Source organism: Flavobacterium sp. GQ95, assembly GCF_059758655.1.
The window spans coordinates 519,043-576,713 of the sequence record NZ_JCAXEB010000002.1; the positions used below are offsets into that span (position 1 = coordinate 519,043).

Sequence of the window (57,671 nt, forward strand, 5' to 3'; positions counted from 1 at the left end):
CGAACATGGCAATTATTTTGCAAGTGTATCTTCCCTGAACAAAGAAGGTGTTTTGATGGGCAGTGATTTTTCAAGAATAATTGCACACTTAGCAGTTGAGCAGTTTGCCTTTGACGATAAATTGAAAATTGGGTTGAATGTAACCAACTCTAACAGTAAATATGCAAATGTACCACAACGTAATACTGTACTTTTGCAATCAGTGAGCCACCTTCCGGTTTCTCCGGTAAGAAATCCGGATGGATCTTTTTTCGAAAATTTCATTCAGACAAGTTACTTTAATCCTGTAGCTTTAATTGAACACGGAGATGATGATACAAAAACAAATAATTTTGTTGGAAGTATTACTGCCGAATTAAAACTTCCTTATGGATTCTCTTATAACTTAAACGTAGCTTATCAGCAATTAAATACATTGCATGGTGAGTTTTATGATAGTTACTATCAAAAATACAATAGTGCTACTTTCTACAACAACCCAGATCCACCTCAGACAAAAACATTAGTAAATTTTGGTGTAAACGGGTCAGCATTAAGAAATTCTTATCAAAATACAAATACGATTGTAGAGAGCTTTTTAAACTGGGACAGAACTTTTGGTGATCATAAAATCAAGGCAGTTGTTGGTTATTCATGGCAGGAAGATGTTTTAGGTGACGGATTTCAGGCTACAGCGACAAATTTTCCTGTAGATAATGTGAGTTATAATAACCTTGCTTTAAGTAACTATACATCTGTTAATGGGTATGTTGTCAATTTTGGAGACAGCAGAGCTTATCAGAAAAAACGTCTAATCTCTGAATTTGCACGTTTAAACTACAATTACAGAGATAAATACCTTTTACAGGGAACTATCAGAAGAGATGGAGGTTCTGTATTTGGAACAAACAATCAATGGGGTTATTTCCCTTCAGTAGGTGGAGCATGGAGAATTGACAAAGAAGGTTTCATGGAAGGCCAGAAGATTTTTGATGACTTGAAATTTCGTGCAAGTTACGGGCAAACCGGAAACTCTTCAGGATTTAATGCTTATACGGCTCAGTTTATTTCAGGAAGCCTTGGAACATTCTATTATAACGGACAGCAAATTGGAGCTTACGGACCAAATCAGGCCGCTAATCCTGATTTGAAATGGGAAAAAACTTCTACGGCAAATATTGGTATTGATTTTACAATATTAAAAGGAAAAGTATCTGCTTCTGTGGATGTTTATGACAAGAAAACAACAGATATGATTTTCAATTATGCTGTAAATCCGGTACTTGTACCAGTTGGAACAATTGTAGCCAACGGAGGTAATATGTCGAACAGAGGTATTGAAGCATCTTTGAACATAAATGCAATCAGAACGAAAAATTTCAGCTGGACAACCAATATAAACGGTTCGCACAACAAGAATGAAATCACTAAATTAAGAAACCCATTATTTATTGGTGGAGATTCAATTAGAAGAGTTCAGCCTGATGGTGGAGGACAAACAGGAAGTACATTGCAAATTTTTAAAGAAGGAAAACCTCTTGGACAGTTCTTTACACTTAAATATGCAGGAAAAAATGCAAACGGTGTTTCTCAATATGTTGCAAAAGACGGAAGTTTAACTACTACGCCGGCAATTGGTACAGATTATCATTATGCAGGAAGTGCACAGCCTAAGTTTATGTTAGGATGGGATAATAATTTTACCTATAAGAAATTTGATTTAAATATCTTTTTCAGAGGTGTATTCGGAAATAAAATTTTCAATGCTACCCGTGCAGATTTGTTCAGGCCAGCTACGGCAATGACCTCAAATATTCTCGTAGATGCGGCAGATGAATCACCAAACGATTTGAATGCCTATAAGTACTCGACGCGTTTTATAGAAGATGGAAGTTACCTTCGATTAGACAACCTTACTTTAGGTTATGATTTTGGTAAAGTGGGCAGGTACATTAAAAAAGTACGTATCTATGAAACAATGAATAATCTGTTTGTAATTACTAATTATTCAGGAATTGATCCGGAAGTAGAACAAGGCGGAACAGCACCTGGTGTAGACTCCAATAACTTCTATCCTAAAACCAGAACATTCTTGTTTGGTGTAAACGTGGTATTCTAAAATTAAATTCTAAAAAATTATGAAAAATATATTAAACTATTTAGGACTTCCAATATTGATGGTTGGTTTATTATGGTCTTGTGAGGATCTTGATGTGCCTATTACAACGCAGCTTACACCAGATGTATTTCCTCAGAATTCAACACAATTTATACAAACAGCAGGTCCGGTATATGCCGCTTTTCGGGGTGAATTTTCATTTTCTTACTGGTTTACACAATCATTGAGTACAGATGAATCAATATTGCCGGCAAGAGGAGGTAACTGGTACGATAATCAGAGTTATAGAATGTTGCATTACCATGACTGGACACCAGATAACGGTAATATATCAAGTGTTTGGGACTGGTCGTCAAAAGTGATAGGAACAAGCAATCAGGCTATTTCTATTTTAGATAAAACAATGCCTGCCGGTGCTGATAAATCGACTATGATTTCAGAATTAAAAACCATGCGTGCCATCTCGTATTTTATTATGATGGACAGCTACGGAAATGTGCCTTTGGATACCGTTTATGGAGATTTTTCTGCTCATGCTAAATCAGACAGGAAAGACGTTTTTAATTTTATCGAAAAAGAATTGAAGAAAGCCCTGCCTAATTTAAATCCGGCAGCGGGAATTACAACTTATGGAAGACCAAATAGACAAACTGCAAATGCGTTGCTTGCTAAATTGTATTTAAATGCAGAAATATATACCGGAACACCTCGTTACAATGATTGTATTGCAGCCTGTGATGGTGTTATTAGTTCAGGTTTATATACTATTGAGCCAAGAACTACTTATCTTCAAATGTTTTATCCGAATAACGGACCGCAAATGAAAGAATTTATTTTTGCGATTCCTTACGATCCTACAGCAGCAACAGTAGGATATAATGGTCAGATGTATCATTCGCGTTATGATGTTCCGCGTTCTGAAAGAGCCAAGTTTGGTCTTGCTTTTACGCCTAGTGCACCAAGAAGTACCTTGCCTGAATTTTACGCTTATTTTAACGATCCAAACGATATTCGTAACAGACAATGGCTGACAGGTTTACAATTTATGAATGATGGTGTTACTCCGGTAACAGTAAGCACAACCAAAAAAGGGTATGATCAGTTTTATACCGGAGCAGATGGTGGAGCTGCCTATACCTATCAGGTAAATCTAACACCGGATATCATACTTCGTCAGAATGTTAATTTATTTGACTGTGGTAATGATGAAATTGCCTGGAACATGGGATACAGAAATATCAAATTTTATCCGGATGCTACCTCAACAAGCCGTAATCAAAATAACGATGTACCTTATTTACGTTATTCAGATGTTATTCTGATGAAAGCAGAAGCAATTCTTCGCGGAGGTACTCAAACTTTAGGACAATCTCCACTTGCATTAGTAAACATGATTCGTTCTAATCGTTCTACTTCTGCTGCCTGGAGCGGTGTAACCTTAGAAGAACTTTATAAAGAAAGATCTCGTGAATTTGCTCATGAAGCATGGCATAGAAACGATATGATTCGATTTGGTAAATTCGAAGGTAAATGGGGATTCAAAACAAATGCCGATACTTATCGTCGTACTTTCCCAATTCCAACCAATGCTTTGGTTTTAAATCCTGCACTAACTCAGAATGATGGGTACTAGGATAAATCAAAGTATAAATTAAAATAAGTTTCCACTTTACAAAGGGGAAGAAGATTTAAAATTCTTCTCCTTTTTTTCTTAAAAGGCATTGCTTCCAACTCATTTTTGAAAGTAGCCTTACAATATTTTACTTTTTGTTTTTTGAATGTATGACAAAGCTTAATTAATGAAGTTAAGAATGTCGGGAAATTAAGCTTTGCAACATTCATATTAAATTGATTTTGAATACAGATATCAATTCCGATTAAAATATCCTGGAATTTATCATAAACAAATAGGCAGCCCTCAATACAAATAGAATAAATGAAACTGGATAAAATTTATAAAATAAGCCGTATCGGAATAAGTTTTTTTCTTATTTTTTTAGTGTCATGTAAAACCGAAAAAAATATTTCTGTAAAAAAGAAATCATTTGTAGATATGGTTTACCCACAACTTGATACTGAAAATTCACGATGGTTTTTCTTTTCATCGGCAAGCCGTCCTTTTGGTATGGTCAATTTAAGTCCGGATACAGAAATCAACGGCGATTGGGGAGGTGGATATAAATATACAACAGATACAGTAAAAGGTTTCAGCCATATTCACGAATGGCAGATGTCGGGTGTATCTTTAATGCCCGTAACTATTTCACAGGAAAATAAAAAAGATATTTTTACTCATTTTTATTCTAAATTCAATCATCAAACTGAAATAATAACTCCTGGTTATCACTCGCTTATACTGGAAAGATATCAAATTAAAACAGAATTGACGAGCACAAAAAGAGTAGGTTTTCACAGATTTACTTTTCCGGCGAATGCTCAAAAAGCCATTCTTTTTAATTTAAATACAATCTTGGGGCCATGTGATAATACCAATGGAGTATTAGAAAAAAATAACGATTATGAACTCTCAGGATCATTAATATTAAGCACTAATTTTAGACGTCCTAAACCTTTGACCGTATTTTTTAAAATTAAGCTTAATGCACCAATTGCTTCAATAGAACACGATAATGCAACAAACAATTATCTGGTTAACTTAGGCCAATTTGACAAAAAGGTATTAATGAAGGTGGGTATTTCGTATACCTCTGTCGAAAATGCTACACTTAATATTCAGGAAGAATTACCAAATTGGGATTTTGATAAAATAATAACAGAATCAAAAAACGAATGGAATAATTTGTTGGGAAGAATTGAAGTTGAAGGCGGAACTGAAACAGATCAAAGACGTTTTTACACCGATCTTTGGCATTCATTGCAGGGAAGAAAAATGATTAGTGATGTAAATGGTGCCTATCCTGATAATACCGGAGAAAAATTTAGAATAGGACAGCTGCCACTAAACGCAGACGGAAAACCTAAATTTAATCAGTACAATTCAGATTCATTTTGGGGTGCGCAATGGACAATAAATACGCTTTGGGGACTTGTTTATCCTGAAATTATGGGTGATTTTGTACAATCTTTAATGCAGTATTATAAAGATGGAGGAATGATTCCGCGTGGTCCTTCCGGAGGGAATGATACTTTTGTGATGACCGGGGCTTCGACTACACCTTTCATTGTAAGCGCTATTCAAAAAGGAATCATAACAGAAGATTTAGAAACTATTTACACAGCAGTCAAAAAGAACCATATGCTAAATGGTATTATGGGAAAGGCTGGATACGAACATAATTCAGACAGCGGAGGCGGATTAAAATATTATATAGATAATGGTTTTGTTCCTTATCCAATTCCTGAAGGTGAATTCGGAAGCCATCAGGATGGAGCCAGCCAAACCTTAGAGTATGCCTATCAGGATTGGACTTTGGCACAATTGGCTAAAAAATTAAATCATCAGGAGGATTATAATTATTTTATGGCCCGTTCTAAAAATTATCAAAATATTTTTGACAAAACACTGGGTTGGATGCGTCCTAAAAATGTTAGTGGAAAATGGCTTGAAGATTTTGATCCTTATAAATATGAAAATGGATTTATAGAATCGAATGGTGCACAATCGACATGGTTTGTGCCTCATGACATTAATGGATTAGTAGATTTGATGGGAGGAAAAGAGAAAGCCACAACAAAATTAAATGCACAATTTGAAACGGCCCAAAAACTAAAATTTACTTCGGGTACATCACATGATGCTGAACTGCATCCTGAATTCAGCCGTATTCCGATCAATTTTGGAAATCAGCCATCGATACAAACTTCCTTTATTTTTAATTTCTTAGGGAGACCTGACTTAACGCAATACTGGACTAGAAATGTAGTAAAAGAAACTTTTAGTGGATTAGCCCCAAACACAGGTTACAATGGTGATGAGGATCAGGGATTAATGGGAAGCCTGAATGTCCTGCTTAAAATTGGTTTGTTTCAAATGAATGGAGGTACAGATCAAAATCCGCAATATCAAATAGGAAGCCCGTTGTTTAATAAAGTCTCAATTCAATTAAATCCAGATTATTATAAAGGTAAAAAGTTTATTATTAACGCCAAAAATAATAATCCTGAGAATATTTATATTAATCAAATAAAATACAACAATACAACTGTTCAAAATTTTAATATCTCGCATCAGGAGATTACAAACGGCGGAGAATTAATTTTAGAAATGTCAAATACACTAAAGCATTAATGTGGTAGAATTTTAAATAGCATATATTAATTATGTAATTTTTAATACATAGAAATATAGCTAGTAATTGCAAAAAGGCGTTTCACTCAAAATTGATTACTTAGGGATATGCATAGAAATTTTGATTTGCCAGAAACGCCTTAATTTTTTAAATCTATGTTCTGCTGCGATATAAAATACCTGCTAAATAATAAAATAAGAAATGAAAATAAATCGTAAGGCTCTCATTTTTTTCGGAATAGCATTATTTGCCATTAATAATAATGCTCAAAGTCAGCTTCATCAATACGTAGATCCCATGATCGGATCAGAAGGAGTTGGAAGGGTTTTTATTGGCCCTTCGTGTCCTTACGGAATGGTAAAGCCAAGTCCTGATTGTACTGTAAGCCCAAATAGCGGCTGGCTGCCATTGCCAAAAGAAGTTACAGGATTTAGTCAGGTTCATGTTAGTGGTACCGGTGGAGGCCCTAAATACGGAAATATTCAGATCATGCCTTTTTCCGGAACTTTGGATAAGTTAGATCAGACTTCATACAGGGAAGAAGAAAATGTAAAGCTTGGATATTATGAAACTATTTTCAAAGGGAATAATATTAAAACCGAAATAACAACTGCAGAAAAAGCAGCCTTTTATCGCATTACCTATCCTAAAGATGCCTCTAAAGATTTAAAAATTGATCCCGGTTTTTTCCTGGGAGAAGGACCAAAACCAGACGGAAGAGAAGAACAGCAATTTGTTGGTTCTCAAATAGAAATTGTTTCAGATACTGAAGTTCGCGGCTATAGCAGAATTAGGGGCGGATGGAACAACGGACGTGCGTATACCGTTTATTTTTGGGCTGTTTTTGATCAGCCAATTGCAAAATATGTAACGTGGAAAGATGGGAAATTTTACAGCAATCAAAAAGCTCAGTTTGATTCCGGAAAAAAAACGGCAGCATTGCTTTCGTTTGGTAAAGATGGAAAGCAGGAAGTAAACATTAAAATTGGAATTTCTTTTTTAAGTGAATTAAAAGCAAAAAATAATATCGAAGTAGAAATTCCACATTGGAATTTTAATACCGTTTTAGTGGAATTAGAAACTAAATGGGAACAATTATTAAGCCGTATTAAACTTTCAGAAGATACTTCAGATTCCTATAAAAAAATGTTTTATACAGGTTTGTATCATACCATGATTATGCCTGTCGACAGAACGGGAGAAAATCCATTATGGACCAATGACGAACCCTATTATGATGATTTTTATTGTATTTGGGATACTTTCAGGAGTTCAAGTCCACTAATTACCTTAATAGATTCACAACGTCAGGTCGAAATCGTAAATGCCTTATTAAATATATACAAACGTGAAGGTTATTTGCCGGAAGGAAGAAGCGGTAATGATAATGGGCGTACACAAGGAGGTTCCAATGCTTCTGTTGTGCTGGCTGATGCCTATGTAAAAAATCTAAAAGGAATAGATTATGAATTGGCTTTGCAGGCCATGCTTAAAGATGCCACTGTACCACCCGGAGGAAATGAAGAAAAAGAGGGCAGAGGCGGATTAATGGATTATCTGCGATTAGGATATGTACCTTATGGTATTGATCGTGCCGGAAACAGAACTATTGATTATTCGTATAACGATTATAATATTGCAACTGTAGCCAAAGGTTTGAATCATCAGGATCTTTATAACCAATACATAAAACAAGCCGACAGTTGGCAAAATTTATGGCGTTCAGATTATCAAAATAATGGTTCGACCGGATTTATCATGCCAAAAGATGCCTCTGGAAAATGGCTGGATGATGTGGTTTTTGGGGAATCAAAAATTCAGAAACCAACATTCAAATATACACCGGTTATTATTGAATCTCCTTGGTATGTATGTCATTGGTGCGTATTTTTTTACGAAGGCAATTCCTGGGAATATTCTTTAAGTATTCCGCATGATGTTCCGGAACTTGTTCGCAAATCAGGAGGAGAAGCTGCTTTTAAAAACAGACTCGATACTTTTTTTGATAGTAAGTTATACAATGTAGCAAACGAGCCGTCATTTTTAACGCCTTGTCTCTATCACTGGATCGGGAAACCTTATTTGAGCAGTGATAGAATTCGAACCATTATAAAAGAGAATTTCAATACTTCGCACGAAGGTCTTCCGGGGAATGATGATTCTGGTGCAATGTCTTCATGGCTGGCGTTCCATATGATGGGATTGTATCCTAATGCCGGTCAGCCGTATTATTTATTGAATACACCATTGATCACCGAAACGACCATACAATTAGGAAACGGAAAGCATTTTAAGATCTCTGCAAAAAAAATGAGTGATAAAAATAAATATATCAAATCGGCTTTGTTAGATGGAAAACCGTATAACAAAGCCTGGATTTTGCACGATGATATTGCTAAAGGTGGCGAATTGATTTTCGAAATGGATTCAAAACCTTCGGCTTGGGGAACAACTATTTTACCACCAACAAAATAAAAATCCAGCAGATGAAAAATACAATTTTAACTCTTATTTTGTGTGCAATGTGTCAGGTAGGAATAGCACAAAACTATATTCCGTCCATTAAAAACAATACCGTATTACATTATATCTGTAAACTGCACGGTCAGACCAGAACTTTAACCCTGACCACAAAAATAGCAACAGATAAACTTATTTTGGATTTAGATACAAGAGGTGTAAAAAGCAGTATTGTAACCACAGCCGAAGGATTGAAAAACGGAAATGAATTAAGTTTTAACCAGGGAGAATATGCACCTGTTCTGAACCTGAAACCTACAGAAACTTTTTTTATGATTTCACAGTCGGCTTATAAGGATTTATTAAAAAACAAGAAGTTTATTTACAACAATACAACCTATGTATTAGATGAAAATACAACTACTAACAGTGTTGATCTGGAAGGGAAATTATTGGATACCTTTCATGTAGTCGCCCAAATTGATGAAACAGAAATGTGGATCGTAAAAAATCCGACTTATCCTTTAATCTGTAAAATAACCAAAAATCCATTAGGAATAAATTTCACATTAGTAAAAATTGTGGAAGGAGAAAAATAAATATTTTGTTAGTTTTCTGATTGACCTGACGGGTTTTTTAAATCTGTCAGGTTTTTGTTGAATCTCAAAAGTTTTGAATGTAGATCTATTAGTTAGGTTAGATTGAATAAAAAGATACAGTATGAAAAATCAAATCAGCCGTGGCGAATTTATCAGGTTATCCGGACTGACATTGGCGGGAGCATTAGTTAGTGATATTATTTTTGCAAATGATCTGTTAGTAAATAATACTACTTCACAGGAAGATATTCAATTAATGAAAAAGCTCATTTTAAGTAATGATGCCAAAGTTAAAACGATATTGAATAATCCTTTAGATCCCAATATAAAACTCAGTAGTTTTCGATTCATAGCAAATAATATTTTAGTTTTAACGGCTTCGCTATGTAATTCCGGATCAGAATATTATAAATCTAAAATTGTAGTAGAAAGACTGAACCAATTCACCGATATTCTGCTTAAGGAACAATATGAAGATGGTACATTAGATGCAGGCGGCAACAGACAATCACCTCCTGACACAGCTTTTATACTGGAATATATTTGTCCGGCAGCAGCAATTTTAAATGCAGATAAAAAAACAGATACAGCAGTATTAAGAGATAAACTGAAAAAATTCATTTTAAATGCCGGCAAAGCCATGGTAACTGGCGGTGTACACACTCCAAATCACAGGTGGGTAGTTTGCGCTGCTTTGGCCAGTATAAACGATCTGTATCCCGATCCAGCTTACGTAAAAAGAATTGACGAATGGCTGGCAGAAGGTATTGACTGTAACGAAGACGGGCATTATTCTGAAAGAAGCGGTATTTATTCTGCCGTAATTGATAAAGCTTTAATTACAGTTGGCAGACTATTAAACAGGCCAAAATTACTTGATATTGTCTCTAAAAACCTAACAACCTATTTTTATCACACAGAACCAAACGGTGATTTAATTACACTGGATTCCAGAAGACAGGATCAGTTCATGAATCTAAAAGTTACTAAGTTTTATCTTCAGTACAGGTTTATGGCGATTTATACCAATAATGCCATGTTTGCCTATATGGTAAATACTATTGAAAATCTGCCGGAATTTAATACTGATATTTTATCAGATTCATTGGGGTTTTTTATGGAAAGCAATACGCTAAGAAAGCCAATTCCTGTTGAAGGGAAAGGGATAAATGATTTCGAAAAGTTTTTTGCAGTTTCAAATCTGGCAAGAATCAAACGGGGCAAAACCACTGTAACTCTTTTTGGCGGTAATGACCAGCCAGTACAGATTGTTTCCGGAAGATCTTCAAATCCTAATTTTCTAACTTACAGAAAAGGAAATGCCATTTTGAAATACATGCGCTTGTCAACTTCCTTTTTTAGAATGGGATATTTTAGCAGTGAAGGGATCGTTAAAGAAGGAAATAAATATATTTTGACAGAAACAAAAGAAGCAGATTACTACCAGCCTTTAGCAGAAAAATTTCGCAAATCAGATGGAGATTATACATTATCTGAATCACCGGATACAAGATTTTGGAACAAAATGGAATTTGGTTCAAGAACAAAGAGCAATGTTAAAAAACAGAAAACAGTAATAGAAATCACCGAAGAAAATGGAGCATTAAGTTTAGATTTTAAAGTAGATGGCCCTCCAAATGTTGAGGTGACTATTGAAATGTGCTTTAATGAAGGAAGTACTATTACCGGAACAATACAAGACGATAAAAAGAATTATTTCCTTAAATCCGGATTTGGAGAACTAGCTACTGCAGGCGATGCAATACAATTTGGCCCTGGAAAATGCGAACATTTTAATGTAGAAAATCTCGATAGTGAAGAGTACACCTATCATCAGGGAAGTCTGCGAACAAATGGAGAACATGTTTATTTAACAGGATTTACACCATTTCATCACAAAATGACGATATCTTAATGATAAAATTTTTGTGTATTGTTAAAAGGTTAGTTTAAATTTACGGAAATTAAACTTAACTATTAATACCTTAAATTATGAAATTATCATTTATCGCCTCTTTGCTGTTTTGTTTTACCTGTTTGGCACAAAATAATACTGATACAAGTTTGTATATGAAGTCTGATAAAATTACTTATTTGACAGATATTGGCTCAGAAACAGGAGATTTATATAAAACTATTGGACACCACGGACCGGCAATTGAGAACGAATGGATGGCGTTGCGAATCTATTTTAGTGATAAAGTGGCTATCGACGTTTATTCGAAAGCAAAACCAGGCTTAGAATTAAGAAAAGCAAATTGGTACCCAACGGCAGAGCAACAAAAAGAAGGTTGGGGAGCAGATTATTATAAAGTAGCATCAACTGTTGGTTTAGGCGGTGTAAAACTTTGGGATGGGGAAAAAGTAGTTCCCTTGAATCCGGTAACCAATCGTTTGGCACGCGTTGGAAAAACAGACACCACTTCATGGATGGAAATGATTTCTAAAGGAGTTCCTTACAAAGGAAAAAAAGTAGATATTTTAGTGCGTGTAACTGTATTTTCAGGAAAAAGAGAAGCACAGGTAGAGGCTGTTTCTTTAAGCGGAGAGAAAGTACAATTTGTTACAGGAGTAAATTATTTTAAAGATTTCGAAACAAAAAAAGGTGCTAACTATATCGCTGTATGGGGGAAACATCCTGAAGATGTAGCGGCAGAGATTGTACCAATTGGCGCCGCAATCATGTATAATCCTAAAGATTATGTAAAAAATACAGATGACGGAACTCAATATTTATTGATTTCAAAACCAACTAAAACGTTACAAACAAAAATTATATCTTCAAGTGCAAGAGAAGAAGAAATAAATACTTTAGATAAATTAGAAGCTTACATTAAATAAGCTGGCTAGAAACAATTTAATTACATGCTTAGAATATCGGTTTTAATAGCGCTCTTACTTTTTTTATATGCCTGTAAACCAAAACAGGTCGTTACGAAAGATGTTCAGATTGCTTTTATAGCCGATGTTCATTTGCAGGATATCTTTGCAAAATTTGAAGACAATACTTATCAGGGCACAAAAAATCCGGTAACGGGTGAATATGCTAATATCAGAACGATGAATGCGCAATTGCATTCCACCAGAATTTTCAACGAGAATTATTTTGCCTTTATAGAGGCATTGAATGATATTTCAAAAAGGGGAATTAAACAAGTTGTACTTCCAGGTGATTTTAGCGATGACGGACAGCCAGTTCATGTCAGAGGGTTAAGAAAAATTCTGGATCAATATTCAAAAGAAAAAGGCATGTCATTTTTTGTAACCACAGGAAATCATGATGCTGTCAAACCCTTTGCACAAGAAGCTGCCAAAACAGATTTTCTGGGAAAAGACGGAAAAGAGCAAATTATCAGCAGCTCGCAAACCAATTTTAAGAAAGAAGAAAATGCATTAGAACCTGTTATCACAGCCGATATAAAAAATTGGGGATACAAAGAAACCATGCAGGAAATGGCTGCTTTCGGATTTTTTCCACAAAAGAAGTATGTGTATTGGGAAACCCCTTTTTCAAATTATAATTATGACAATTATTCTTTAGAGAAAGCACTGACTGAATCTGCATTAGAAAAAAGAATTTACACCATTAAAAACACTAATTTATCGCTTCCTGATGCGAGTTATGTAGTTGAACCCATCAAAGGAATCTGGCTTTTGGCAATAGACGCTAATGTTTATGTTCCCAATAAAAAACTGTCGGGCCTGCCAGATAATCCTAATGATTTTTCGGGAGCCAGTATTGGTTATAACAATATGTTTCTTTACAAAAGTCATTTAATAGACTGGGTAAGGAAAGTTGCAGAAGAAGCCAGACAAAAAGGAAAAATATTGATAGCTTTTAGTCATTATCCCATGGTTGATTTTAATGATGATGCCTCACCAGAATTAAAATTACTGTTTGGAGCTGATAAAATGCAATTGTCCAGAGTTCCAACTGAAGAAATAGCCCAGACATTTGCTGACGCAGGTATTCAGATTCATTTTGGCGGTCACATGCACATTAACGATACGGGAGTACGTACCACACCAAAAGGCAATACACTTTTTAATATTCAGACACCGTCTTTGGCAGCCTATATGCCGGCTTATAAAATTTTGACCATTCACTCTGATTCAGATTTCGAGGTAGAAACTGTTGTCGTTGGTACTGTTCCGAAATTTAATAGTTTATTTCCTTTTTATGAAGAGGAATATGCCCATTTACAAAAGATAAAAAACGCTACCATTTGGAACAAAGAGATTTTAAAAGCCAAAGATTATAAGGAGTTTACAGAATGGCATTTAAAAGAACTGGTACGTCTTCGGTTTTTGCCTGAAGATTTTCCGGCTGCTTTTTTAACATCAATTCTAAATCTTTCCGGCAGTAATTTAGCGTATAGTAATAAAAGTACATCAGAAGTTGATGCTGCATTAGAATCGAACGGACTAAAAAAAGAAGATCTTGATTCATGGACCGGTTTTGATATGATTTTTGATTTTTACAGATTAAAAAATGCCGATGAATTAGCTATTCCTGAAATAGGACGCAGCAGATTAAAACAATATGAAATTGTTTGTGCGGCATTAGAAAAAGCAAATGATGAGAAGTTGGTTTTATGGGCAAAAATATTTTTGAAAACTATCAAAAGTGAGCCTGCAGATCATTTTAGAATTGACTTAAGAAATAATAAAATTGATAGAATAAATCCTTAAGAGTAATAACTATTAATAAAACTGTAAATTGCAGTATATGAGACAGAACCCTTACATTATTTTTCTTTGTTTAATCGTATTTTATTATTCGCATTCGCAGAATATAAAATTTACGCATTATAATGACAATAATGGATTGTCTCATAATTCTGTACGACATATTGTGCAGGATAAAAAAGGTTTTTTGTGGTTTGGAACTTTTTCAGGATTGAATCGTTTTGACGGCTATCAATTTAAAAATTATATGAGTTATTCATCTGGTACGAATAAATTGTATAATGATGATATAACAGCATTGGAATTGGATGAAGATTCCAATAATTTATGGATAGGAACCAGAAAAGGCCTGACACTTTTTAAATTGGATACTCAGGTTTTTACCACTTTTTTTTCCAAAAAAGACGATCCTAATAGTTTGCCGGAAGAAGAGATCCGATCCGTTTATGTTGATAAATTTAAAAGAGTCTGGGTAGGTACCAAAACTAAGGGCGTTTATCTGTTTTATTTAAAGGGAAACCGATTTGAAAAGATTCCGATCAGGGGTTTTGATTATGTAAAAGAAATTTTTGAAGATAAAAAAGGAAATATCTGGATAGGTAGTTATGAAAAGGGATCTGTGGCAAAAATTACCATGGACGCAAAAGGTGCTATTGTAAGAATTAATGATTATACGCTTTCGGTTCCTAATTCTAATGCGAAGAATCCGTACGTTAATTTTATTTATGAAGATGCAAAATCGGATATTTTTATAGGAACGCGCCAAGGGCTGTATAAATTAGATAAAAAAAACGATCAATTTGTAAACTTATATATTGAAGACAAGGAAATTAGAGGGAGTTTAGGCCCATATTTTTTGTCAGTTGCCCGGGCTCAGGACGGTAAATATTGGGTGGGTACTTTAGGAGGATTACTGGTGTGCAAGAATTTGGAAGATATTCAAAAAGGAAATTACAAATGGTATTATTCCATATTATCAGAAGACACATCTATCGTTGATAATTTAATTTCTGCATTATATTTTGACGCATCCGGAGTACTATGGATAGGAACAGAGGACGGACTGGATAAATTTGATCCATACGAAAATCAGTTTATACTCAATAAAGACATATCTCATCATATAGGCAATCAGGCTCCGCGTATAAGAGGTTTTGCGAGAACATTTGATGAAAAAGTTATTGTAGCAACCAGTCATAGCGGACTTTTTATATCTAATGACAAAGGTTTTAAGCCATTGTACAATAATGACAGGGATATCGCCAGTATTTATTCGGAGGACGGAAAGGTCTTTTATTGCGGTCTTTGGAATGGTAATCTGATGGTATATAATTATGTAACTAATTCTTCGAAAGAAATTCCCCTTGGCTTTGAGTCCTCTGCAGTATTTGCTTTTTGCAAAATTGGACCACAAACCATGATGGTAGGTTCTTTTGGAGAAGGGGCTGTCATTATAAACACAAATACCTTACAAGTTGAGACTTCCAAAGGTAAATTATTACCTGGTTTTCAGGTTAATGCTATAGAAAAAGATACTAAAAATAATATTTGGTTTGCAACAGAAACGGGTGTAGTGAGATACAACAATACATCAGGAAAAATAGAAACCTATAAGTCACTTTCCAAAAAAGAAAATGGTGCTCCATACGATGATAACGTAAGTGATGTTATGATCGATAAAAAAGGGAAAATATGGGCTTCAACGCGTTATGGACTATGCCTTTATGAACCTTCAAAAAACAGTTTTAAAACAATTTCACATTTTAAGGAGCTCTCCGGAAAATGGGTTACGGATATGTTATCTGATACCAATGGGAATTTATGGTTAAACATAAACAATAATAGTATTGCATGGGTAAACGCTAATCTAAAAGAGATTAATATCTATCACGTAAGCAGTGGTAACAGACTGGATGTTTTTAGTTCAAGCGGTTTTTTTAATTTTAATAATTCTAATATTTATTTGGGTGGTAAAAACGGTGTTATCACTTTTTCTCCAAATGCAATGAAGAGAAATAAGTGGTCGCCGGAACCTGTGATAACCGAATTTAAAATTCAGAATGAGGAGGTATTTCCCAACATGGAAATAAACGGTCAAGTTCCGCTGTTGCAGGATTTGAATTACGGTAAAAAAGCAGAACTCAATTATAAAAACCGAAATTTTTCGTTACAGTTTTCGACACCTTCATTTGTAAACGAAAAGCTAAATAAGTTTCAATACATGCTCGAAGGGTTTGACAAACATTGGATTACTGCCAACAGTAACTCCAGAATTGTTCAGTATACCAACCTGTATCCGGGCAAGTATGTTTTTAAAATAAAATCGTGCAATAGTGATGGAAACTGGAGCAAAGAAGTATCCTACCAAATTAGAATTCTTCCTCCTTTTTGGTTAACCCCGACTTCATTTATCCTGTTTATATTACTATTAGCATGTATTTTTTATTTTATCAGAAAAGAAATAAAAAACCGCATCCGACTAAAACAAGAACTGCTGACAGAAAAAGTAAACAGGGAGCATGACATCAAACTCAACAATGAAAAATTACGTTTTTTTACCAATATCTCACATGAGCTAAGAACGCCGTTGACGCTTATTTTGGGCCCTGCCAAACAATTATTAGACGAAAACAATAGTAACGCCACCGAATATGAAAAAAGCCGTTACAATCTAATTTATCAAAATGCAAGCAGATTGCTGAATCTGGTCAATCAGGTACTCGATTTTAGGAAAGCGCAGTCTGGCGAATTAAAACTTAAAGTTTCAAAAACAGATATTCTGGCCTATTCAAAGAACATCTTCGATTCTTATAAAGAGTTGGCTTACAACAAGAAAATTAAATTAAATTTTACATCTGGAGTTGATACTATTACAGGCTGGATAGACAATGATAAATACGATAAGATTCTTTATAATCTGTTGTCTAATGCCTTGAAATTCACCAATAAATACGGAAATGTAGATTTGTTTATTAATCTTAAAGAAGGTCCGGAAGATCTTCTGGTTATAGAGGTTACTGACGATGGTATTGGAATTCCTCTAAAAAGTCAGGAAAAAATCTTTAAACGATTCTATCAGGCCTCCAACAGTAAAGCAAATAATACAGGTTCCGGTATTGGTTTATCATTGGTAAAATCTCTTGTAGCCATTCATAAAGGAACTATAACGGTAGAAAGTACACCTGGCAAAGGCAGTACCTTTAGAGTTGAAATTCCAATACAGCGAAGTTCTTATGATACTAAAGAAGTGTTTGAATATGCTTTGAAAAATGATAACCTAAGTATGCTTATTCCTGAAAAAGCAGCCAAAAAAATTATTCAGAATACAGATTTAAAAGAAAAAATACTGGTTATTGAAGACAATATTGAACTTAGAAAATACTTAGTCGATTATCTGTCTGATTACTATAAAGTTTACGATGCCGAAAATGGAGAAGAAGGCTTGAAAATATGCAGGCAAATAAAACCAATTTTGTGTGTTGCAGATGTCATGATGCCGGTTATGGACGGATTAGAATTTTGTCGACAATTAAAAAGTGATGAATTTATCAGTCATATTCCTGTGGTTCTTTTAACCGCACTTGCCGAAAACACAGATAAAGTGAAAGGATATGACATGGGAGCCGATAGTTATTTAGTCAAACCTTTTGAACCATTACTTTTAAAAACAGTAATCGAAAATATTATTAAATCGCGTTTAGAGCTAAAAGTAAAATTCTCTGGCGAAATAGAAAGTAAAATAAGTTTGCTAACTCATTCTCCAATCGATGAAGAGTTTATGGAAAAAATTACGGCTTTGATTAATGATAATCTGAGTGAAGAAGATTTATCAACAGAATTTCTTTGTGATAAATTGGGCGTTAGCTCGTCTAAGTTATACAGGAAAATAAAGGAATTGACTGATTTGGCCCCAAACGAGTTTATCAGAACAATTCGTTTAAAAAAATCAGCAGAGCTTTTAAAAACCAAAAAATATAACGTTTCTGAAGTAACCAGTTTGGTAGGCTTTAATGATCCTTTATATTTCAGCAGATGTTTCAAAAAACAGTTTGGTTTCCCTCCAAGCAAACTGATCAATTAAAATTGGTTTAAATCCCAATTTTTAAATTCCAAATTCCAATTGCGCTCTGAATTGGAATTTGGATTTTTTTTATTGGAATTTTTCCATTGGGATTTGTAATTTTTTTATTGGAATTTATCACGAAGTCTCGGGATTTGAATATTTAAATTAAAAGTATAATTCTTACTTTAGCCAAATCTAAATTTAACCTATGGAGAGTTTTATACTTTTTGCATTAATTGTTTGTGTAGTTGTATTGTTTAATAATTTATCTAAATTAAAAACAGAAAATGAAGAGTTAGATTCTCTTTATCGAAAAAATAAAGATAATTACAACTCTTTGAAAAAAGAAATTGATGAAATCAAAAGACAAATCACCCAACCTGAGTTTGTCGCCACGAATACAGTTTCAAAAATTGATGCCATTGAAATAGTTCCGGAACAAAAGCAAGATGTTTCTCCTGAAATCATTCCTATTCTCCCATCTATTATTGAAGATTCTTCTCAAAGTGAAACAAATACAATTAGTGAAGAGTCTCTTGAAAAAATTGCTTTGAGTTTCGACAAGCCGGCTATTGCTGTAACTGATAAAAAAGAAAGCATTACTGCAATAAAAATACCTGAGCCCTTAGAAAATGTTGAAATAAAACAAACGAGTGAAGTAGAAGTACAGTCGGAACCTCAAATTCACGAAGAAGAAATTTATGTAGAAAGTGCTTTTTCTATTCTGATAAAAAAACTGGAACAGCAATTTGCCGAAAATTGGACGGGGATTTTGGGAACAGCCATTATGGTATTGGGAATTGGTTATTTAAGCATTTATACCGCAATGAAAGTTTCGCCAATGTTCCGAATTTTAATTCTTTGGCTTTATGCCGGAATTTTAGCCGGTTCCTATTTTTTTCTGGCGAAAAAAGAAAAATGGCTTAAAACGGGGCTTTGGCTTCGTAGTGCCGGAGCAAGTTTGTTTTTGTTTGGCTGTTTTGGCGCTTCACAAATTCCAGCGCTCACTTTTATACATAATATTCCGCTCGCTTATTCCCTCATCGGAATTGGAATTGCAATCAATTTGTATGTTGGTTATATAATAAAACAGCAGACTTTTTTATCGCTGCATGTAATATTGAGTATCCTGATTTTATGTGTAATTCCTGAAAAACTCTTGATTACTTTTTTATTGGCGTCGTTAACGGCAACAGCAGGAATCGTTTTATCCTATAAAGAAAAATGGGAATATCATCTATTGATTGTTATTTCGGCTTTTATAGTATTTGATATTTGGTTTACACAGGGAACAAACATTTTAACTCCATCTCAAAATATTTTTGCTATAATTGGTATTATTTTGGTTTCGGTAAGTTGCATGTATATGCAATACCGCAGCATTTATGCAAATACTCGTTTTGACAGAATTGCTTTTGTAACCCATTTAATCAATTGGATTTTATTTGCTTTAGGATTAATTTTACATTCAACAGGAAGCAAAATCAAAATCTTCGTTTTATTTACCGCGGCAATTCTTTGCCTTTTTGCAGCTATTTTTGCCAGAAAGAAAAAGATTTTTTGGCTGTATCATCTGGACGGGATGGTATCATTTATACTCTTTGCTTTAAGCATCATTATGCTCAATGATTGGAAAGTAGGTTTTGATAGTATTGCATGCGGATTGTACCTTTTAGTGATCACTTGTTTGTTTGTCGTTTATAAAAACAAAGAAATTCTCCTGCATAAAATATTTTTAGGTATCAATCATGTTTTGTGTTTACTTGTTTTCCTCTTTTTTGTTGTACATATAAATCCGTCTTACGATCAAATCAACATTACCAACACTTTTACGACATTGATTGTTATGCTATTTATAACATTAGTAGTTCCTGTTTTTTGTGTTATAAAAAAAGAATTTTTAGAAATTGATTCTTTTATAATAAAAAAAGATTTGAGTTTAAACGGAGTTTTCTCAATACTGTTTTCAATATTGTTTTTTGTAAGCTGGTATCATACCATCGTTATTTCATTTTATTTTCCGCTTTTATTTATCGCTTTATTGTGGTGCTCTTTACGATTTAAATTCAAAACAAATACTTTTGATTTCGGGAGATTTACATTTTTCATCATCACAATTGTCGCAGGATTAATGTTAATTCTCACCGATCCAAAATCTAACTTAGATCTTGTTTTAGCTTTAGGAATCATTACCGTAATAACCTTTAACTGGTTTGTGAAAGTATTTTATAATGATGACTCCATAATCAAAACCTTTGGAATCATTGGTATAAACGCTTTATTGGTTTCGCTTACTTATAAATACTTAGCCTCTTATGATATTATCCAAATTTTCGCATGGTTTGGTATTGCTTTACTAAATCATGAATTTTTATGGATTCAATTCAAACGAAAAGCACTTACCACCGAAAATCAGATCTTGCTTTACGGTTTTTGCCTTGTTTTTTCTTTATTTGGAAGCGGCTTATTTGCATACAATACCCGATTTTTAAATACTGCCGAAATTGGATTAATCGCCATCGGACTTTCTATAATCGAGACTTATATTTTATTTGCAGATAAAATCAGAAATAAATCAAATGATGTTATTTCCGGTTGGGGAAAATTCAACATATTAAATTCTGAATTCATTCTTTTTAACGCGCTTGTTTTTGGTTTTTCTTGTATCCAAATAAACTATATTCCGGTTTATTTAGGAAGTTTAGCATTAATTACTTTTTTCATTTTTCAAAAAACAGAAAGAATCAAACGCTACAATTTCTACTCTTTCGCATTATTAATGGGGTCTATAGTTCTAAGTATTTATTTAGCTATTTACGAAGCAGATACAGTGAATCAATATATACTTTATGGCACACAAGCTGTATGTATTTTATTATCTGTTTTGTATAGTTATTTGCAAGTGAAAAGCACAAAAGAAGCGAGTAAAATGTTTATTTCAATTTTGCCTGTTAATCAAAACTTATGGATAATCGCTTTATTGTTTATCCAGGTAAAATTAGTTTACCTGGCACCGTTGTTTATGCTTTTGGCTATCCTGAATTTTGCTCTTATTTTATACAAAAAAATGCAACTAGCTCCGGAATCGGTATTAGTTATCGGACTTTTATCTATTTTGACATCTGTTTTTTACAGCATCAGAGAGCTTAATAGTTTTACTTTGTCAGCTTGGGTTTTACAGCTTTCAAGTATTGTTTTATTGATTGTTTTAGCACTTCTGATAAACAAAAAAGAATTCATAAAATCATTAAAAATAGATTATCAAATTTTCATAAATATTTGGCTTTCTATTATTATGTTTTCGCAATTAGAACACAAATGGCTTCCCGTATTCTGGGCTGTAACGGCGATAGTAAACCTATGTCTTTATTATAAAAAGATTGGGAATAAAAAGGAAATCAGTATTGTATATTATTTACTGGCAAATTTTCATTTAGCTTTTATTAGTTTCACCTATTACGAATCTAAATTTGAATTTGTTTATCTCATCATATTTGCACTATTGGCATTGTATATTTTTATTATTTATAGATATATCGAAGATTTTAAATTCAGAAATAGTATCATTATTTATCCTGCCACTTTTAGCATCGGATTGTTTTTGTATCTCTCGTTCGATAAAGGAATCTTAACGTTCTTCTGGATTTTAGAATCTCTGGGATTGCTAATACTCGGAATTATCCTGAAAGAAAAATACTTCCGTTACGTTTCGCTTTCTTTAGTAGGTATTTGCGTAATCCGACTCATGTTTTTCGATTTGTCAAATGCAGATTTCCTCATTAGAGCGTTGGTTCTATTGGGTGTTGGAGTAGTACTTTTAGTAATGAATACGTTATTCAAAAAATACAAAGAGAGATTCGATTAAAAAGGAAGGTTATTAATATCAGCTTCCATCTATTTCCACAAGGCGAAATCAAACTCCAATTTTGAAAATTCCAAATTCCAATTACTTCTGAAGTTGGAGTTTGGAATTTTTTTATTGGAATTTATTTTAACAATCATTTGTTATAAAAATCACATTAATTTAAAATCTATCCATGTTTTTGATGTATTAGTCCATTCTGTTTTCTGAAGGTAATTTTATTTTTGTATGAAACAATAAAATTAAATCTTATGAAAAAGCCAATTGACACTGACAATCCGCTGAACAATCTGGATGAATGGGAAGACGATTTGTTAATACGATATCCAGACCCATCTGAACCTGTAAAAGAAAAAGAAGAGTTTAGAAATTATGTCGATTCAGAAAGAGTAGAAACTGTCAAGGAGTTTTATAGAATAAACCATACCTATCAAACGTATGACTTTGTTTGCAGTAAAGAAGATGAATTTTTGCAGTTCAATAAAAAAGAAATGTCGATTTGGGAAGCTGTTGATTTCTTAAATACACTTGTAGACGACAGTGATCCGGATATTGATTTGGATCAGACACAACATCTTCTGCAAACTTCAGAAGCCATCAGGGCAGACGGTCACCCGGACTGGTTTGTACTGACGGGTTTTATACATGATCTTGGAAAAATTTTATGCTTGTTTGGCGAACCGCAATGGGCGGTTGTTGGGGACACTTTTCCGGTAGGATGTTCTTATTCTGATAAGATTGTTTATCCTGAATTTTTCAAAGAAAATCCGGATTATACAGATGAAAGATTCAATACGAAATTAGGTGTTTATACTCAAAATTGCGGATTGGATAAAGTAAAAATGAGCTGGGGACATGATGAATATTTATATCAAATCATGAAAGATTATCTTCCTGATCCAGCTTTATATATGATTAGATACCATTCTTTCTATTCACAACACAAGGAAAATGCCTATGCACATTTGATGAATGAAAAAGATATAGAAATGTTTGACTGGGTTCGAAAATTTAATCCATATGACTTATATACAAAAGCACCGGTTAAACCAGATGTTAAAGCATTGTTGCCTTATTACAAGGAATTAGTTGCTAAATATTTACCGGAGAAAATGAAGTTTTAAGCAAACTTCGTTATTTCAACTTTTTCTTCTTCATAATTTGAAGATTTAAACTACTAACTAAATGCAGAAAATCAAAACCACAATACTTTTACTAACTCTTTTTGTAATTACGACTGTTTTAGGACAGGAAAATAAGGACAGAAACGATTGGGAAAATCCTGAAGTTTTTCAAATTAACAGAGAACCCGCACGAGCAGCATTTCTTCCGTATGCAGATGAACCTTCAGCTATAAGCGATAAATATGAAAACTCGCCTTGGTATTTTTCCTTAAACGGTAAATGGAAATTTTCCTGGTCGCCAACACCGGATCAGCGTCCGAAAGATTTTTATAAACAGGATTTCAGTACTTTACATTGGAAAGAACTACAAGTTCCTTCTAACTGGGAATTAAATGGTTACGGTATTCCAATTTATACCAATATTACGTATCCTTTTGAGAGAAACCCTCCTTTTATTAATCATTGGGATAATCCTGTCGGTTCTTATAAAAAAGATTTTGTTCTGCCAGAGAACTGGGATAACCGTCATGTATTTCTTCACTTTGAAGCAGGAACAGCTGCAATGTACATTTGGGTAAACGGACAAAAGGTAGGTTATACTGAAAATACTAAAAGTCCGGCAGAATTTGATATTACGAAATATTTAAAAGCGGGAAATAATACTTTGGCAGTCGAAGTGTACCGATGGAGTGATGGTTCGTATTTGGAAGATCAGGATATGTGGAGACTTTCAGGTATTGACAGAAGCGTTTATTTATACAGTACTAATGACATTCGGATTGCCGATTTTTTCGCAAAACCTGATTTGGATTCCAATTACAAAAACGGAAGTTTAAATGTAGCTATTACTTTAAAAAACCTAAGTTCTGCAGCAATCAATAATCAAAAAGTAGAAGCTAAATTAGTTGACGCGTCGGGCAAAAATATTTTCACCAAAATAGTACAAGTAAATTCTGAGGCCAATAAAATCCAGACCATCAGTTTTTCTCAAAATGTATCCAGTCCAAAATTATGGAGCAGTGAAACGCCTAATTTATATTCACTGGTACTGTCGTTAAAAAATGAAAAAGGCAGCATAATTGAAACAGTTGCGACCCAAATCGGATTCAGAAAAGTAGAACTCAAAGGAGGACAATTACTGGTAAACGGAGTCAGATTAATGGTTCATGGTGTAAACATTCACGAACATAATCCGGTTACAGGACATTTTCAGGATGAAGCCACCATGATGAAAGATATTAAGATGATGAAACAGCTGAATATCAATTCGGTTCGCTGCAGTCATTATCCGAATAATGTTTTATGGGTAAAACTTTGCAATAAATATGGTTTGTTTCTTGTAGATGAAGCCAATATCGAAAGTCATGGAATGGGAGTAGAGGGACAGCCTCTTATTTATATGAATCCAAAAACTAATCCTGGTCATCTTCCGGAATGGAGAGAAGCACATCTGGACAGAATTTATAGTCTTGTTGAAAGAGATAAAAATGCTCCATCGGTAATTCTTTGGTCATTAGGTAATGAAAGTGCCAACGGACCTGTTTTTCACGAAGCTTATAAATGGGTTAAAAAGAGAGACAATACCCGATTGGTTCAGTTTGAACAAGCAAAAGAAAACGAAAATACAGATATTGTCTGCCCTATGTATCCTACAATTGCCTATATGAAAGAATATGCGGCCCGTAAAGAAGTCGCCCGCCCGTATATTATGTGTGAGTATTCGCATGCCATGGGAAACAGCAGCGGTAATTTTCAGGAATATTGGGACATTATTCGCGGAAGCAAAAATATGCAGGGTGGTTTTATTTGGGACTGGGTAGATCAGGGTTTTGAAAGAGAAGATGAAGCCGGACGCAAATATTGGGCTTATGGCGGCGATATGGGAAGTCAGAATTATCTAAATGATGAAAATTTCTGTCATAACGGATTAGTGTATGCCGACAGAACACCGCATCCGGGTGCCTTTGAAGTAAAAAAAGTATATCAGGATATTTTGTTTGAAGCCGTTGATGTCAAAAACGGAGTCATTGAAATTATAAACGATTTTGGATTTACCAATTTAAGTCAGTACAATTTTAAATATGAGGTTTTAGAAAACGGAAAAATTATAAAAGAAGGAACAATTAATGTTGCTTTAAATCCAAAATCAAAAAAACAGTTTACACTTGATTTACCAAAATTACAATCAAAAGATGGGACAGAATATTTGTTGAATGTTTTTGCTTATACAAAAACAGGATCAGAGTTATTGCCTCAGAATTTTGAAATTGCCAAAGAACAGTTTGTAATTAATGATGGAGCCTATTTTGCACAATCAAAAAAGGCAAATGCTGCTAAAATTCAGGATGAAAAAGACCAGTTTGTATTGACTTCGGACAATGTTATTGTGAAAATAAGTAAGTCAACAGGATTAATTTCCTATTACAGTTCAAAAGGCGAGGAGCAGTTTAAGCAATATCCGGAACCCAATTTTTGGAGAGCACCAACTGATAATGATATTGGAAATAAAATGCAGATCAGAACGAATGTATGGAGAACAGCAGGTAAGAACACTACTTTAGAAAGCATTCAGGAAACGGAGAAAGACGGAAAAAAATATGTGATTGCCAAATTAAGACTGAATGATGTTGCTTCGGAGTATACAATCCAATATTCGCTAGAAAATGATGATGCTTTAGAAATACAGGCTTCTTATAAAAAAGGGACTAATCCGGTACCGGAAATGCCTCGTTTCGGAATGATTTTCGTCTTAAAAGACAGCTATGAAAATCTGGATTATTACGGAAGAGGACCATTAGAAAATTATCCGGATAGAAATACCGCATCTCTTAAAGGAATTTACGAGAGCAAAGTTGCAGATCAATATGTTCCGTACACACGTCCGCAGGAAAACGGATATAAAACAGATGTTCGCTGGTTTAAACTTTCAAATAATACCGGAAATGGTTTGGAAATTAAGGGATCACAGTCTTTAGGAATAAGTACTCTGAATAATTATCCGAGTGATTTTGATGGTGGAATAGCCAAGAAAAATATTCACTCCAGTGATATTACACCCCGAAAAGAAGTTGTGGTTTGTGTTGATTTAACACAGCGCGGATTAGGTGGAGACAACAGCTGGGGATTACCTCCGCACGAGCAATATGTATTGTCAAAAAGCGAATACAGCTACGGATTTATTATTAAACCAATAAAATAAGTTTACAGTATTCGGTCTCAGTTTACAGTTTGAGTAAACACTACGACTGTAAACTGCGACTGCAAACTGCGACTGACACTAAAAAACAACTATCAACTAAAAAATAACCACAAAAAAATGACTAACACTACAAACGGAAGATTAATTTCTTTGGATGTGCTTCGCGGATTTGTTATGTTTTGGATTATGAGCGGTGAACATATTATACATGCTCTGGCAAAGGCTGCACCAATTCCTGTTTTTATCTGGATGTCGTCTCAATTGCATCACGCAGAGTGGAATGGTATTACATTTTATGACATGATATTTCCGGTATTTCTATTTGTTGCCGGAATTTCAATGCCGTTTTCTTTTGAAAAGAAAATGAGCCTCGCAGGCGTAAAAACACCAAATGAATTACCATCAAAAGAAAAACAAAAAATATACTTATCGATGTTACGAAGAACCTGCATTTTATTGGTTCTGGGTTTTGTTGTAAACGGATTATTAAGGTTTGATGGTTTCGACCAAACCCGTTTTGCCAGTGTTCTTGGCCGTATTGGGCTTGCCTGGTTTTTTGCAGGTCTTATTTATTTAAATTTTAATCTGAAACAGCAGCTTATATGGTTTGCAGCTATTTTGACAGGTTATTATTTAGCAATGAAATTAATTCCAGTTCCGGTTTTTGGAGCAGGTGTTTTAACCAAAGCAGGTTCATTAGAAGCATATATAGATCGTTTGTTTTTACCCGGAAGGTTACACAGCAAAGTTTATGATCCGGAAGGATTGTTTTCGACAATACCAGCCATTGCCACAGCTTTGCTCGGTGTGTTTTTAGGTACCTTTTTAAGAGCAAAAAATCACTTTTCGTCAGGTAAAAAACTGACAGTATTGGTTCTTTCGGCACTTATTTTAATAGGTATAGGAATTCTTTGGGATTATGATTTCCCCATTAATAAACATTTGTGGACAAGCTCGTTTGTATGTTTTGTAGGTGGATTTAGTATTTTGTTTTTTACTTTTTTTTATCTGATTATTGATCTTTTAGGATTTCAAAATTGGGCCTTTCCATTGCTGTTAATCGGTTCAAATTCTATTTTGATTTATATGGCAGCTGAAGGTTTAGTAGATTTTAAGCATACAGCCGAATATGTTTTTGGAGGAATTATAAAGTTCCTGCCGCTCATCTGGCAGCCGGTTTTTACTACTTTATCAGTAACGGTCGTGCAGCTCATGCTACTTTATTTTCTCTATAAGAAAAAATGGTTTTTGAAAGTCTAAAAAAACTTTATACAATAGTAAACTATCCAATAATTTAAAAAGAGCACGTGAACAAAAATCAAATTTAAGTTTTAAAAAACTTTAAAAACTTGTTTAGAGATTTCTATCAGTTCTAGACATTTTAAACTGACTAACTAAAAAATAACCACACCATTATGAATGTATTACAAACCGCAGATTATATTGTCTTTCTTATTTATTTTGTAATCGTTTCATCCTATGGAATGTATATTTACAGAAGTAAAAAAAATGCCTCAACCAGTTCCAACGAATATTTTTTAGCCGAAGGATCACTCACCTGGTGGGCCATCGGAGCATCATTGATCGCTTCTAATATTTCGGCAGAACATTTTATCGGGATGAGTGGTTCCGGCTTTGCCATTGGACTGGCGATTGCTTCTTACGAATGGATGTCAGCTGCAACATTAATTGTAGTGGCAATGTTCATTTTACCAGTCTATCTTAAAAACAAGATATTTACAATGCCACAATTTTTGGCAAAAAGATATAATGGTACAGTAAGTACCATAATGGCAATAATCTGGCTGTTGATTTATGTATTTGTAAATCTTACTTCTATTATTTATTTAGGTGCTCTGGCAATTTCATCGATAGCACCTGTTAGTTTTCAATTTTGCGTTATCGGGTTGAGTTTATTCTCTATCATTGTTACTTTGGGAGGAATGAAAGTAATTGGATATACTGATATGTTTCAGGTTATCGTATTGATTTTGGGAGGTTTGGTTACCACTTATTTGTCCCTAACGTTATTATCAGAACAATTTGGATTCGGAAAAGATATTTTAAAAGGACTTTTAGTTTTAAAACAGGAAGCACCGGATCATTTGCACATGATATTAGATAAATCAAGTCCGCATTATACTGAATTACCCGGAATATCAGTACTCGTAGGTGGTATGCTGATCAATAATCTGGCTTATTGGGGTTGTAATCAATATATTGTGCAAAGAGCTTTAGGAGCCGATTTAAAAACAGCCCGAAAAGGAATTTTGTTTGCTGCATTTTTAAAATTATTAGTTCCAATTATTGCGGTTCTACCAGGTATTGCGATGTATGTAATGCACCAAAACGGAATGTTTCAAAAAGAAATGGTCGACGCAGCCGGAGTTTTAAAACCAGATCAGGCGTATCCAACCTTGATGAATTTATTGCCTGCCGGATTAAAAGGGGTAGCATTGGCTGCATTAACAGCAGCAATTGTAGCTTCTCTGGCTGGTAAAGCCAATAGCATCTCGACAATTTTTTCTTTAGATATTTATAAAAAATATTTTAATAAGGAAGCATCTGAAAGAAAATTGGTGCTTACAGGAAGATGGGTCGTAGTAGCCGCCATGTTTATTGCTGCGCTTGTTGCTCCGGCTTTAAAATCATTAGATCAGGCGTATCAGTTTATACAGGAATATGTTGGCTTCTTTTCACCGGGCGTTTTAGCTATTTTTTTACTGGGAATGTTCTGGAAAAAAACAACGGCTTCGGCCGGACTTGCAGGCGCATTGTTTACCGTACCAATTGCAGCAGTATTAAAATTTTTGCCGGTATGGACAAATGGAGCTTTTCCTGATTATCCTTTTTTAGACAGAATGACCATTGCTTTCTTTTTAATTGTGATCATGATGGTACTAATTAGTCTTTTAAAACCTGAACCGAAACTGGAGCATGAGGCACATAAAATAGAAGTAGATACAGCTATGTTCAAAGTATCCTCAGAGTTTATCATTGGATCTTTTATAATCTGCGGAATCTTAGTAGCTTTATATACAGTCTTTTGGTAAGCTTCCTCTGTTAAATTTACAACTAAATAAGATTTAAGTATCTTTAAAAATAGAACTAATGATAAAGAAATCGATAACCTTTATAATTGCTTTTTGTTTTTCGCTGGTAATGACAGCACAAAAAGTATATGATGTTAAAAAGTACGGAGCCAAAGGAGATGGTAAAACCAATGATGCAGCGGCGATTCAAAAAGCAATAGACGCCTGCAGCAAAACGGGTGGACGTGTTTTATTGCCTGCCCCTTTTACCTTTTTGGCAGGACCATTTGATGTAAAATCGGGAATTGATCTGCATGTTGAAGCCGGAGCAAAACTATTGGCAAGCCCGGATGAAAAACTATACACCAAAAGTGCTTTTCGCACGAATCCCGGAGAAGGTACTATCTGGATTGGCGGTGAAAATGTAGAAAATTTCAGCATTAGCGGAAGCGGAAAAATAGATGGAAACGGTATTTCTTTTATGGGAGAAGAACTGGAAGACTCTTATGTTTTAAAACCGTTTACAGTTTTAGACCCAAGACCTCATGTTCTGACTATTATTGGTGGAAAAAACATTAGAATAAGAGATATTCATATTGGGAACTCGGCTTATTGGACGATTCACCTTGTGGGTTGTAATGATGTTGTGATCAGCGGAATTACATTGCTCAACAGTTTAAAAGTCCGCAATAGCGATGGTATTGATTTAGATCATTCAAAAAATGTACGTATTAGCGACTGCTATATCGAAAGCGGGGATGATTGTATTTGCTTAAAAAACAGAAGGGAATTTGAAGAGTTTGGTGCCTGCGAAAACATAACTGTTACCAATTGCACCATGACGAGCAGCAGTTGCGCCATCAAAATAGGTTCAGAAAACATGGATGCTATCAGACAGGTAGTCTTCAATAATTGCATTATTAAAAATAGTAATCGCGCCTTAGGTATTCAAAATCGGGACGAAGGAACGGTGAGTGATGTTATCTTTTCTAACATTATTATTGAAGCCAAACTAACTACTGATACCTGGTGGGGAAAAGCAGAGCCTATTTATGTAACGGCTTTCAGAAGAGCAAAAGGAAATCATAAAGATGCCAACTGGCGTTTTCCAAAAGGTGCCGTTGAAGGGAAGGTAGGTGCTATTAAAAACATCTATTTCAGTAATATTCAGTGTACAGGAGAAAATGGGGTTTATGTAAGTGCTGAATCAAAGGATAAAATAAATAATGTTGTTTTTGATAATGTTAGTATTTTTATAGATAAAACAACCTCACATCAAGGGGGTATCTATGATCGCCGTCCTGCAGATATAGAAGGTTTTGTAAAAGGAAGTACATCAGGATTTTATTTTGATTCGGCAGAAAAAATTAAAATACAAAATTGCTCAGTAGAATGGGGAAAAAACAGACCTGACTATTTCGCTTATGCAGTCGAAAGTAAAAATGTGGATTCACTTATTATTAATAATTTAGAAGGCGAATCGGCTTTTCCGGATAAATTAAAAGCGGTCAAAAAATAATTAATTGGAATGAAAAAGAACAGAAGTACAAAATTTATCATTTGCAGTCTTTTGCTTGGGAGTCTTTTAGCAAATTCTCAAAGCATCAATTTAGATGTGGATGCTTCCAAAACCATCACGAAAATTCAGCCAACCATGTTCGGACTCTTTTTTGAGGACATAAATTTTGCAGCTGATGGCGGATTGTATGCCGAAATGATTAAAAACAGATCTTTTGAATTTGATAAACCTTTGATGGGATGGGAGCAACCCAATACAAAGAGATCTTCTTTGAACAAAGAATCGGGTAGTGCAACCCCAATCGAAATAGCAGCAAACAACACCAATTTTAGCAGAGTTGAAATCAATAATGCTACAGGATATGCCCTAATAAATGAAGGGTTTAGAGGAATGGGAGTTAAAAAAGACGCACGATATAATCTTTCGTTAAAAGCATTAAATCAGGAGGGAAACATTAAAAAAATAATCATTCAACTGATTGATAAAGACCAAAAAGTTATTGGTGAAACAGTTATCACGCCAACCTCTAAAGAATGGAAAACGTATACGTCGCAATTTACAGCAACTCAAACTGAAGCAAAAGCAAAATTAAAAATAACTTTTGAAGGAACCGGAACTATTGATTTAGACATGATTTCGCTTTTTCCGGAGGATACCTGGAAGAACAGAAAAAACGGCTTGCGCAAAGATCTTGTGCAGCTTTTGTATGATATGAAACCAGGATTTTTACGTTTTCCCGGTGGTTGTATTGTTGAAGGAAGAACTTTGGCAGATCGTTACCAATGGAAAAAATCAGTTGGAAATGTGGAAGACAGAAAAACGATGATGAATCGTTGGAATGTAGAATTTGGCCACAAACAAACTCCGGATTATTTTCAAAGTTTTGGATTGGGATTTTATGAATATTTTCAGCTTTCAGAAGATATTGGTGCCACTCCTTTACCTATTTTAAGTTGTGGAATGGCATGCCAGTACAATACGGGGCAATTGGCTCCGCTTGAAGAATTAGATCCTTATGTGCAGGATGCTTTAGACTTAATTGAATTTGCCAATGGTTCAGAAGATACGGCATGGGGTAAAGTTCGCTCAGATATGGGGCATCCAAAACCTTTTGGATTAAAATATATTGGCGTTGGAAATGAGCAATGGGGACCCGATTATATTGACAGATACAAAGTTTTTGAAAAAGCGATAAAGGCAAAATATCCAAATATAATTATTGTCTCAGGAAGCGGACCTTCGCCAGATGGTGAACATTTTGATTATGCCATGCAGGAACTTAAAAAATTAGATGCCGAACTGATAGACGAACATTATTATAAAAGCCCGCAATGGTTTAGAGAAAATGCAGCGCGTTATGATAAATATGACAGAAAAGGCCCGAAGATATTTGCAGGAGAATATGCAGCACAAAGTGTTTCAGGAGCAAATCCAAATAACAGAAACAATTGGGAATGTGCTTTTTCTGAAGCAGCTTTCATGACGGGTCTTGAAAGAAATGCGGATGTGGTTAATTTAACTTCTTATGCACCGTTAATGGCGCATGAAGATGCCTGGCAATGGACACCGGATATGATTTGGTTCAATAATTTACAAGCTTATGGTTCTGCCAATTATTATGTACAAAAGCTATTTTCGACGAATAAAGGAACCGATTTGTTGGCCATTAGCAAAAAAGGAGAACCACTGACAGGACAAAATAATTTGTATGCATCTGCGGTTAAAGATGCGAATACTAAAGAAATAATTATAAAATTGGTCAATACATCTTCTGTAGTACAAGATGTTTCAATTAATTTTAAAGGAACTAAATTAAGTACTGATGGAACTATAATAACGCTTACCAGTCCTGATCTACAAGATGAAAATACTTTTGCTGATCCAAAAAAAATAAGTCCAAAGGAAGCAAAATTTAAATCGGAAAAAGAGAAGGTTAAATTGAAATTAGCTGCCTATTCGGTAAATGTTTTAAAATTAAAGATGAAATAATTTGAAATGAAGCTTTTGCATTCATCATTTCATGCACAATTAAATAAAAAAAAATGATCAAAATTCGTCTGTTTTTTTTACTATCGTTATTTGTCTCAACAGCCTATTCGCAAGAGGATTTAAAGATTCATTATGACAAACCGGCGACTTTCTGGACTGAGGCTCTGCCTGTAGGCAATGGTAGACTTGGAGCAATGGTTTTTGGAAAAGTTAATGAAGAACTCATACAACTCAATGAGGCAACGCTTTGGAGTGGCGGACCTGTATCTAAAAATGTAAATCCAACTGCATTTGAAAATTTAGCTCCTGTGAGACAAGCTTTAACAGATGGCGACTATGAAAAAGCATATGAACTTACAAAAAAGATGCAGGGCGTTTATAGCCAGAGTTATATGCCACTTGGAGATTTAGTGTTGAAACAAAATCTGAGTGATAATGCGCCTACAGCTTACTATCGTGATCTTAATATACAAGATGCAATTGCAACGACAATTTTTACGGTTGACGGTGTAACGTACAAAAGAGAAATTTTTGCCTCAGCTCCCGGACAATGCATTATTTTAAAATTGACAGCCAGTCAGCCTAAAAAACTCTCTGTTAATTTAAGTGCTAAAAGTCAGCTCCATTTCAAAAGTGCGATAAAAGAAACATCCCTGTTTTTAAATGGAAAAGCACCTTCAAATGTTGATCCCAACTATATAGATTATAATAAAGAGCCAGTAGTTTATGATGAAAACGGTTGTAAAGGCATGCGTTTTGAGTTAATTGTAAAGCCTATAATTAAAGACGGAACAATTAGTGAAAAGGATAATAATCTGGAGATTAAGGATGCTACGGAAATTGTAATTCTAATATCTGCGGCAACAAGCTTTAATGGTTTTGACAAATGCCCGGATAGCGAAGGAAAAGACGAAAAAAAACTGGCTGAAGGCTATCTGGCTAATGCGGCTTCAAAAAACTATGATCGTTTACTGAAAGATCATCTCGAAGATTTTCATCACTTTTTTAATCGTGTTTCTTTCAATCTGAACGAAAGTGAAACAAAGAAAACAACAATAGCCACAGATAAGCGACTGGAAGATTATTTTAAGGGAGGAAAAGATTCGAATCTTGAAATGTTATTTTTTCAGTACGGAAGATATTTATTGATATCATCCTCTCGCACAAAAGAGGTTCCGGCAAATTTACAAGGAATATGGAATAAAGAATTACGACCACCCTGGAGCAGTAATTATACTACGAATATCAATTTACAAATGAACTACTGGCCTGTAGAAACAGCCAATTTATCAGAGTTGTTCTATCCACTTGATGGTTTTATAAAAAACCTCTCTATTACAGGAGCTGAGACGGCAAAAGATTATTATCATGCCAGAGGTTGGGTCGTACATCATAATTCAGATATATGGGGGCTAACCAATCCAGTGGGTGATTTAGGCAAGGGTGATCCCATGTGGGCGAACTGGTATATGGGTGCCAACTGGTTAAGCAGGCATTTATGGGAACATTACCAGTTTACCGGTGATAAAAAATACTTAAAAGAGGTTTATCCTATTTTAAAAGGAGCAGCAGAGTTTACATTAGACTGGCTGCAGGAAGATAAAGATGGTTACCTGATAACAATGCCTTCTACTTCGCCTGAAAACAGGTATTATTATGATGGAAAAAAGAAAGGGTCTGTAACAGTTGCGACTACAATGGATATGGGTATTATTAAAGATTTGTTTGGTAATATTACAGAAGCATCGAGCATTTTAAATACAGATCAGGATTTTATAAATACAATAAAAAAAGCCGATCAGAAATTATTTCCGTTCAGAATTGGCAGTAAAAAGCAATTATTAGAATGGTATAAAGATTTTGAGGAAGAAGATCCGCACCACAGGCATACTTCGCATTTGTATGCGTTGCACCCTGCAAACTTAATATCACCTTTATCTACGCCAGAATTAGCGAATGCGGCCAAAACAACTTTAGAATTACGGGGCGATGATGGAACCGGATGGAGTCTTGGGTGGAAAGTAAATATGTGGGCGAGACTTTTAGACGGAAACCATGCTTATAAATTATTTAGAAATCAGCTTCGATTGACTAAAGAAGGAGACCGTAATTTTAATAAGGGCGGGGGAGTGTATGCTAATCTTTTTGATGCTCATCCTCCATTTCAAATTGACGGCAACTTTGCAGCTACTGCCGGAGTTATAGAGATGCTTATGCAAAGCCAAAATCACGAAATACATTTATTACCTGCCTTACCAGGCGCATGGGAAGAAGGAGCAATAAAAGGCATCGTAGCAAGAGGCAATTTCACTGTAGATATCATCTGGGAAAAAGGTAAGCTTAGTTCATCAAAAATTACGGCTAATGAAGGTGGAAACTGTGTCATACGATACAGCGAGCCTTTTAAAGTGGAGACCCTTAATCTTAAAAGTGAAAAAACAACGATGGGATATTTAATTACTTTTAAAGCAAAAAAAGGGAAGTCTTACTTAATAGAACCAGCTTTATAGCTATTGCCGTATCTAAAAAATAAGTTTTTTTTCGTTACATAAAAAAATCATTCGTTACAGGCTAAATCAGTTTATGCCTGATTTCCTTATATTTTGAACGTCCTACTGGCAATAATTCACCATTTTTAAGTAACATATTGTATCTGCCGCCAGCTTCTACAACAAGCTTATCAGCCTCGTTCCAACAAAGAATATAGGATTTATGTATTCGCTCAAATATTGGCGGAAGCAACTTTTCTAATGATTCTAAAGATTTATCATGCAGTTCCATATGCCCATCTGACAAATGCAGTTCCGTATAAATTCCGGCACCTTTAATATATTTGATATCCTTAATCGTTATAAGCTTAATGCTCTTCCCTTTTTTTACTGCCAAAAACTGAATGTTTCCGTTTGATTGTTTTTCTGGTGTTGTAAAGCGCGTAAAGGCTTGTCTTAGTCTGGTTTCATCAAATGGTTTAGGTACGAAATCCAGTACCCCATAGTTAAATGCACTAATTGCCTTATCGGTATAAGCCGAAATAATAATGGTTTGAAAAGATTTGACCACTACACTTTGAAGAATTTCAAAACCATCTTCTCCGTTTAAATTCAAATCCAGCAATAATAAATCGATCGGATGCTGTTCAATAGCATGCAGCCCATTTTCAAGTGAATCACAAAGTAAAATCTGTACCTCTTTGTCAAAGAAATTTCTTGTCATTCTTTCTATACGTTTGGCAATTCGGGCCTCGTCTTCAATAATCAGAATCTTCATTTTTTATCAAAAATTTTAATAGTTGTCAGCCAGCCTTTTTCCACTTGATGGGAATCAAAAAGCCAATTGTCACCAAAACTTTCATTCAATCTCGCTTTGATGTATTTAAAACCGGTACCGTTACTGCCTTCTTTCTTTCTGTTTCGGTTTTGTGCGATAGTTAAGAGCGAATATTCCTTATGTTTTTTTTCTTTGGTAAAACTCAGGCAGAAAGTAATACAGCCTTCTTTTGGCGGTAAACTGTGCGTAATTCCGTTTTCGACAATAGTATGAATAATCGCTGGCGGAATTTCTTCATTCTCATCAATGTTTTTTTCTTGCCACTCATAACAAACTTCTTTACGAAAAGACATTACTTCGAGGTGTTTTCTGCACAAATCGATTTCTTCTCTAATGGGGATCAGGGTATCTTCAGCAATCGAATTCATAATATCAAACTCATCTGCTAATGCACGAATAAACACAACGCCTTGCTGTGGCGATTCTTCAACCCAATCAATTAGAGAGGTTAATGTATTTCGAAGAAAATGTGGCTGAATATTTTTCTTAATCAGTTCTAACTGTAATCTTGACGAAAGTAATAATGATGCATTATGAGCTTCTTCGATTGCTTTTGCCCGAATGGTATGCAGATAAAGCATGGAAAGTACAATGATTGTAAAAGCGATAAACAATCCAAAATCATAAAAAATATAGCGATTCACCTCGATACTTATAAGTAAGCCTACAACCACAATCAGCCCGCCTTTGATTTTCCGTATTGCTGCATTGGTTGCGATAATAAGAGAAACAAGACACATCGCATAACTAAAATAGATCGCGGTAATATCATAGTGACCGTAATAATAAATATAAATTACGATTAGGCTTATGAATAAAAGAGATAAAAACAATCGCTTTTTTTCGAATTCAAACTGCAGTATAAAATACCACGGAACGAGCATTGAAATTGCAAAAGTCAGCGCTCCAACGATTTGCAAACGGGTATAAAATTGGTTATACGGAATGTCAACATAAAACTTTAAATATTCTATAATCAACAAACAGAAGAAAAGAAGACAAATTATTCCGAAAAGTAAAACCGTTGCTTCTTTTCGTGTACTGTTTATATAGAGAAAAAAGTAATAAATGGCTGCAATGAGAAAAGCGCCCGCCATGAGATTCATAAAAGACATGACAATAAGCGGTGCCCGATGCAATCTTAAAAAACTTTCGAGTTTGACGTCGATACCGCGTCGTGCTTCTCGAAATTCAGTTTGTGTTCCAACTATTGTAACGATGTGTTTGCCTATACTGGATAATTTTTCGGGTATTTGATAATATGTTGTTTCCGTTCCGGGTATTTCTCGATGACCAGATTTTGCCATTTGACCGTTGCTACCCACAAAAACACCATCCCAATAAACATCAAAAGCACCAAAACCACTTACCTGCAGACCTAATGGTCCTGAGCTGTTTTCGCGCTTTATCAACTCTAATTCTATTGGAACTTTAAAAATAGCATCTTCAGATTGTCCCAAATAATTTTGCAGACGATCGTCATCAACATAATACGTTACATCAGATTTCACGTAATCAGTATATTGTTTACAGGACGTAAACGATAGCAGTAAAAAAGCGCTAAAAAAGATAAATCGAAACATGAGATAAAGATAGAATAAATATCGAATTTCGAAATGCATTTTGAAAGCTATTAGAGCCGTTTGCATGTTTTAAAGGATAGTGTTTTAATTTATAAACTACTCTTGTACTATCAAAACCAATCAACATGAGAGCATTAATAACCACTATTTTAATCTTTTTATTTCACCTTTTAGCTAATGCGCAGCAAACCACACTTTCCGGAAAAGTTCAGGATGTTACGAACAGGGAACCGCTGCCATATGTAACCGTAACGGTAAAGGACAATGCCTTAAAAACAATAGTGGTTGGCGTTACTGATGATCTTGGGGCTTTTAGTTTAGACGCATTACCTTCTGGTAAAATGACGATCAGCTTTAGTTTTATAGGGTATCAAAATCATAGTCAGCCATTAGAAAATATTTCGGGTAAAACAAAAATAGAATTAGGAACTATTGGTTTATCTACTGATGCGGTACAATTGAATGCAGTAGAGATTAATGGACAAAAAACAAATGTTAGCTTAAAACTGGATAAAAAAGTTTTTGAAGTTGGCAAAGATGTACTTTCTCAGAATGGTTCTGCTCATGATGTTCTAAATGGCGTTCCGTCCGTAACGGTAAGCCCAACAGGCGCAATAAGTCTTCGTGGCAATAGCAGCGTATTGGTATTGATCAACGGACGTCAATCAGGCTTAACACAAAGCAATGCCCTCGACCAGATTGCCGCCGACCAAATTGAGCGTATAGAAGTAATTACAAATCCGTCATCCAGATATGATGCTTCGGGTTCAGCAGGAATCATTAATATCATATTAAAGAAAAACAAAAAAAGTGGTTTTAGCGGTCAGGTACGATTGGTAGCGGGTTCACCAAATGATAGCCGTCTTAATCCAAGTATCAACTTTAAATCTGATAAAATTAACATCTTTTCAAATTTTAGCATTCGTTCTTCTGATTATGTTGGTTTATACACAACGAATCAGTCAACAGTTAATAATGGCACATCAACTTTTCTGAATCATGTGCAGAACGAAGACCGCCACGACGATGGTAAATTGATTTACCTTGGCGCGGATTATTTTATTGATGAACATCGAACGATTACGACTGCTTTTTTAAAGAATGCCACAAACGATAATGATAAAACAAATTTATTGTACGAGTACAGTAATGCCAACAATACTCAGGATAGTATTTTGACCAGAGAAGGAAAATCATGGGAGAAACGAGATTACAACCAATTAGAGTTTAATTATACCCAGACATTTAAACAACCGGCAAAAAAATGGACTATAGATATCCAGTATGATTGGTGGAACAGCGATAAAAACTGGAATCTTTCAACACAGCGTTTATATCCGGATCAATCAGTTTATCCTGGTATTAGAACAAGCTCAATTGGCAATAGCAAGGATTTGCTTCTACAAAGTGATTTTATTCAGCCAATTGATACTGTCTCGGTATTTGAATTCGGAATTAAAACAGAAATTCGTAAGGTCTCCAGTGCATTTTTGGCAGAACAGCAGCAAGAGAATATTTGGCTCATCTACCAAAATATTGATAATGACCTTAAGTACACCGAGACTATTTCGAGTGCATATGCGCAATATAGCAACAAAGCAGGCAAGCTTAATTACATGGCTGGTCTTCGTACAGAGTTTACAAGGATTTCTATCACAGATATAAAAAACACTTATAATGACGATAAAAAATACGGAAAGCTGTTTCCTACCGTCAATTTAAGTTATAAGTTTGATGCTTCAACTTTGCAATTAAATTATAGCAAACGCATTAATCGTCCGTCTTTGTATGCCTTATATCCTTTTAATGAACTGACCGATTTAAATTCACAATATATTGGCAATCCGGATCTTAATCCTTCTTATACTGATGTTTTTGAACTGGCTTTTCTTAAAACATGGAAGAAACTTACCTTAAATCCTTCTGTTTATTATCAATGGGAAAGTGGTTACATTCAGGATTTTACTTATCGTGAGAATGATATATTTTATACAACGCCAATTAATATTCAGCATGAAATACGCAGTGGTGTTGAACTTTCGACTCTATACAATCCGCTAAAATGGCTACAGGTGAATATGGAAATGAATTTTTATCATTTTTCGCAAAAAGGAAGTTATCAGGAAGAAAACCTTGACTACGAAGGAAAAACTTTTACAGGACGTTTAAGCACGCAAATTAAATTGCCGGCAAAATTTAGTTTTCAGGGTCGTTATAACTTTCGTGGCGCACAGCAAAATGCACAAACGAGAAACAATGCATTGCAATCATTGGATTTTGGCCTGAGTAAGATCTTATTAAAAGACAAGGCGACAATTGTATTTGATGTTACTAATGCTTTCAACTTACGCCAAAATAAAAGTACTACAACCGGTACAGATTATTATTTTACTGAAAACAGTATTCCCAACGCTGCGCGCTACCGACTAAGTTTTGTTTATCGTTTTAACCTGACAGATCAAAAAGGAATCAGACAAGCCAATAGTGCCAATCGTAATTAATGGCAGGTACACTTATTCTGTTTTATTTTCAAGTTGTACAGTGAATTTACCAAAATAAGGATTGTCAGCCATTAGTGAATGTCCAATTACTATGATATGATTTCCTTTTTGTTTGAGATCGATATTTAAGTCTATTCCAAAAGGGCCATCTGAGGATTTATCGGGAAAAATAATTTGGTTAAAACGAATGTTTCCTTTCCCTGTGGCCGGAACAATCTTTCCTTTTAACTCGCCTAAATCTTCATTTTTAAATTTGAGATACACTTTGGAATGAATAGAATCTAAGGAACCTTCAGCTATATATAACCCTTTTTCATTTTTAAAATTCATAAGGATAGTGTCGCCAATTTGTTTGTTCTCTTCCTTTTGTTTTATTTCTACTTTGTTTTCCTTTGGAATAATTGAATCTGAAGATTGAACAGGAGTTGTATGATTTTCTTTTTGTTGACATGAAAAAAAGAAAATCGATAACAGAAGCATTAAATAATTTTTCATAACAGTATTTTTAATAAGGAGACCAAATTTAGTTGTTTTCTGAGGATGCTTTGTTACATAATAACATTGAGATTTTGCAGGATCCAAATCCAGGGATTTATAAAACATAGTGAGAATTATATAAAATTTTACAACATCATAATTTTAAATTTGAAGTATTAGGAACAAAAAAATAATATTATGAAAACGCTATTAAAATTAAAAATTGCCTTCGTTATACTGATAACAGGATTTCTATTTTCATGTAAGAATAATAAAGATGGATATAGTGATGAAATTGATACCAGAAAAACGCCTGTCGACACCGCTTCAGCAGATACTACAAATATAAATAATGGTCCAAATACTACGGGTACAAATTCAACCGGCGCAACCGGAACCGAATCTGAAAGCGTAACAGGTGCAGGAAGTATTTCAGCCCCGGGAAAACCGAACGCTCCGGGTACTAACACGACTGGTACAGGAACGGGGCCCGGACCAAGTGCAAAAGACGGTTCAGCGTATGATATTTCATCTCAAACTAAAAAAGATACCACTAAATTAGGTGCTAAGGCTTTAAAAAAAGAAAAAATAAGCAAAGAATAGTTCTCGATGCTTCTTTTTTTTATTCTTTTATAAGTGTTAATTAACTGCTGCTTATATTAAAAAAAACAAATAATAAACCAGTACCTTTGATAGTAAATAATAATAAATTACAATTGCATACAAGGACAGACAAGTCTGCATTTTTTTTAAATAATAAATTATGGAAAATTTGAAGAAAGCTTATATCGCCGGAGGATGTTTTTGGGGAATGGAAGACCTTTTTCGTGTACGTCCGGGAGTAAGAGACACAGAGGTTGGCTACATTGGTGGTCAAAATGATAATCCAACTTACGAGAATCATCCGGGACATGCTGAAGGCATCGAAATTACATATGACAGTAATGAAACCTCTTATAAAGAATTATTGGATTACTTTTTCAGAATGCATGATCCAACAACTGTAGACAAGCAGGGAAATGATAGAGGATCAAGTTACCGATCCGCTATATTTATCCAGAATGAAGAAGAAAAACAAGTTTCTGATGAAGTGATTAACATTGTCGACCAGTCAGGCAAATGGCCGGGTAAAATTGTTACTACGCTGGAGGCCTTCACTAAATTTTGGCCAGCTGAAGAATATCATCAGGACTATCTTATTAAACATCCAAATGGATATACCTGCCATTTTGAAAGGTTTGGCACTTTCTTATAAATTTCATATTTAAGAAATGAATGTTTTGCCAGGTAAACTATTCACAACTAAATCCTCAATCAATAATTTGATGGAGGATTTTTAGTTTATGAGAATAATGGTTTTAGAGTTGAAATAAAAAGACAGTTTTAAATTACCTATTGATTGATTTCTTAGCTTTGTATAACGCCACCAAAAACTTTTCTTATCATGCCAGTAATTGAACAATCAGAATATAATTTTCCTTCGATTATGCATCGGAACAGGCATATTTCTACTATTTATGCTGCCTTATTTAAAAAGTTTGACGTTCCGGGATATACAAGAGAAAAGCATGAGTTGAGTGACGGAGATTTTATTAATATTGATTTTATTATAGATGATCCTAAAAAAGCAGTGATTTTATGTCATGGTTTAGAAGGAGATTCCCGCAGAACTTACAATAATAGCTGTGCGGATTATTTTCAGCAGAAAAGTTTTTCAGTTTTCGCATGGAACAATCGCACCTGCGGAGGAGAAATGAACCGCCTTCCAAGACTTTATCATCATGGTGCCGTTGATGATTTGGATGAAGTGGTTCAGTTTGTTTTGAAAAAAGGGTTCGAAGAAGTCTATTTGATAGGATATTCAATGGGAGGTGTGCAGCTCCTGAATTATTTTGGCTGGACAAAAATCGATGAACGTGTAAAAGCCGGAGTTTCCATTTCGGTTCCGACTCATATTGCAACAAGTGCTGCTATACTTAAACAAGGCTTTAACAGAGTCTATTTAAAGAATTTTACAATTGATATTAAAAAAAAGCTGAAATACAAAGCGGCACAGTTTCCTGATTTTATAAACCGTGATCAAATTGATAGCATTTCTTCTTTTGATGAAGTTGATCATTATTTTACAGCACCATTGCATGGCTTTGCTAGTCGGGACGATTATTATCAACGTGTTTCTCCGGAATTTTCCCTTAAAAATATTACCACTCCGGTTTTAATCATTAATTCTCTGGATGATCCTTTTTTAGGTGAAAGATGTTACCCCAGAGCTATAGCTCAAGACAGTGCATACGTTTACCTTGAAACCCCTAAATATGGAGGGCACTGTGCTTTTCCCTTGCGTAATTCAATGTATTCCTATGCAGAAAAAAGAGCCTATGAGTTTTTTAAATCCTACAAATAGCCTTCAATAATACTGTTGACACACAATTAGGAAACTCCTCGCTTAAAACCTATCGTATCTTTATAAACTTTGATATATATAAGTTTTCTTCACATTCCTGTTTTTATTCTAACGAATGTCCGCAGGTTCCAGGACTAAATCATGCACCCGGAATTTGGGGAAAACTCGAAAAAGCTGTGTTGGAAAAAGGAGTTAAGAAACAAACGGATAGTGATGAAATTAAAATGAGTGTTTTTAACGGACCAATTTTTAATAAAAAAACAGACAGAATCTTTAGAGGCGTAGGAACACCTATGGAGTTTTTTAAAATAATTGTATGGCTGTGGATGATCAGGATAATTTAAAAGCAACAGCTTTTACATTATCACAAAAACTACTGATTGATGAGGAATCTATAGTTGTTTAGTTTTTTGTCTTTTTCATAGCAAATAAACCATTCTTATAACGGAGAACGAGGGCTGGCTATTTCTAATTCAGTAATGAGTTTTTATGAAAGTAATTTAACAAAATAAGATCTAAAATTTTACATTTGATGAGTTAAATTAAAAATCAGTTAAATGCCGGAGATTATTATTAACTCATTTTCAGTAGCAATTTGCTTTCTAATAGGGATTTTAGCCATTTTTTATATACCCTATAATAAAAAAGGGAATCTGTGGTTTGGTGTTTTTCTTATATCGCTGGGATTTGCTTTGTTGAGCAAAATAATATGGCAGGAAGAATTGTATATAAAATTTCCATATATCATTCCAGTTTCTGAGTTATCTCGTTTTGTTGTTGCTCCAGGTTTATATTTAAGTATTTGGTACTACACACATTTGGGCAAAATAAGATTTGGGAAAAAATGGCTGCATTTTATACCAGCACTAGTATTTATTCTTGTGGTATCATTGCCTTATTTTCTTTCAGTAGGCAATATTTCTGATTTAATAGGAGAACGCGCAAGTCATATACTTGGGGGTTTAATGCGTGTGGTGCTACCGCTTCAACTAATTATTTATTGGATTTTATCGTATCAATTATTAAAAAAACATAGAAGCAGTATATTACTGTTTTCGTCTCAGAAAAAAGAAAGAGATTTAAAGTGGCTGTTAAACATACTTGTATGGATGCTTTTTATGATTTTTCTATATCTGATAATGAAAATAGAAGAAAATAACATACTTAATTCATTTAGTACTTATTTGTATTTGATATTTATACTATTTATGGTTTATAGTCTTTTGAAACAAAAAGAAGTTTTCTTAAATAATAAAAACGAAAACATTGCGCTTGAAAATATTATATATCCTGATCTTAGGTTTCAGACCGAAAAGCCTGTATCACGACTAAACGAGGACGAATTATTAAAATACAAGTCAATTTTAAATAATCTTTTAGAACGCGACCAAGTGTTTGCAGATCCTGAAATTAATTTAGCGTCGCTTGCTGATAAAGTTGGAATTTCAATGAATGATTTATCCTTCGTGATCAACAACAGTTATAATATGAATTTCTACGCATTAATTAATAACTACAGAGTAGAAAAGGTCAAAGAGATGTTGTCAAAAAAACAATACAGTCATTTAACAATTCTCGGTATTGCTTATGAGGCAGGATTTACATCAAAGTCAACTTTTAATAATGCATTTAAGAAAAACACAGGACATACTCCTAGTGATTACATGAAAAAAAATAACCAAAAAGAGGTCTGAATGGGTACATCAGGACGACTCAGGATTTAAGAAGATGTTCTTTTGCTTAGAATTTAAACAGCAAAATTATGTATTCAACATCTTTAAAAAACAAAATTTGGTTAGGATTGTGTTTCGGATTAGTCGTAGGCGAAACCTTCAGAAGATTATCCTTCAAGTATTTTTCGCCATGGATTCCTATTCCTTTTTTACTCGGTACGGCAGTTCTATTTTTAATTGCAGCATTGATTTTACCTTTTGTATGGCATTCAATGGAAAAACAAAAAGGGATTAACAGCGGCGAGCTCAAAACAAGACTGGAGCACCGGATTATTTATGCAATGTCTCTTGACTTAATTATGTTTGGCTTTCATAAAATAGAAGGACTGCAAATGATAGTTCCGTTAGGCTTGCTTGACACGCCATTTAGTAGTTTATCCGGAGAAACTCTGGTATGGTCATTCTTTAAATATTCGTATCCTTTTACCGTTTTTATCGCCTTATTAGAAATTCTGACCGCAGTTCTTTTACTCTTTTCAAGAACAAGGCTTTTCGGGTTGATTTTGGCAGTACCCGTTTTATCTTTTATAACATGTCTTAATTTCTTTTATCACATGCCAGTGGGGCCATTAATACATGGTATAATATTATTATTGGGAGTGTTTTACTTTTTATCTCAGGATTCAAAAAGAGTAATGAATTTTATTTTTCAGCCTTTAGAAGGCACTAAAAGTCTAAATATCCCTAATTATTATAAAAATATATACAGAATATCTCTATTTGTTTGGCCTCTGTTTTTCTATTTCATTTATAATTATCCCAATAAGCATCCGCAATTAACCGGAAAATATCAGGTCCAAAATTTGAAAATAGATAATATTGCTATGAAAGCCAAGAGCCCTAAGGATAGCGTATTGACCACCGTCTATATGGATCTCGACGATGAAATAGCTTTTGACTTTAATGATTGGAGATACAGATATATTGGAACATACTTTCTTAATGAAAGAAACGATTCCATTACCATTCGTTGGCGATATCCTTCTGATAAGTTAGATAATTTTAAAGGCAAATTGATAAGGGAAAATAATCAATTGATTTTAAGAGGAAAAATGAATGAGAAAACGCTTGAAATGGAATTGAAATAATTAAAACACTATTTTTGTATGTGTCTGAATGTAAGAATGCAGGCACCGTGAACAAGAGCAAATCAGTAAAAACGCTCATCATTACTGTAATATTTATTATAAAATCCGCTTAGCCGGATGCCCGTATTTGGGGTACAAGATATAATTGGCGTCTGTAGCAAACGATGCTTTTTGAAAAACGAAATGAAAATTATTAAATCGACAGCAACAACATTTTAGAAATTAGAATAAAAAATGGAAATCATGGAAAAGAGAATATTAGGAACACAAGGATTAGAAGTTTCTGCATTAGGATTAGGTTGTATGGGATTAAGCTACGCTTATGGTACTGTGATTGAGAAGCAGCAAGCGATAAAAATAATTAGAGAAGCGTATGAACAGGGAATTACCTTTTTTGATACTGCTGAAGCATATGGAATTGACAATGAAGAATTGGTAGGAGAGGCTTTAAGCCCATTTAGAAAAGAAGTTGTTATTGCGACAAAATTTGGTTTTAAAGGAGGAAACGCTTTTAACGGACAAGATAGCAGACCAGAAAATATCAGGGCAGTTGCCGAGGAATCTTTAAGAAGATTAAAAACAGATGTAATTGATTTATTCTATCAACACAGAGTAGATCAAAATGTACCTATGGAAGATGTGGCAGGAACGGTTAAAGATCTTATACAGGAGGGAAAAGTAAAATACTTTGGACTTTCAGAAGCGGGTGTTGAATCTATTCGCAAAGCACATTCGGTTCAGCCCGTAACAGCTTTGCAAAGTGAATATTCAATTTGGTGGAGAGAACCTGAATTAGAAATTTTACCAACACTTGAAGAATTAGGAATTGGTTTTGTGCCTTTTAGTCCATTAGGAAGAGGTTTTTTAACGGGAGCAATTACTGAAAATACAAGTTTTGAAAGTACTGATTTCAGAAATAATTTACCTCGCTTTAGTGAAGGTAACAGAAAGGCAAATCAAAAATTAATTGATTTACTATCTGCAATTGCTACTCAAAAAAATGCCACTCCAGCACAAATTGCATTAGCCTGGCTTTTAGCGCAAAAACCATGGATAGCGCCAATTCCGGGAACAACAAAATCAAACCGATTAACAGAAAATATTGGAGGAGCATCAATTCATCTAACTGTAGATGATGTTAAAAAAATTGACGATGCTTTTTCTCAAACAATAATACAAGGAGATCGTTATCCTGCTCATCTTCAAAAAGCGGTAGGGAAATAAAAATGAATCCTGATTAACAAATAAGTTATTATAGTTATTGGTGCCTGATCTATTGATCAGGCAATTGCCAGAATAGTTGGAGCAGGAAAATATATTTTGCTGACTGATTTTTATAATGAAAATAGTGATGCAGCTGTAAAAAGTTCTATTTAATGCAGGTTTGAAGTGAGTATTACGAATCTTATTACATATAAAATTATATTATCGTACAATAAATGAACGTTGTTCAATAAAAATTTGTATGTTTGCAAAATAAATTTAAAATATGAGTACAGGGGAAAGAAAGGCACGTGAAAAAGAAGCTTTGAAAGCGCTGATTTTAAAAGGCGCTAAAAAGCTATTTCTTGAAAAAGGTATTGAACAAACTACTATTCGAAATATAGCTGATGAAATTGATTATAGTGTAGGTACTGTATATGTTTATTTTAAAGATAAAAATGCCATTTTGCATGACCTGCATTCTATTGGTTTTGAGGAATTAGGAGGGTATTTTAAAGACTTATTCGCATTAGAAGATCCTATGGAAAGAATCCGAAAAATGGGATTTATGTACATAAAATTTGCTTTGGAAAATCCAGAGATGTATGATTTGATGTTTAATGTAAAAGCACCGATGGAATTTTTAGAAAAATCTGAAAATGAAAATTGGGATGAAGGTGCAAATACATTTAATTATGTCAAAAAAACAATTGAGGAATGCATCAATAAAGGGCATTTTAAGGGACACAATGTAGAACCACTTTCATTTATGGTGTGGAGTTTAGTACACGGAATGTGCTGTCTGGAAATTCGTCAGAGAACCAAAGGAGTGAAATTTACAAATCCAGATACGATTTTGTTTGACGGGTATAATGAATATTTAAAAATAATAGAAAAGCTTTAACTTTTTTTTGATCAAAAAAATGAACAATGTTCAATTTAAAAACAATGTATAGTAAAATGAAAATAGTAGTGAATTTGGCAATAATCTGTTTTGGATATCTGGGATACTCACAAAGCAGGCTGGACAGTTACATACAAACTGGACTAAAAAATAACGAAATAATTAAGCAACATAACTTTGATATTAATAAAAGTATGTATGCTCTAAAAGAAGCAAGATCCTTGTTTTATCCAACGGTTTCCTTAAACGGAAGTTATACTAAGGCAGAAGGCGGAAGGACAATTGATATTCCGATAGGGGATATGCTGAATCCGGTGTACAATACCCTCAACCAAATTACAAATTCTAATGCCTTTCCAGCTTTAGAGAATCAGTCTGTCTTAATTAATCCGGATAATTTTTATGATGCTAAAATTCATACCACAATGCCACTGCTGAATTATGAAATTATCTATAACAAAAGAATTAAAAATCAGCAGACATCATTACAAAAAATAGAACTGGAAATTTATCAAAGGGAATTAGTCAAGGAAATAAAAATAGCCTACTACAAATACCTTCAGTCTGTTGAAGGCATTAAAATATATCAGGATGCTTTGGCATTGGTCAAGGAAAATCAAAGGGTTAATCAATCGTTATTTAAAAATGATAAAATAAACCGTACCGCTGTTTTAAGAAGTGATAATGAGGTAATACGAATACAGGCAAACTTAGAAACGGCAAAACAAACCAGTAATAATGCCAAATCGTATTTTAATTTTTTATTGAATGAAAAATTGGATACAGCAATAGAAACGGATCAAAGTGAAGCCTTGCCAATTGAAGCTCTTTCAGAAAACACCCAAAACAGAGAAGAACTCCAAAAACTTACTCAGGTAAAAGAAATAAACGATAATGTGAGTAAACTTACGCAGTCGTACTGGTTTCCTGAAGTGAACGGTTTTGCAGATTTTGGAATTCAGGATTTTGATTTTGAAGTAAACAAACAGTCGCGTTACTATTTTGCCGGATTGGGTTTAGAATGGAATATTTTTTCAGGAAACAAGAATAAATTCAAACTCAAACAAGTAGAAGAAGACAATAAAAAAATTAGTTCACAGATCGATAATGTAAAACAGCAGTTACTTCTTCAGTTTCAGGTTTCCAGGAATAATTTAAAATCAGCATTGGAACAATTCTACGCAGATAGAAACCAAAAAGAGTCATCCAAAAAATACAACGATGACATAACAAAATTATACAAAGAAGGACAGGCAATATACATAGAACTTCTGGATGCACAAAACCAATGGGTAAATGCGCAGCTTAATACCAATATTGCTCTTTATAATTCCTGGATTGCTTTTGCAGAATTAGAAAGAGCCAATGCAACTTTTACTTTTAACTAAATAGAAAAAATCATGAAATTAAAGATTAACGAACACCAAAAAAATAATTTTACACTTGTGAGTAAAACAATACTAATAAGTCTTTTTGTATTTCCTCTTTTTTATGCGTGTAAGGAAGAAAAAAAAGAGCATACACCATTTGAAACTGCTGATATTATTCCAATTAAAACAGCAACAGTTCAATCTTTGGCACTCATAAATAATATAAGTGCATCTGGTTTAATAACTACAGAAAATCAGGCCAATTATGGTTTTAAAATAGGCGGTGTTGTAAAGCGTATTTATGTAGAAGAAGGGCAGTTTTTCAAGAAAGGCCAGTTATTGGCGGCTTTAGATGAAACCGAAATTAATGCCGGTTTAAACCAAACAGATTTGAACGTAAAAAAATACGAACGCGATTACAACCGTGCCAATAATCTGTATAAAGATAGTGTATACACCTTAGAGCAACTTCAAAATACAAAAACAGGACTTGACATTGCTAAAAAGCAGAAAGATGCCGTTGCCTTTAATGCTCGTTATGCTAAAATTTATGCGGCTGCCGATGGGTTTGTAGCTGCTAAAATAGCTAACGAAGGTGAAGTAGTGGGAGCAGGATCTCCAATTTTGGCTATTAATGAAACCAGTCAAAATAATAATTATTTATTAAAAATTGGTTTAACAGACAAAGAATGGGCATCAACTAAAATAGGTCAGAAAGCAGTTGTTACCCTCGATGGTTATCCAGACGAACGTTTTGATGCTTCTGTTTTTAGAAAATCACAAGCTTCAGATGCTGCATTAGGCTCTTTTCAGGTAGAATTGAAACTGAATATGAAAAAGAGTAAACCAGCGGTGGGCATGTTTGGGAAAGCTGAAATTAAAGCTGAAACTGCCGAAGATTTTATTGTTATTCCATATAACTCGCTTATTGAAGCCGATGGAAATAAAGCCTTTGTGTTTATAGTGGAAAATAATAAAGTAAAACGTCAGGCTGTGACCATTAATAAATTTGAAAATAACAAAGTATTTATAAAAGATGGTCTTCAGAAAACCGATCAGATTGTGATATCTAACAGCGCTTATCTAAACGAACAATCAACAATCAAGATCATTAAATAATCGAAACATCATGAAGATTACAAACTTTGCCGTTAAAAATTATCAGTTTACACTGATCATATTTCTGCTAGTGTCGATAGTAGGATATCTTACCCTATTTTCGATGCCGCGCGCGGAAGACCCTTCGACTCATCCACCACAATATTTAATTACGGTTATTTACCCCGGAACGAGTCCAAAAGATATGGAGGAACAAGTAGTAAAACCTATCGAGAATAAAATTTACGGACTTGAAAACATAGATAAAATATTAACTACTGTAGAAGATGGTGTAGCTGCTTTTCAGGTAAAATTTAAATATGGAGTAGATGTTGATAATAAATATCAGGAGATTTCTACTGAAATGAATGCGCTTAAAAGTAGTGAACTCCCAAAAGACATTTATCAGATTAAAACAGAGAAAATCGCCTCTTCGGATGTGAAAATTCTTCAGGTTGCCTTAGTGTCAGAAAATGCTTCCGACAAAAAGATGCGTGACGAAGCAGATAAACTCAAGACAAAATTAGAGAAAATTACCAACCTTAAAGATGTAAAATATTCGGGAATTCCAGAGCAGGAAATTCGTATTGATCTGCAATTGGATAAATTGGCACAATTAAAAATTCCCTTAAATGTAGTAATGGGAAGTTTGCAAAGCGAGGCTGCTGATATTCCCGGAGGAAGTATTGATCTGGACAGCAAAGTCTTTAATGTAAAAACAAGCGGTAAATTTAAAAATGCCGAAGATGTCGCTAATACGGTTATATATAATGCAAACGGAAAAATTGTCTACATGAAAGATGTTGCTGAAGTTGGCTATAAATCTCAGATTGTAGATCATATTACCCGAGTAAACGGGCATCGATGTGTATTGGTGACTGCCGGAATGAAAGATAATGTAAACATTACCGATGTTCAGAAAGAATTTTCACCAATAATAGAAGAATTCTCAAAAGATCTGCCTCAAAATATCGAGCTGGTTAAAAACTTCGATCAGGCAAATATGGTATCGCAACGTTTAGGGCATTTAGGTTTTGATTTTGCACTTGCCATCGTTTTGGTAATCATTACTTTATTACCATTAGGATCAAGAGCATCTTTAATAGTGATGATTTCAATACCATTATCTTTGGCATTGGGGCTTATTACCATGAATGCATTTGGTTTTTCTTTAAATCAGTTAAGTATAGTGGGTTTAGTGGTTGCTTTGGGGCTTCTGGTTGATGATAGTATTGTCGTAATAGAAAACATCGAGCGATGGCTTAGGGAAGGACATTCTAAAATGGATGCTGTTTTAAAAGGAACAAAACAAATAGGACTTGCTGTTGTAGGATGTACAGCAACACTTGTGATTGCTTTTTTACCACTGGTTTTTCTTCCTGATGTTTCGGGTGAATTTATCAGAAGTCTGCCAATGGCAGTTATTACAAGTGTGTTGGCTTCTATGATTGTAGCCTTGACATTAGTTCCGTTTTTGGGAAGCCGATTTTTAAAAACACATGAGCATGCTGGTGGTAACATTTTTCTTCAGTATTTGCAAAAGTTCCTAACAAGATCTTATAGAGATATAATGCCTAAAGCATTAAAATATCCAAGAACAACTATTGCCATCTCTATAGTATTAAGCATTACTGCTTTTGGATTGTTTAAAGCCACTGGTTTTAAGTTATTTCCAACTTCAGAAAAACCAATGTTTTTAATTAATATAAAACTGCCTCTTCAGGCTAATATATCAGAGAGTGACAGGGTTACAAAAATTGTCGAAGCAGAGCTGAAAAACCATAAAGAAATTGTGTTTTATACCGCCAACGTTGGTAAAGGAAACCCACAGATTTACTACAATGTGCATCCGCAGGATAGAAAATCTGATTTTGCCCAGATTTTTGTTCAATTGGAAGATGAAGCGAAACCTTCGGATAAAACAGCTTTGATTGAAAAATTGAGAGATAAATTTAAAACAATGCCTTACGCTAAAGTAGAGGTAAAAGACTTTGAACAAGGAACGCCTTTGGAAGCTAATATTGTAGTGCGTTTATTTGGTGAAGACCAAAAAGTTTTACGACAACTTTCGTCTGAGGTGGAAAATATTTTACGAAATCAGAAAGGAACGGTTTATATCAATAATGAACTCAACACTTATAAAACGGATGTCAAAGTAAAAATTAATAAAGAAAAAGCAAGAACACTTGGTGTTTTAACAAGCGAAGCTGACAAAGTAATTCGCCTTGCTGTTGCCGGATTAATTGTTGGTGATTATATAGACGATCGTGGTGATGCAAGAAATGTAACACTTACTTTGCCAAGAAATAAATTTTCTAATCTTGATGCACTAAAAAAATTATATGTAAATAATATTCAGGGAACACCCGTAGCACTAAACCAGATTGCGACAATCTCTTTTGAAACTTCACCCACAGCGATTAACCATTTTAATAAATCACGTTTTTCAAAAGTAACGGCCTTGTCAGCAAAAGGATATTATGCTAATGACCTTTTGGTTGAAATCGTCCCTAAATTGGATCAATTAATAATGCCAAAAGGATATTATTACAAGCTTTCAGGAGAAAAAGAATCTGAAGGTGATGCGCTGGGTGGTAATTTTCTTGCTGTTATTATTTTGAGTACATTCCTTTTCATTGGTGTATTACTACTACAGTTTAAAACCTTCAAAGGCATTATAATTGTACTTTCCATTATTCCGTTAGGAATTTTAGGAGGTGTAGTATTATTGCTTATTAACGGAAGCCCTATGTCACTTGTGGCGATAATTGGCTTTATTGGTCTTTCGGGAATTCAGGTAAAAAATTCACTGCTTTTGGTAGATTTTACCAATCAATTGCGTCAGGAAGGACATTCAATTGATGAAGCAATTGCTATTGCAGGAGAAACCCGCTTTCTGCCCGTAGTACTAACTTCTATAACAGCAATCTGTGGACTTATTCCTCTTGCACTCAACTCAAATCCACTAATTGCACCATTGGCAATTGTATTAATCGGAGGTCTTATAAGTTCTACCATTCTTTCCAGAATTGTAACACCAGTCATGTATAAATTAATGCCTCCAAGCATCGAAAATGAGAATGTAAATTAAATACCTAACCGTTATCTTATATAAAAACAAATTAAGTTCATATTGTATTAGAATTGCAAACCTCCAAAAGTCATTGATTTTGGAGGTTTCTCGTTTTTGATGAGGTTTTTGCTATTTTTGTACATGTCTAAATTTAAGAATCCAGGCTAGGTAAACAAGAGCAGATCAGCAAGGAAGTTTTGATTTCAACAGTTATTAAAATAGAATTAGTATAAAAATAGAAATATGGATCAAAGGAATATTAGAAATAGAATTTATATTACCCCTCAACAACAAGAAATAATCAAAAGCACACCTATATTATTAGGCGGAGCAGGTATCGGAAGTGTAATTGCAGAGTGTTTACTACGATTGGGTTTTGAAACCCTTACCATAATTGATGGCGATGTTGTTGAATTATCCAATTTAAACAGACAAAACTATACTGAAAAAGATATCTCTAAACCTAAAGTAGAAGCGCTTAAAGAAAGATTGCTTTCTATTAATAGTGAAGCAAAAATTACGACTCATAATTGTTTTTTAACTCCGGAAAATGTTGAGGAATATATAAAAGATCATAAAATTGCGATCAACGCTTTGGACTTTACTTCAGATGTACCGCTTTTATTCGATTCTATATGTCAAAGTAGGAAGATCCCGGTACTGCATCCGTATAATTTAGGATGGGGCGCCTTGATATTGGTAATTTCAGAAGAAGAAAGATTAGATGCTCTAAAAAAATCAGATGAAAAATTTACCGAAATTAATGTTGTCAATTATGTTTTAGAATATATGCAATATTGGGAAAATCCCCAGGAATGGCTGGAAAAAGTCCTGGATGAATATATAAAAGAAGACAAAAATCTTTCTCCTCCGCAACTTTCTATTGCATCCTGGTTAGTTGCAGGTTTGTGTACTAATATTGCATTTGATATCGCGGTTAATAACCGTATAAAAGTATTTCCGGAATTTTATTTGACGAGTATCAAATAGACCATTTTGCAAGATCTACTTGCTTAGATTTCCGATTCTTAATAAAAATAATTTCTTTAAAAGCTGTATTCAAAATCAAATTTTGAATACAGCTTTTTTGTTATGCAGAAAAAATGAAAGAATGTACGCTGCCAAAAAAAAAAATGAGTTTTAAAAGAATCCCTTAAAAAGTATTTTTAAATCAGCTTATTACTGGTAGCAAAAGCAATCGCTTCTGAAATATTGGTCACTTCTAATTTGTCAAAAAGTTTTCGTCTATGAAATTTTACGGTATCGGGCGAAACAAATATTTCTTCGGCGATTTCATTTATAGCAAAACCTCGGGTTGAAAGCTGTAAAATTTCTTTTTCTCTTTTAGACAAAGTTATTTTTTTAAAGTTTTCCCATTGGTTAAGCGCGAGATTATAATTATGCACTATATTTTCTCCGTTTTTATGTATTTTAATATTACCCGCTTTGCGTTCAGATGATAATGAAATAATACATATTGCTTTCCATATTTTTCCTGTACTGGTTAAAAAAACAGGAGTAAGTTTTTGATTGATTAAAATCAATTTTCCTTCCTGGTTTTTTAAATGAAAATCATACGAGATTGTGTATAGAATTCGGTCTTCCATTGGTGTTTTATCGTAAAAATCAAATCCGATAGAATTAATTTTGAGCAATAACTCTAAATCGGATTGAGGAACATGTTTAAAATAAAAAGCATATCCCATTTCCAGAACTTGCTGGGGCGTATTACCACACAGAAATAAAGGATTATCCGAAACATATTCAAATCCCTGTTCCAGATAATTTATAACGTATAAACTGGTATATGTTGCTCTTGCAAATGCCTTTATTGGCTCTATATAATCAAATTTTCGTACTCTTTCTTCATCTGTCAAGCTGTAAATCGTATTCCTTGAATCAAAAAATGAATTCAAATCCTGGTCTTTCATCTGCTTAATTTTTATCAAATTTACCCATTTTTTTTTATGTATGAAAAAAATCACATCAATCTTGTATAATAATGATATATGTTGATTTTCAGATTCTTATAATTATTTTTTAGTTTAAAAAACAATCTAATATTTTTCTTCAGGGCTATTAAAATTCAAGTTTTTTTTAATCTGGCTTATTTCTCGTTATCCCTTTTTTTATTGCCAACAAAACAGTTCATGTCCTTTAGCGTAGTTTATTGTTTTTTAGTTAAATACTACTATTTAGTGTAGCAAAATAAAGCGATATGAAAATTAGATTTGTTACGAACCAAATGAAATAAACTCCATGACAATTACTCAAAATTACTTAGAAAGATTAGAATTAAATCAACTTACAGAATTAGCCAAATTTGTAGTAGAGGAAAACTTCAATCATCATTGTGAAAATGTAAGTGAGAAGGAAATCATTTCAGACACTCAGGAAGTGTATGATGAAGAATTAAATTATTTCAAAGATTCTGAAATTTTTGTAGCCAAAGATTTTTCGGGAAACATTCAGGGATCAATCAGGGTAATTAAATGGGATTATAAAACAAAATTACCACTTCAGAAAATTTTTAATATCGACCCCTTAAGTTACAAGTATTCACAAAAAGCCTCATCTGTCTGGCATATTGGTCGATTTGCTACCAAAAAAGATGTAAAGGATAAAACACTTTTTAGACGATTAATGGTGTGCGCGATTGCTCCCATATGTGAACAGAAAGATGGTGTTGCGTTTGCAGAGTGCGACAGCAAGCTTTTAAGAATAATGAACCTCCTTGGTATAAAAGCAGAAGTTATCGGAGCTTCTATAAATTATCTGGGTTCTGAGACCATACCAATAGCTATGAATTACGCCGGTCTAGAGGAGTTTTATTATAACAATAAATCATTGGTGACATCTCACTCTATTAACAAAATGTCCAATCAAACATTTCAAAACAAACAGTATCAGTATAGTATATGCTAATTCCTGTATGATAGTAAAACAGGCAATTTAAAAAAAAGAGAAAATGAGACTCAAAACGAGATTATTTTTAGAGTACAAAGCAGATAAACAACCTGATATAAGAATTATAGATGAATTCAATTCAATTCAGGGACGTCTGGAAATTTTTGACATCTACGAATCAAATAAAAATGGTAAGGAGTCGTGTGTCAATCAAATTACATGGCAGAAAGTGGCAAAATTAGATCAGGACTGGCTATTGAATCTGGAAAAGGGAATTTATAGTTCGATTAGTCAAAATGATATGAACCTTTATGAACTGTTTTATTATTTCTCATAGCTTTTCATAAAGCAATACTTATCTCAAAGAATTAATCAATTCTTTGAGATAAGTATAGACAACACGATTTTCAGCATAGATCAAAAAAAAAAAATTTAAGCATAAAAAAGATGATTTTAACAGAAGAACAAAAAAAAGGTCAGGATGTGTTTTTTAGAATAATTACAGAGGCATGGGAAAATGATGATTTTAAAAAGTCATTGATAAAAAACCCCGAAAAAACATTAGAGGTGTTTTTTGAAAGAAGCCTGCCAATAGGGAAAAAGATAAAGGTTACAGACCAGTCTGACCCAGAGTTTTTGTACATCAATATTCCTATAAAAATGCCATCTGAAGATCAGGAGCTAAACGAAAAAAAATTAGACAACTGTAGAGGTGGCAACTCAAACGGATCTGCTGTTACAGACTTTGATAATTTGTATGATTCGTTACGCGGTATCTATAAATAATATTTTAAGATAAAAACGCAGATCTTATCTATGTTCTGGATAAAGAAGAAATTGTTGAATCAGGTACTTATGAAGAATTAATGCAGCAGGACGGCTTATTTACACAACTGGCTAAATGCCAAATTTAGTAAAATCATGAACAATTTAATTACTTTAGAACCAGTTGATTGCGAGGTGTCGATTGGTTTGTCCTCTGAAATTAAAGCTTATCTTTTTAATAAGTTTATTTTAGATGATGTTTTTGCGGTTTCGAATAATGATGATACGGACATTCAATTCTGGGAAGATCTACTGAATGCTTCTGAAAAAAAAGACATTTTTACGCTATTAAAA

Annotated in this window: 38 protein-coding genes (2 of these 38 only partly in view); 34 read left to right on the forward strand and 4 right to left on the reverse strand. The window is 34.1% G+C overall.

Annotated elements, in window-relative coordinates; translation table 11 throughout:
• The 17 genes from AC6CH4_RS06885 to AC6CH4_RS06965 all read left to right on the forward strand — a co-directional run.
• On the forward strand, positions 1 to 2,098 hold the 3' portion of the coding sequence (locus AC6CH4_RS06885; protein ID WP_498101432.1) for a SusC/RagA family TonB-linked outer membrane protein. It extends 911 nt beyond the left edge of the window; 2,098 of the gene's 3,009 nt are visible here — the last part of the coding sequence; its start codon lies off the left edge, out of view; its stop codon occupies positions 2,096 to 2,098.
• 19 nt (positions 2,099 to 2,117) lie between these two features.
• Complete coding sequence (locus tag AC6CH4_RS06890) at positions 2,118 to 3,731, forward strand: RagB/SusD family nutrient uptake outer membrane protein (protein ID WP_498101434.1); 1,614 nt, start codon at positions 2,118 to 2,120, stop codon at positions 3,729 to 3,731.
• Positions 3,732 to 4,034: 303 nt separating this feature from the next.
• Complete coding sequence (locus AC6CH4_RS06895; protein WP_498101436.1) at positions 4,035 to 6,347, forward strand: GH92 family glycosyl hydrolase; 2,313 nt, start codon at positions 4,035 to 4,037, stop codon at positions 6,345 to 6,347.
• Between the two features lie 202 nt (positions 6,348 to 6,549).
• Complete coding sequence (locus tag AC6CH4_RS06900) at positions 6,550 to 8,823, forward strand: GH92 family glycosyl hydrolase (protein WP_498101438.1); 2,274 nt, start codon at positions 6,550 to 6,552, stop codon at positions 8,821 to 8,823.
• An 11-nt stretch (positions 8,824 to 8,834) separates the two neighbouring features.
• Positions 8,835 to 9,407 (forward strand): hypothetical protein, encoded by a 573-nt coding sequence (locus AC6CH4_RS06905; protein WP_498101440.1) that lies wholly within the window; start codon positions 8,835 to 8,837, stop codon positions 9,405 to 9,407.
• A gap of 121 nt (positions 9,408 to 9,528) precedes the next feature.
• Positions 9,529 to 11,322 (forward strand): hypothetical protein, encoded by a 1,794-nt coding sequence (locus AC6CH4_RS06910; protein WP_498101442.1) that lies wholly within the window; start codon positions 9,529 to 9,531, stop codon positions 11,320 to 11,322.
• A 77-nt stretch (positions 11,323 to 11,399) separates the two neighbouring features.
• Positions 11,400 to 12,248, forward strand: a complete 849-nt coding sequence (locus AC6CH4_RS06915; RefSeq protein WP_498101444.1) for a DUF4861 family protein — start codon at positions 11,400 to 11,402, stop codon at positions 12,246 to 12,248.
• 24 nt (positions 12,249 to 12,272) lie between these two features.
• Positions 12,273 to 14,099, forward strand: coding sequence for a metallophosphoesterase family protein (locus AC6CH4_RS06920; protein WP_498101446.1), 1,827 nt, complete (start codon positions 12,273 to 12,275; stop codon positions 14,097 to 14,099).
• A 37-nt stretch (positions 14,100 to 14,136) separates the two neighbouring features.
• Positions 14,137 to 18,177, forward strand: coding sequence for a hybrid sensor histidine kinase/response regulator (locus AC6CH4_RS06925; protein WP_498101448.1), 4,041 nt, complete (start codon positions 14,137 to 14,139; stop codon positions 18,175 to 18,177).
• 190 nt (positions 18,178 to 18,367) lie between these two features.
• Positions 18,368 to 22,024 carry a hypothetical protein gene (locus AC6CH4_RS06930; RefSeq protein WP_498101450.1) on the forward strand — a complete coding sequence of 1,219 codons (3,657 nt, stop codon included), beginning with the start codon at positions 18,368 to 18,370 and terminating at the stop codon, positions 22,022 to 22,024.
• Positions 22,025 to 22,272: 248 nt separating this feature from the next.
• Entirely contained in the window at positions 22,273 to 23,145 is an 873-nt protein-coding gene (locus AC6CH4_RS06935) for an inositol oxygenase family protein (protein ID WP_192184757.1), read from the forward strand.
• 61 nt (positions 23,146 to 23,206) lie between these two features.
• Positions 23,207 to 26,344 carry a beta-galactosidase, LacZ type gene (lacZ, locus tag AC6CH4_RS06940; RefSeq protein WP_498101452.1) on the forward strand — a complete coding sequence of 1,046 codons (3,138 nt, stop codon included), beginning with the start codon at positions 23,207 to 23,209 and terminating at the stop codon, positions 26,342 to 26,344.
• Between the two features lie 117 nt (positions 26,345 to 26,461).
• Positions 26,462 to 27,604: an acyltransferase family protein gene (locus AC6CH4_RS06945; protein ID WP_498101454.1), complete on the forward strand. Its 1,143-nt coding sequence runs from the start codon at positions 26,462 to 26,464 to the stop codon at positions 27,602 to 27,604.
• 155 nt (positions 27,605 to 27,759) lie between these two features.
• Complete coding sequence (locus tag AC6CH4_RS06950) at positions 27,760 to 29,397, forward strand: sodium/sugar symporter (RefSeq protein WP_498101456.1); 1,638 nt, start codon at positions 27,760 to 27,762, stop codon at positions 29,395 to 29,397.
• A 58-nt stretch (positions 29,398 to 29,455) separates the two neighbouring features.
• Entirely contained in the window at positions 29,456 to 30,895 is a 1,440-nt protein-coding gene (locus tag AC6CH4_RS06955) for a glycoside hydrolase family 28 protein (RefSeq protein ID WP_498101458.1), read from the forward strand.
• 9 nt (positions 30,896 to 30,904) lie between these two features.
• Complete coding sequence (locus AC6CH4_RS06960) at positions 30,905 to 32,884, forward strand: alpha-L-arabinofuranosidase family protein (protein ID WP_498101460.1); 1,980 nt, start codon at positions 30,905 to 30,907, stop codon at positions 32,882 to 32,884.
• 53 nt (positions 32,885 to 32,937) lie between these two features.
• Positions 32,938 to 35,394, forward strand: a complete 2,457-nt coding sequence (locus tag AC6CH4_RS06965; protein ID WP_498101462.1) for a glycoside hydrolase family 95 protein — start codon at positions 32,938 to 32,940, stop codon at positions 35,392 to 35,394.
• Between the two features lie 61 nt (positions 35,395 to 35,455).
• Here the strand turns inward: AC6CH4_RS06965 and AC6CH4_RS06970 are convergent, their stop codons facing one another.
• Positions 35,456 to 36,151 carry a LytR/AlgR family response regulator transcription factor gene (locus AC6CH4_RS06970; protein WP_498101464.1) on the reverse strand — a complete coding sequence of 232 codons (696 nt, stop codon included), beginning with the start codon at positions 36,149 to 36,151 and terminating at the stop codon, positions 35,456 to 35,458.
• Positions 36,148 to 37,722 carry a histidine kinase gene (locus AC6CH4_RS06975; RefSeq protein WP_498101466.1) on the reverse strand — a complete coding sequence of 525 codons (1,575 nt, stop codon included), beginning with the start codon at positions 37,720 to 37,722 and terminating at the stop codon, positions 36,148 to 36,150. Before AC6CH4_RS06975 ends, AC6CH4_RS06970 begins: the two co-directional genes overlap by 4 nt.
• Before the next feature lie 197 nt (positions 37,723 to 37,919).
• Here AC6CH4_RS06975 and AC6CH4_RS06980 point away from each other — a divergent pair, with 197 nt between their 5' ends.
• Positions 37,920 to 40,295 (forward strand): TonB-dependent receptor, encoded by a 2,376-nt coding sequence (locus AC6CH4_RS06980; RefSeq protein WP_498101468.1) that lies wholly within the window; start codon positions 37,920 to 37,922, stop codon positions 40,293 to 40,295.
• Between the two features lie 12 nt (positions 40,296 to 40,307).
• Here AC6CH4_RS06980 and AC6CH4_RS06985 read toward each other — a convergent pair whose 3' ends face one another.
• The gene (locus tag AC6CH4_RS06985) at positions 40,308 to 40,790 is read right to left on the reverse strand and encodes a hypothetical protein (RefSeq protein ID WP_498101470.1); all 483 of its coding nucleotides are present in this window, start codon (positions 40,788 to 40,790) and stop codon (positions 40,308 to 40,310) included.
• Positions 40,791 to 40,970: 180 nt separating this feature from the next.
• Between AC6CH4_RS06985 and AC6CH4_RS06990 the strand changes: the two genes are divergently transcribed.
• The 12 genes from AC6CH4_RS06990 to AC6CH4_RS07045 all read left to right on the forward strand — a co-directional run bounded on the left by AC6CH4_RS06990 (position 40,971) and on the right by AC6CH4_RS07045 (position 54,635).
• The gene (locus AC6CH4_RS06990) at positions 40,971 to 41,375 is read left to right on the forward strand and encodes a hypothetical protein (protein WP_498101472.1); all 405 of its coding nucleotides are present in this window, start codon (positions 40,971 to 40,973) and stop codon (positions 41,373 to 41,375) included.
• A 160-nt stretch (positions 41,376 to 41,535) separates the two neighbouring features.
• Positions 41,536 to 42,027 carry a peptide-methionine (S)-S-oxide reductase MsrA gene (gene msrA, locus AC6CH4_RS06995; protein ID WP_498101474.1) on the forward strand — a complete coding sequence of 164 codons (492 nt, stop codon included), beginning with the start codon at positions 41,536 to 41,538 and terminating at the stop codon, positions 42,025 to 42,027.
• A gap of 189 nt (positions 42,028 to 42,216) precedes the next feature.
• Positions 42,217 to 43,176, forward strand: a complete 960-nt coding sequence (locus tag AC6CH4_RS07000; protein WP_498101476.1) for a YheT family hydrolase — start codon at positions 42,217 to 42,219, stop codon at positions 43,174 to 43,176.
• 152 nt (positions 43,177 to 43,328) lie between these two features.
• Positions 43,329 to 43,520, forward strand: a complete 192-nt coding sequence (locus AC6CH4_RS07005; RefSeq protein WP_498101556.1) for a hypothetical protein — start codon at positions 43,329 to 43,331, stop codon at positions 43,518 to 43,520.
• A 213-nt stretch (positions 43,521 to 43,733) separates the two neighbouring features.
• The gene (locus AC6CH4_RS07010; protein ID WP_498101478.1) at positions 43,734 to 44,870 is read left to right on the forward strand and encodes a helix-turn-helix domain-containing protein; all 1,137 of its coding nucleotides are present in this window, start codon (positions 43,734 to 43,736) and stop codon (positions 44,868 to 44,870) included.
• A 68-nt stretch (positions 44,871 to 44,938) separates the two neighbouring features.
• Positions 44,939 to 45,997, forward strand: a complete 1,059-nt coding sequence (locus tag AC6CH4_RS07015; protein ID WP_498101480.1) for a hypothetical protein — start codon at positions 44,939 to 44,941, stop codon at positions 45,995 to 45,997.
• Positions 45,998 to 46,240: 243 nt separating this feature from the next.
• Positions 46,241 to 47,221 (forward strand): aldo/keto reductase, encoded by a 981-nt coding sequence (locus tag AC6CH4_RS07020; RefSeq protein WP_498101482.1) that lies wholly within the window; start codon positions 46,241 to 46,243, stop codon positions 47,219 to 47,221.
• Positions 47,222 to 47,486: 265 nt separating this feature from the next.
• Entirely contained in the window at positions 47,487 to 48,104 is a 618-nt protein-coding gene (locus AC6CH4_RS07025; RefSeq protein WP_498101484.1) for a TetR/AcrR family transcriptional regulator, read from the forward strand.
• A 26-nt stretch (positions 48,105 to 48,130) separates the two neighbouring features.
• A complete protein-coding gene (locus AC6CH4_RS07030; RefSeq protein WP_498101486.1) occupies positions 48,131 to 49,492 on the forward strand; it encodes a TolC family protein in 1,362 nt (453 codons plus the stop codon).
• Positions 49,493 to 49,504: 12 nt separating this feature from the next.
• The gene (locus tag AC6CH4_RS07035) at positions 49,505 to 50,593 is read left to right on the forward strand and encodes an efflux RND transporter periplasmic adaptor subunit (protein ID WP_498101488.1); all 1,089 of its coding nucleotides are present in this window, start codon (positions 49,505 to 49,507) and stop codon (positions 50,591 to 50,593) included.
• A gap of 10 nt (positions 50,594 to 50,603) precedes the next feature.
• On the forward strand, positions 50,604 to 53,663 hold the full coding sequence (locus AC6CH4_RS07040) for an efflux RND transporter permease subunit (protein WP_498101490.1): 3,060 nt from the start codon (positions 50,604 to 50,606) through the stop codon (positions 53,661 to 53,663).
• Between the two features lie 225 nt (positions 53,664 to 53,888).
• Positions 53,889 to 54,635 (forward strand): ThiF family adenylyltransferase, encoded by a 747-nt coding sequence (locus AC6CH4_RS07045; RefSeq protein WP_498101492.1) that lies wholly within the window; start codon positions 53,889 to 53,891, stop codon positions 54,633 to 54,635.
• Positions 54,636 to 54,811: 176 nt separating this feature from the next.
• Here AC6CH4_RS07045 and AC6CH4_RS07050 read toward each other — a convergent pair whose 3' ends face one another.
• A complete protein-coding gene (locus AC6CH4_RS07050; RefSeq protein WP_498101494.1) occupies positions 54,812 to 55,576 on the reverse strand; it encodes a response regulator transcription factor in 765 nt (254 codons plus the stop codon).
• A gap of 328 nt (positions 55,577 to 55,904) precedes the next feature.
• Between AC6CH4_RS07050 and AC6CH4_RS07055 the strand changes: the two genes are divergently transcribed.
• From AC6CH4_RS07055 to AC6CH4_RS07070, 4 genes are all read left to right on the forward strand, one after another.
• Positions 55,905 to 56,570 carry a hypothetical protein gene (locus tag AC6CH4_RS07055; protein ID WP_498101496.1) on the forward strand — a complete coding sequence of 222 codons (666 nt, stop codon included), beginning with the start codon at positions 55,905 to 55,907 and terminating at the stop codon, positions 56,568 to 56,570.
• Between the two features lie 43 nt (positions 56,571 to 56,613).
• Positions 56,614 to 56,889: a hypothetical protein gene (locus tag AC6CH4_RS07060; RefSeq protein WP_498101498.1), complete on the forward strand. Its 276-nt coding sequence runs from the start codon at positions 56,614 to 56,616 to the stop codon at positions 56,887 to 56,889.
• A 110-nt stretch (positions 56,890 to 56,999) separates the two neighbouring features.
• Positions 57,000 to 57,338, forward strand: coding sequence for a hypothetical protein (locus AC6CH4_RS07065; RefSeq protein ID WP_498101500.1), 339 nt, complete (start codon positions 57,000 to 57,002; stop codon positions 57,336 to 57,338).
• Between the two features lie 135 nt (positions 57,339 to 57,473).
• On the forward strand, positions 57,474 to 57,671 hold the beginning of the coding sequence (locus AC6CH4_RS07070; protein WP_498101502.1) for a DUF7005 family protein. The gene runs 939 nt beyond the window's last position; only the first 198 of its 1,137 coding nucleotides appear in the window; it begins with the start codon at positions 57,474 to 57,476; the stop codon falls past the right edge of the window.

Bases quoted from the DNA above. Each gene is read 5' to 3' on its own strand.
- AC6CH4_RS06890 (WP_498101434.1), top strand. From the start codon at position 2,118: ATGAAAAATATATTAAACTATTTAGGACTTCCAATATTGATGGTTGGT.
- AC6CH4_RS06895 (WP_498101436.1), top strand. From the start codon at position 4,035: ATGAAACTGGATAAAATTTATAAAATAAGCCGTATCGGAATAAGTTTT.
- AC6CH4_RS06900 (WP_498101438.1), top strand. From the start codon at position 6,550: ATGAAAATAAATCGTAAGGCTCTCATTTTTTTCGGAATAGCATTATTT.
- AC6CH4_RS06905 (WP_498101440.1), top strand. From the start codon at position 8,835: ATGAAAAATACAATTTTAACTCTTATTTTGTGTGCAATGTGTCAGGTA.
- AC6CH4_RS06910 (WP_498101442.1), top strand. From the start codon at position 9,529: ATGAAAAATCAAATCAGCCGTGGCGAATTTATCAGGTTATCCGGACTG.
- AC6CH4_RS06915 (WP_498101444.1), top strand. From the start codon at position 11,400: ATGAAATTATCATTTATCGCCTCTTTGCTGTTTTGTTTTACCTGTTTG.
- AC6CH4_RS06920 (WP_498101446.1), top strand. From the start codon at position 12,273: ATGCTTAGAATATCGGTTTTAATAGCGCTCTTACTTTTTTTATATGCC.
- AC6CH4_RS06925 (WP_498101448.1), top strand. From the start codon at position 14,137: ATGAGACAGAACCCTTACATTATTTTTCTTTGTTTAATCGTATTTTAT.
- AC6CH4_RS06930 (WP_498101450.1), top strand. From the start codon at position 18,368: ATGGAGAGTTTTATACTTTTTGCATTAATTGTTTGTGTAGTTGTATTG.
- AC6CH4_RS06935 (WP_192184757.1), top strand. From the start codon at position 22,273: ATGAAAAAGCCAATTGACACTGACAATCCGCTGAACAATCTGGATGAA.
- lacZ (WP_498101452.1), top strand. From the start codon at position 23,207: ATGCAGAAAATCAAAACCACAATACTTTTACTAACTCTTTTTGTAATT.
- AC6CH4_RS06945 (WP_498101454.1), top strand. From the start codon at position 26,462: ATGACTAACACTACAAACGGAAGATTAATTTCTTTGGATGTGCTTCGC.
- AC6CH4_RS06950 (WP_498101456.1), top strand. From the start codon at position 27,760: ATGAATGTATTACAAACCGCAGATTATATTGTCTTTCTTATTTATTTT.
- AC6CH4_RS06955 (WP_498101458.1), top strand. From the start codon at position 29,456: ATGATAAAGAAATCGATAACCTTTATAATTGCTTTTTGTTTTTCGCTG.
- AC6CH4_RS06960 (WP_498101460.1), top strand. From the start codon at position 30,905: ATGAAAAAGAACAGAAGTACAAAATTTATCATTTGCAGTCTTTTGCTT.
- AC6CH4_RS06965 (WP_498101462.1), top strand. From the start codon at position 32,938: ATGATCAAAATTCGTCTGTTTTTTTTACTATCGTTATTTGTCTCAACA.
- AC6CH4_RS06970 (WP_498101464.1), bottom strand. From the start codon at position 36,151: ATGAAGATTCTGATTATTGAAGACGAGGCCCGAATTGCCAAACGTATA.
- AC6CH4_RS06980 (WP_498101468.1), top strand. From the start codon at position 37,920: ATGAGAGCATTAATAACCACTATTTTAATCTTTTTATTTCACCTTTTA.
- AC6CH4_RS06985 (WP_498101470.1), bottom strand. From the start codon at position 40,790: ATGAAAAATTATTTAATGCTTCTGTTATCGATTTTCTTTTTTTCATGT.
- AC6CH4_RS06990 (WP_498101472.1), top strand. From the start codon at position 40,971: ATGAAAACGCTATTAAAATTAAAAATTGCCTTCGTTATACTGATAACA.
- msrA (WP_498101474.1), top strand. From the start codon at position 41,536: ATGGAAAATTTGAAGAAAGCTTATATCGCCGGAGGATGTTTTTGGGGA.
- AC6CH4_RS07000 (WP_498101476.1), top strand. From the start codon at position 42,217: ATGCCAGTAATTGAACAATCAGAATATAATTTTCCTTCGATTATGCAT.
- AC6CH4_RS07010 (WP_498101478.1), top strand. From the start codon at position 43,734: ATGCCGGAGATTATTATTAACTCATTTTCAGTAGCAATTTGCTTTCTA.
- AC6CH4_RS07015 (WP_498101480.1), top strand. From the start codon at position 44,939: ATGTATTCAACATCTTTAAAAAACAAAATTTGGTTAGGATTGTGTTTC.
- AC6CH4_RS07020 (WP_498101482.1), top strand. From the start codon at position 46,241: ATGGAAAAGAGAATATTAGGAACACAAGGATTAGAAGTTTCTGCATTA.
- AC6CH4_RS07025 (WP_498101484.1), top strand. From the start codon at position 47,487: ATGAGTACAGGGGAAAGAAAGGCACGTGAAAAAGAAGCTTTGAAAGCG.
- AC6CH4_RS07030 (WP_498101486.1), top strand. From the start codon at position 48,131: ATGTTCAATTTAAAAACAATGTATAGTAAAATGAAAATAGTAGTGAAT.
- AC6CH4_RS07035 (WP_498101488.1), top strand. From the start codon at position 49,505: ATGAAATTAAAGATTAACGAACACCAAAAAAATAATTTTACACTTGTG.
- AC6CH4_RS07040 (WP_498101490.1), top strand. From the start codon at position 50,604: ATGAAGATTACAAACTTTGCCGTTAAAAATTATCAGTTTACACTGATC.
- AC6CH4_RS07045 (WP_498101492.1), top strand. From the start codon at position 53,889: ATGGATCAAAGGAATATTAGAAATAGAATTTATATTACCCCTCAACAA.
- AC6CH4_RS07050 (WP_498101494.1), bottom strand. From the start codon at position 55,576: ATGAAAGACCAGGATTTGAATTCATTTTTTGATTCAAGGAATACGATT.
- AC6CH4_RS07055 (WP_498101496.1), top strand. From the start codon at position 55,905: ATGACAATTACTCAAAATTACTTAGAAAGATTAGAATTAAATCAACTT.
- AC6CH4_RS07060 (WP_498101498.1), top strand. From the start codon at position 56,614: ATGAGACTCAAAACGAGATTATTTTTAGAGTACAAAGCAGATAAACAA.
- AC6CH4_RS07065 (WP_498101500.1), top strand. From the start codon at position 57,000: ATGATTTTAACAGAAGAACAAAAAAAAGGTCAGGATGTGTTTTTTAGA.